We start from the raw sequence: 54222 nt of genomic DNA, 5'->3' as shown, positions 1-54222 counted from the left end.
CACCTCCAAATAGGCCCCGGGGTCGTGCGGTCCACCGGCGGCGGATTGGACCGCACGGCTTCTGCGTGCTCCGCCTAGCGTCGAGGCATGGAGATACTGCGGTACAGCGCGTTCAGTACCGATCCCGCGGGAGGCAATCCGGCCGGGGTCGTGCTCGACGCGACCGGCCTCGACGACGCCGGGATGCAGGCGATCGCGGCCGAGGTCGGCTACTCGGAGACGGCGTTCCTGTTCCCGGACCGCCGGATCCGGTACTTCAGCCCGCTCGCCGAGGTGCCGTTCTGCGGGCACGCCACGATCGCGACCGCGGTGGCGTACGCCGAGCGCTTCGGGCCCGGCCCGCTCGATCTGCGGACCAACGCCGGCGCCGTCCACGTCGACACCACGCCCGGCACGGCGACGCTGCGCAGCGTCCCGCCGGCCACCCGCGAGATCCCGCCCGACGCCCGCGCGGCCCTGCTGACGGCGCTGCGCTGGGACGCGATCGACGAGTCGCTCCCGCTGCGGGCCGCGTACGCCGGCGCCTGGCACCCGATCGTCGGCGCACCCACCCGGGAACGCCTGGCCGGCCTCGACTACGACGTGCCCGCGCTGCGCGAGCTGATGGCCGCCCAGGACTGGACGACGGTCGCGCTGGTCTGGCGCGAGTCGCCCACAGTTTTCCACGCGCGCAACCCGTTCCCGCCCGGCGGCGTCTACGAGGACCCGGCCACCGGCGCCGCGGCCGCCGCCTTCGGCGGTTACCTGCGCGAGCTGGGCCTGGTCACGCTCCCGGCCACGCTGAGCATCCACCAGGGCGCCGACATGGGCCGCCCCAGCCGCCTGACGGTCGGCCTCGACCCCGACCCGGCCACGGGCATCACGGTCACCGGAGCGGCCGTCCGGATTGCGTGAACAACGAAAGAGCGTTGGCCGTTGTACCGCGGGAGAGCTGGTCCCGCCGGCACACCGGCCAACGCTCACCGACGCGTCGGGGCAAGGCGGCGCCCCGGGGTCAGGTTGTCAGCAGCTCTGCGCGATGCCGAGCAGGGCGACCGAGTTGCACGACACGTTGATCGGCACCTGGACCGTGGTCGAGGTCTGGTTCCCGTTGAAGAAGCCGACGTTGTAGCCGGTCGTCCAGTCGCCGTTGTTGCTGTACGCGTGCGCGCCGCCGCCACCGTTGCTGTTGCCCGAGGCGTAGCCGTTGTTGGTGTACTTCTTCTTCTTTTTCTTGTTCGAGTTGGCGTTCGCGCTGCCGTTGCCCTTGCCGTTGCTGCTGTAGTAGCCGGCGCCGCTGGCGTTGCCGCCGTTGCCGGAGTAGGCGTATGCGCCGCCGTTGCAGTTGGCGCTGGCGATGCCGAGGATCGCCAGGGAGTTGCCGCAGATGTTCACCGGCACCTGAACCGTGGTCGACGTCTGGTTCCCGTTGAAGAGACCGACGTTCGGACCGCTCTGCCAGTCGGCGTGGGCTGCTGTGCCGGTGAGCGCGAGGCCACCCAGCGACAGCGCGGCGACCTGCACCGACCGGATGAGCCAGCGTTTCATGATGAGGACCTTTCGACGAGTGATCGACGGGGAACGTCCGTCGCGCCCTCCACCTAACCCGAAATGCGAACCCGAGAAGGATATTTCACGAAATTTCGTGACCGGATGCACCCATGCGGTGACATAACGTAGTCGCGAGCCGGACTGCGGCGCCCGGGCAACGGCCGGAGAATCCCCCGCATGCTTCGCAGAGCCGCCCCGATCGCGCTTCTCGCCCTGGCCGCGTCCACGCTCGCGGCCTGCCCGCAGCCGACGCTGCCGCTGCTCGCGCTCGGCCGCACCGGCGACGGCCAGGTGGTCGTGCACCTGCGGCTGTGCAAGGAGTACCGGCCGGGCCTGCAGCTGCGCACCGACCCGCCCGACCGGTTCGGCGACATCCTGTGGCGCATCCACCGCACGGTGCCGAGCCGGGAAGCGGAGACGATCGTGCTGGGTGTCGTCCCGGCCGGCTGGACGGCCGAGGCGCCCCAACCGCAGCCGTCCCAGTCGCAGGCGTCGCCGTCAGCGCCGCCGAGGCCGGCCGGGAAGCTTGAGCTGCAGGCCGGCGCCGCCTACCGGATCGACGTCTTCGCCAGCCCGCCCGCCACGCCGCTGCACTTCACGCTCGCCGACCTCGAGCAGCTCCAACCGGACCAGGTGCGCACCGGAACCGTCACGAGCCGCGCCGAGTTCGACCGCAAGGCCGCCGACGCCTGCTGAGTGTGACCCCCGCCACCCCGCTTCACGCCCGGGCGCACGACACCCGTCTCGTGTTCGTCACCGAACGACACAAGAAGGGCAACGGACATGCACGAGATCGTGGTTCTGGGCGCCGGGTACGCCGGCCTGACCGCCGCCGTCAGCCTCGCCGGCCGCACGGGGAACAAAGCCGTGCGGGTCACCGTCGTCTCGGCGAGCGAGCGCTTCACCGAGCGCCTGCGGCTGCACCAGGTCGCCTCCGGGCAGGAGCCGGCGGACCTGCGCATCCCCGACCTGCTGCGCGGCACCGGGATCGAGCTGGTGACCGGCTGGGTGACCGGGATCGACCCCGGCGCGAGGACGGTGCGGGTCGACGACGAGCGGATCCTGCGGTACGACACCCTCGTCTACGCGCTGGGCAGCGTGAGCGACACGCAGGCGGTGCCGGGAGCCGGCGACCACGCGTTCACCCTCGACGGCCCGGAGGAGGCCACGGTACTGGCGAAGCGCCTGTCGAGCCTCGACGGCGCGACGATCGCGGTGTGCGGCGGCGGGCTCACCGGCATCGAGGCGGCGGCCGAGATCGCCGAGCAGCGCCCCGGGCTGGACGTCGTCCTGCTCGCCCGCGAGGAGCCCGGCGCCGCGCTCGGCCCGGGCGCCCGGCGGCACCTCGACACCGCCCTGCAACGGCTCGGCGTGCGCGTGCGGGCCGGCGTCGAAGTCGTCAAGGTGCTCCCGCACGGGGTCGAGCTGGCCGGCGGGGAGACCGTCGCCGCCGCCGTCGTGCTCTGGGTCGGCGGGGTCCGGGTCGCGCCGCTCGCCGCCGCCGCGGGGCTGACCGTCGACGACCGCGGCCGCATCGTCACCGACGCCACCCTGCGGTCGGTGTCGCACCCGGACGTCTACGCGATCGGCGACGCGGCGGCGATTCGCCAGCGGTACGGGATGATCCACGGCACCTGCCAGAGCGGCATGCCGACCGGGGTGCACGCCGCCGCCACGATCGTGCGGACGCTCGACGGCCGGGCGCCGCGCCCGTTCCGCTTCGGCTACTTCCACACCCCGGTCAGCCTCGGCCGCGGCGACGCGGTCGTGCAGTTCACCCGGCCCGACGGAAGCCCGGGGCGGATGTACCTCACGGGCCGCCGCGCCGCCTGGTACAAGGAGACGGTGAGCGCGTCGCCGTGGCCCGGGTTCGCCCGCACCTACAAGCTGCCCGCCTCGGGCATGTTCGCCTGGCGGCGCGGCGGGAAATACACCCGATGAGCGTGTTCGACGAGCACCGGAACCTGCTGTTCTCGGTGGCGTACCGCGTCCTCGGCTCGGCGGCCGACGCCGAGGACGCGGTGCAGGACGCCTGGCTGCGCTGGTCCTCGGCGGACCGCGCGCAGGTCGCCGACCCCCGCTCGTACCTGGTGCGGATCGTGTCGAACCTGGCCATGGACCGGCTGCGGTCGGCGCAGGCGCGGCGGGAGACCTACGTCGGCCCGTGGCTGCCCGAGCCGGTGCCCACCACCGAGGACGTCGACGCGGACTCGGTGTCGATGGCGCTGCTCGTGGTGCTGGAGCAGCTCACCCCGCTGGAGCGGGCGGTGTTCGTGCTGAAGGAGGCGTTCGGGTTCGGCTACGGCGAGATCGCGGACGCCGTCGAGCGCTCCGAGGACACCGTCCGCCAGGCGGCCCACCGCGCCCGGGAGCACGTGCGGTCCCGCCGCCCCCGGTACCATGCGACGCGCCTGCGCCACCGCGAGGTGACCGAGCGGTTCTTCGCGGCGTCGACGGGCGGCGACCTCAACGCGCTCATGGAGCTGCTCGCCCCGGACGTGACACTGTGGACGGACGGCGGCGGCAAGGTCCGCCAGGCCCTGCGCCCGGTGGTCGGCGCCGAGCACGTGGCGACGTGGTTCGCGGCGGTGGCCACCCGCCCGTACGAGGGCGTCGACCCGGCCGACATGCGCGCCGCCGTGGCCGACCTCAACGGCGCCCCGGGCATCGTCTTCACGGGCGCGGGCCGCGTGATCGCCACGGTGACCTTCGACGTGGACGAGCAGGGCCGCATCACGGCCATCCACAACGTCGCCAACCCGGACAAGCTCCGGGCCGTGGCCGACGGGACGACCCTGCTCCGGTGAGCGGCCGCGGTCGCGCGCCGCTGCGCCCGGGCCTCACCGCGCCAGCCGCTCCCTGAGCCAGTTCAGCATCACGACCGCCTGGTCCCGCTGGAACTGTCGCAGGGTCGGCAGGCCGGGCGGCGCGGGCAGCCGGGCCCGGTCGGTGAAGAACGCGGCCAGCCCGGCCACGCAGCCCGTCACGTCGTCCGGGTCGGGCGCGAACGGGTCGAGCACGCTGTCGGGGAGGCGGCCGCCGTAGAGGCGGACGTTGAGGATCAGCGACAGCGTGTCGAACCACGGCGGGCCGGCCGAGCCGAACGGCCAGTCGACCACCACCACCGAGCCGTCGTCGCGGATGAGCAGGTTGTCGGCCCGCAGGTCGCCGTGGACCAGGCAGGAGCCCGCCAGTGCGGCCGTGCCGCGGTCGGCCCACGCCGCCAGCTGGTCCAGCCGGCCCGCGGCCCACGGGTCGAGTCCGGGCTGACCGGCCAGGTTGCGCCAGCCGGCGAAGGAGATCACCGACGCGAGCGGCGGCAGCCCGGTCACCGGCACGGGCAGCCGGCGCAGCGCGTCCAGGGCCGCGCCGAGCTCCGCGGGCTCCCAGGGCACCCGGGGCGGGCGGCCGTCCACGTCCTCGAAGACGAGCGCGACCCAGTCGCCGTCGTCGTAGAAGCCGAACAGGCGCGGGGTCGGCGTGGAGGCGGGCAGGGCGGCCGTCACGCGGGCCTCCGCCCGGTGCATCGACGGGCTCACGTCGTTGAGCGCCGCCCCGACGGCCTTCACGAAGGCGCGGGTGCCGTCCCGGGTCGTCACGCGGTCGGCGGTGCCGGGTGAGAACCCTCCCGGCTGGGAGACCGCGGACACCACCCGGGCGCCGAGGATGTCCTCGACGCCTCGCCGGACGACGGGCGGCAGGTCGTCCCAGCCGATGCGGGCCACCGGCCGATTACAGCAGCCCTACCGCGCAGCCACCAGCCCATATCCGGCTGGAGTTACGTTCGGGAACACCTGGGCGAGCGACCCGACGCCGCAGCGGCGCTGGAGGATCTCGCCGATCACCGACCGGTAGTCCGTGGTCGGGGTCAGGTCGCCGGCCGTGAGCCTGGCCGGGGCCAGGCCGGGCCAGGTGCCGTGGACCCGCCCGCCGCGCACGCCGCCGCCCAGCAGGAGCATCGCGTTGCCGCTGCCGTGGTCGACGCCGCGCGAGCCGTTCTCGGCGACCCGGCGGCCGAACTCGCTCAGCGTCACCAGCGTGACCCGGCCGAACGCGGTGCCGAGGTCGGCCGCGAACGCCTCCAGCGCCAGCGCCAGCCCGTTGAGGTGGTCGTACATCCGCTGGCCCTTGACCGGCGTGCCGAGGCCCTCGTGCATGTCCCAGTCGCCGTAGTCGACGGCCGCGGCGATCAGGCCCACGTTCGACTTCACCAGCCGGGCCACGTCCCGCAGCGCCTTGCCGAGGGGTGTGGCCGGGTACGTGGCCGCGGGGGTGTACGCGCCCAGGGCCGTCACCGTGCCGAGGGTCGCCGCCACCGCGCGGGCCGGGGCGGCCATCGTCTCCGGTGCGCCCGCGAAGAGCTTCGACAGCACCGGCATGCGGTCGCCGGAGAGCTGGAAGCCGTCGACGCTGAGCATCGACACGTCCGGGGACGGGCCCGCGAAGGAGCGCGCCGGTGAGCTCGTGCCCATCGCGACGCCCGCCGTCGGCGCGGTCGCGCCCGTCACGCCGATCATGCGGTCCAGCCAGCCGGTGCGCAGCGAGGTGCCGGCCGCGGCCCGCTCCATGTCCTCCATCGCCTGGAAGTGCGACCGGGACGGGTTGGGCTGGCCGACGGCGTGGACCGCGCCGAACGTGCCGGCCTGCCAGCGCGCCTGCAGCGGGGCCAGCGCGGGGTGCAGGCCGAACATGCCGTCGCCGGCGATGATCGACGCCTTCGGTACCGCGATGCCCGGCCGCGCCGCGTAGTAGTCGGCGTCGCCGACGGGCACGATCGCGGACAGGCCGTCGAAGCCGCCGCGCAGCGAGAGCACGACGAGCGTGTCGCCGGCATACGCGGTACCCGCGAAGGCCAGGCGGGTCGAGAGGCCCTCACCGACCAGTCCGGTGAGCGCGGCGCCGGCGCCGATGGTGAGCACACCCCGGCGGGAGAGGCAGCAGTCAGCGAGCGTCATGGTCACCTGGCCAGATAGTGGGGCGAGTCGAGGATCATGGCGACGAGGTGCGGCAGCTTGCCGGTGACGGCCTTGTCGGTCGCCTTCAGCGGGCTCGCCGCGGTCTTGCCGACGAACTCCAGCAGCGCCGCGGTGTGGGCGGCCGGCAGCGGCGCGCCGACGAGCCGGGTGGCGAGCGCGTCGACGAGCGCGCCGTGCGTGGCGGGCAGCGTCGGCACGAGGTACCGCAGCATCGACGCCGGCCGCGTGAGCTGCTTCGGGTACCAGCCGGCGGCCAGGTTGAGGTGCGCGTTCCAGCGGATCAGGAAGCCCGAGGGGGCGGCCCAGGCGGCGGCGACGTCCGGGTACCCGTTCGGCGGCGACCAGCGCATCGGCGCGTGGCCGGCGTCGACCAGGTAGTTGTAGAGCCCGCGCACGCCGTCGGTGCCGGCCGGTTCGGGCTGCAGCCCGAGCACGCGCACGACGCCGACGAGGTCCTCGAACGGCGTGCGGAGCTTGGTGCCGGCCGATGCCGCGAAGTCGGCCGATGCGAACAGCGCCCGCAGCACCGGAGCGATCGCCGTCTTCTCGGCGAGATAGACCTTCGTCAACGTGCTGACCAGGGTGGCCGGCGGCTCGTCCGACACGAACCTCGTGCAGAGCTTCCGTGCGATGCGCTCGGCGGTCGCCGGGTGCATGGCGAGCATGTCGGCGAACGCGAGCGCCGCCGCCTCGCCGCCGCCGGCGGTCGCGTTGTCGTGCCGCCAGCCGAGGACGGTGACGGCGCCGGTCGCGTGCTGGTTGGCGTCGAACCTGTACAGCCCGGTGGACTTGTCGACGGTCAGCCCGGTGAGCAGCCGCGCGGCGTCCTGCACGTCGGCCTCGGAGTACACCAGCCCGACCGTGTGCAGCTCCATGAGCTCCCGGGCGTAGTTCTCGTTGGGTTTGGCCCTGGTCGACGAACGGTTGTCGAGGTACGTCAACATGGCCGGCGCCGTCATGCTCGCCTTGAGCAGGTCGGCGAAGCGCCCCAGCGCGTGCTTGCGGACGAGCAGGTCGTAGGCGACCCGGCTGTCCCACACGCCGCTCGACGGGCAGGTGACGTTGAGGTGGTTCGACCAGAAATCGACCATCAGCTCGAAGAGCTGCCGCTTGCTCCACGCCGCCCGCGCGACGGCCGCGCTGCCGAGCTGCTGCATGGCGTCCCAGGCGCCGGACTTGATCACCCCCGCGCGGAGCTCCCCGATGCCCTTGTTGATCAGGTTGTACCGCTGGAGCACGGCGTCGCAGGCGCTGTCGTCGATCGACGCGGGGCTGAGCTGCCGGTCGAGCCACGCGGTGGCGCCCAGGCTGCGCAGTTCGCGCTCGGCGTCGGGCGTCGGCCCGTACGTGGCCCGGCGGAGCAGGTGCAGGATCGGATCGGCGGTCACGCGCTTCTGTTTCGGCGTGCCGAGCGTCGCCATGACTGCTCGCACCGCCCCGCTCCGGCCCCGCACCCGTCCCGCACCACCCGGACCCGGAGGACCGCCTGGCCGTGACCCGGGCCCGGTCCCGGGCCGCCGGACGGTCTCCCGGCCGAGCTCTGCGAGCAGGTCGGTGATCGCCGGTCGGCGGCCACGGACCGGGCAGGATTCGAGAAGCGTCCGCCCTGCTCGCACGCCTAGCGTGACTCCCGGACGTTCCGCCCGGCAGGTCGCCGGCGGTCCCGAGGGAGGTCGCCATGAGCAAGGGCATCCGGCAGTTTCACCGGTGGACGTCGATCGCGTTCACGCTCAGCGTCGTGATCGTCACCGTGGTCGTCGTGGCGCAGGAGGAGCCGGCCGTCTGGATCACGCTCACGCCCCTGCTGCCGCTCGGGCTGCTGCTCGTCACCGGGCTGTACATGTTCGTGCTGCCGTACGTGCGGCGGCGCCGGCGAGCCGCTCTCGAAGGGTGAGCGCCGGCCGGGCCGAGCGCATACGGTAAGGCTATGGCGCGCATCGACCGGGTGGTGACGTCGGGGACGTTCTCGCTCGACGGGGAGACGTTCGACGTCGACAACAACGTGTGGATCGTCGGCGACGACGACGAGGTGGTCGTCATCGACGCCGCGCACGACGAGGACGCGATCCTGCACGCCGTCGGGCACCGGCGGGTCGTGGCGATCGTCTGCACGCACGGCCACGACGACCACATCGACGCCGCCCCGGCGCTCGCGCTGCGCACCGGGGCGCCGATGCTGCTGCACCCGGGCGACCTGACGCTGTGGCACATGAAGCACCCGGACGTGGAGCCGGACACCCACCTGGCCGACGGGCAGCAGATCTCCGCCGGCGGCGTGGAGCTGACGGTGCTGCACACGCCCGGTCACAGCCCCGGCGCCGTCTGCCTGTACGCACCGGCGCTCGGCGTCGTCTTCTCGGGCGACACGCTGTTCCAGGGCGGGCCGGGCGCGACGGGCCGATCATTCTCGGACAAGCCGACGATCCTCGAGTCGATCCGCACGCGGCTGCTGACGCTGCCCCCGGACACGGTGGTCCACACCGGGCACGGCACCGACACGACGATCGGCGCCGAAGCGCGCTCACTCTGAGCCGGCGAGCCGCTCCAGCACCGCTGCCGCTTCGGCCGTCCGGAGCATCACGGCCGAGGTCGGGAGAAGCCTGCACGAGGGCGGCCGGAACCGGGGCGGACAGGAGCGGGCGCGTCCGGCATGATGTGGCGCGTGGTGCGCCTCTACGGACTGTTGTTCCTCGTCAACCTCGCGCTGCTCGTCGTCGCGCTCATCGACTGCCTGTCGACGGACGAGGACGAGGTCCGCAACCTGCCCAAGATCGCCTGGGTGTTCATCATCCTGCTGTTCTCGCCCGTCGGCGCGATCGTCTGGTTCGTCGCGGGCCGTCCGCAGCGGGCCGGGGCGCGGCCCGGCGCGGCCTGGCGGCCCGGCAGCGGCTTCCCGGAGGCGACCCGCCCGCAGCGAGCGCCCGACGACGACCCCGAGTTCCTGCGGGGCCTCGCCAAGAGCCGGCGCGACGACGAGGAGATGTTCTCCAAGTGGGAGGCCGACCTACGCCGGCGCGAGGACGAGCTGCGCCGCCGCGAGGAGGGCGAAGACGGCGAAGGCCGGCCACCGCTCGGGTGACCGGCCGCACGCCAGGGGTGGAGTGCTGCTGGGAGGGCCTTACTTGGCCGCGATCTCGTAGTCGCCGCCGTGGTACTGGGTGCCCTCGACGAAGGCCGAGTCGAAGCGGGCCTTGAGCGCGTCGAGCTCGTCGTACTCCGCGGTGTGCGAGGACTCGGAGCCCTCGGCCGCGAAGACGTGGTTCGAGTCGTACTCGTCGTGGCTGTAGTTCGTGTACTCGGTCTCCTCGTAGCGGGCCCCCGACGGGTCCTCGAACTCGACGTGGCGACCCTGCTGGAAGTCCGTCGACTCGGCCGACTCGGTGTCCTGCTCGTAGACGTTGTAGTCGCTCTGGTGGTCCGCCTCGGCCGCGTGCTCCTGGTGCAGCTGGTCGACCGCCTGGTGGTCCTCGCCGGCCTCGTAGTGGCCGTAGTCGATGCCGCCGTCGTAGTCGCTCATGTCGTCCCCCTGGACTGTGTTGGTGTATCGCTCCCTGCGATGACACCAACGTTAGAAGCGGGCCGGCCGGTGCAACTCCCGGAAACGTGCCACTGCCGCGAGTGCCTCCGGTGACGCCGGAAGCAGCGGCAGCCGCACCGCCGGCGACGGGATCCGTCCCTCCGCGTGCAGGACGGCCTTGATCACGGCCGGGTTCGGCTCGGCGAAGAGCGCCCGGGCGAGGCCGGCCAGCCGGTGCCCGAGCGGCCGGGCGCGGCCCACGTCGCCGGCCCGCCAGGCGGCATGCAGCTCGACGAATGCCGCGGTGTCGACGTGCGCCGACGCGAGGATGCCGCCGCAAGCGCCGAGCGCCAGCAGCGGGGAGATCACGGCGTCGTCCCCGCCGAGCACCGAGAACCCGGCGGGGACCGCGCCGAGCAGCTCGATCGTGTCGCCGGAGATCGGGCCGCCGGCCAGCTTCAGGCCGGCGACGCCGGGGATCGCGGCCAGTTCGAGCAGCGTCGGCGTATCCAGCGCCTGCCCGGTGCGGTACGGCACGTGATAGACGACGATCGGCACCGGCGACGCCGCCGCCACGGCGCGGAAGTGGGCCAGCACGCCGGCGGGGCCGGGCCTGAGGTACGGCGGCACCATCACCATCGCCGTCACCCCGGACGGCAGCCGGCGGACCGCCTCGATCGTGGCGTCCGTGCCGGAGCCGCCCGCCCCGACGAGCAGCGGCGCCCCCAGCTTCGCGCAGACGGCCACCACCTCGTCGCGCTCGGCCTCGGACAGGGTCGCCGGCTCGCCCGTCGTGCCCAGCGCGACGAACCCGGCCACCCCGTCCGCGAGCAGCGATCCGGCGAGATCGTGCAGGGCGTCGAAGTCGACCGAGCCAGCAGCATCGAAAGGCGTAATCAACGGGACATAGATGCCATCCATGAACCCAGCCTGCCGGGTGCCGAGCTTCAATTCCATTTCACGTTGGTACCGTCGAGCATAAGCTGAACTGATGCTCGACGTCCGGAAGCTCCGCCTGCTGCGCGAACTGGCCCACCGCGGCACGATCGCCGCCGTCGCCACCGCCAACGCCTACACGCCGTCGGCCGTCTCCCAGCAGCTCACCGGGCTGGAACGGGAGGCCGGCGCCGCGCTGCTGACCCGCACGGGCCGGCGCGTCGAGCTGACCCCGGCCGGCCGGGTGCTGGTGGCGCACGCCGAGGAGGTCCTGGCCGCGCTGGAGCGGGCGACCGCGGCCGTGGCCGCCACCCGCACCGGCCTGACCGGCCCGCTGCGCATCGGCGCCTTCCCGACCGCGATGCGCACGTTGCTGCCCCCGGCGCTGGTCGCCGTGGCGTCGGCGCACCCGGGCCTGGAGCTGTCCGTCGAGGAGCTGGATCCTGCAGCGGTACCGCCGAAGCTGCGCGACGGCACCCTCGACGTCGCGCTCGTGCACGACTACGACCTGGTGCCGATCGAGGCGGACCCGTCGCTGGAGACGTCACCGCTGCGCGACGAGACCATCTTCGTCGCCGCCCGGTCGGCGCTGACCCTGCCGGAGTGCCGCGACCACCAGTGGATCCTCGCCACGCCGGGCACCCTGTGCCACGCGATGACGATCCGCGTCTGCGGGGCGGCCGGCTTCACCCCGCGCGCCCGTCATCATGCCGACGATTTCGCGACGGTGCTGGCATTCGTCGCCGCCGGGCAGGGCGTGGCGCTCGTCCCCGAGCTGGCGGCCGACCCGCTCCCGGCCGGCGTGGTGCTGACCCCGCTGCCGACCCGCCGCCGCACCCGCCTCGCGTACCGGGCCGGCACGGCCACCCACCCCGCGGTGGCCGCCTTCGCCGCCGCCCTCGTCAGCGGTTGACGGACCGCCACTCGTCGCGGGTCAGCGCGTACTGGACCTCGCCGTGCTCCGCCCCCGGGATGGGCTCCGGCCAGTCGGGGAAGAACGTCGCCAGGTGCCGCAGGCCGGTCTTCTCCATCACCCGGCGGGACGCGGCGTTGACCGCCATCGTCTCGGCGTAGACCCGCTCGACGCCCAGCTCCTCGAAGCCCCGGCGGACCAGCGCGCGGCAGGCCTCCGTCGCGTACCCCTGGCCCCACGCCGCGCGGCGCAGGCGGTAGCCGACCTCGATCCCGCTGCGGTCGACGTCCGCGGCCGGCTCCAGGCCGGCGTCGGGCCGGAAGCCGACCCAGCCGAGGAAGCCGGGGTCCGCCCCGGCGGCCAGGGCCCAGTATCCGTAGGCGTCGCCCCGGTCGTAGTGCGCCAGCATCTTCGGCAGTGCCTCGTCGCGCAGCCACCCGCGCGGCGTCGGCCGCCCGCCGGTGAGGTACCGCATGACCTCCGGGTCGCTGTCCAGTTCGACCAGATTGTCCAGATCGTCCGTGGTCAGGCGCCGCAGGGTCAGACGGTCCGTTTCGAGGTGCACCACCATGCGGCCATTCTGCCTGGGCAAGTGTGAATCGCACCTCCCCGGCGTGCATGACGATGCACTCCTCTGCATATACTCTCACCATGTCCAAGGTGCTCACCTCCCTGCCTGTCGGTGAACGTGTCGGGATCGCCTTCTCCGGTGGTCTGGACACCTCGGTCGCGGTCGCGTGGATGCGCGAAAAGGGTGCGGTGCCGTGCACCTACACGGCCGACATCGGGCAGTACGACGAGCCCGACATCGCCTCGGTCCCCGGCCGCGCGGGTGCGTACGGTGCGGAGATCGCGCGGCTGGTCGACTGCCGCGCCGCGCTCGTCGAGGAGGGCTTCGCCGCGCTGGCCTGCGGGGCGTTCCACATCCGCTCCGGCGGCCGGGCCTACTTCAACACCACGCCGCTCGGGCGGGCGGTCACCGGCACCCTGCTGGTGCACGCGATGCTCGAGGACGGCGTGCAGGTCTGGGGCGACGGCTCGACCTTCAAGGGCAACGACATCGAGCGGTTCTACCGCTACGGCCTGCTCGCCAACCCGTCGCTGCGCATCTACAAGCCGTGGCTGGACGCCGCGTTCGTCGGCGAGCTCGGCGGGCGCAAGGAGATGTCCGAGTGGCTGCTCGACCGCGGCCTGCCCTACCGGGACAGCACCGAGAAGGCGTACTCCACCGATGCCAACATCTGGGGCGCCACCCACGAGGCCAAGAAGCTGGAGCGCCTCGACACCGGCATCGAGCTGGTCGATCCGATCATGGGCGTGCGGTTCTGGGACCCCGCGGTCGAGATCCTCACCGAGGACGTGACCATCGGCTTCGAGCAGGGCCGGCCCGTCACGATCAACGGCAAGGAGTTCGAGTCCGCGGTCGACCTGGTCATGGAGGCCAACGCGATCGGCGGCCGGCACGGCCTGGGCATGTCCGACCAGATCGAGAACCGGATCATCGAGGCCAAGAGCCGCGGCATCTACGAGGCGCCGGGCATGGCGCTGCTGCACGCGGCGTACGAGCGGCTGGTCAACGCGATCCACAACGAGGACACCGTCGCCGCCTACCACAACGACGGCCGGCGCCTCGGCCGCCTGCTGTACGAGGGCCGCTGGCTGGACCCGCAGTCGCTGATGCTGCGCGAGTCGCTGCAGCGCTGGGTCGGCGCGGCCATCACGGGCGAGGTCACCCTGCGCCTGCGCCGCGGCGAGGACTACTCGGTCCTGGACACCTCCGGCCCGGCGTTGAGCTACCACCCGGACAAGCTGTCGATGGAGCGCACCGAGGACTCGGCCTTCGGCCCGCTCGACCGCATCGGCCAGCTGACCATGCGCAACCTGGACATCGCCGACTCCCGGGCGAAGCTGGAGCAGTACGCTCGGCTGGGCATCGTGGGCGGCAGCCCGCACCAGCAGCTGATCGCCGCCACGCAGCGCCCCACCCGCCTGATCGGCACCATGCCGGAGGGCGGCGCCGAGGCGATCGCCTCCCGCGGCGAGGTCACGAGCGGCGAGGAACTCCTCGACAGCGCCGCGATGGAGGCCGGCACCGACTAGCGGCAGCATCCGCGGCGGCTGGGAGGGTGCTTCATGATCACGGAAGCTTCCGTGCGCATACGACACGGAAACGTCCGTGATCACGAAGCGCATGCAGACGCGTGGCCACCTCACCCGGCGGGGCCTGGTGGCCGGGTGGCTCCGGCTACAGGCCCGGGAGCTTGCCGTTGCGGAAGAGGTCCACGAAGATCTGGTGGTCCGCCCGGGCGCGGGCGCCGTACTCGTGTGCGAACTCCACCAGCGCCGCCGTGAAGCCCGGCTCGTCGCGGTCGATGGCCGCCACGATCGCCTCCTCCGTCGAGAAGTCGACCAAATCGTGGCTCGACTCGTCGTCGGCGACCGAGTGCATGCGCGCCGTCGCGCGGCCCAGGTAGTTCGTCACGCTCGACAGGTCGGCCAGCTCGTTGACGTCGCTCCAGTCCAGGTCCGCGGCGTACGGCGAGACCTCGGCCACCACCTGGCCCACCCCGCGCAGCACCGTGTGGCCGGCCCAGACGTCCGCGTGGGCCTGCAGGGCGCGCTGCGACTCGCTGGTGCGGTGGCCCTGGTGCTTGAAGTAGCCCTTGACCTGCGGGTCGTCGATCCACCGGGAGACCGCCGGGGTCTGGCCCTGCTTCATGTAGATGATGACGTCGTTCTCCAGGGCCTGCGTGTGGCCCTCCAGCAGCACGTTGTAGCTGGGCAGGCCGGCCGAGCCGATGCCGACGCCCTTGCGCATCACGATGTCCTTGATTTTGTACTGCTCGGGCCGCGCGGCGTCCAGCGTGGGCAGCGTCGGGAGGTAGTCGGCGAACGCCGCCTCGACGTCGGCGCGCATCGCCTCGTCGACCTGGTAGACGCCGTCGGACATCATGAACCGGCGGTCGTAGTCCTCGATGACCGTCTGCTCGTCGAGCAGGCCGACGCGCGTGTTCAGGCGGGCCCGCTGCAGCACGTCGCGCAGCACGCCGTCGGTGGTGTCCAGCGTCAGCGAGCCGATCGCCTCCTCGCCGCCGGCGGCGATCGCGCGCAGCTCCTGCACGTATGTGCGCGCATAGCCCGTCACGAGGTCGCCGATGACGGCGTCCGAGAGCGCCTTCGCGTAGCCGATGAGCGCGATGCTCGCCGCGAACCGCTTGAGGTCCCAGGTGAACGGCCCGACGTAGGCCTCGTCGAAGTCGTTCACGTTGAAGACGAGGACGCCGGCCGAGTTCAGGTACGTCCCGAAGTTCTCCGCGTGCAGGTCGCCATGGATCCACACCCGCGACGTCCGCCCGTCGAGGAACGGGTCGTCCTGGGTGTGCAGGTCGGCGTAGTACACGCAGGCGCTGCCGCGGTAGAACGCGAACGGGGAGGCCGCCATCTTGCGGAACTTCCGGCGGAACGCGGCCGGGTCGAGGGCCATGAGGTCGCCGAACTCGGTGACCAGGACGTCGACGAGCTCGTCCGCCCGCTGCTGGGTGTCAACCACTGATCAACCGTAGGCATCGGGCGTCAAGTTCGGGTCGCGGTGCCCAAAACCTGACCGAATCGCGCGCGGCTATGCCGCGAACGTGCGCGGACTTGCTACCCTCGGCGGCCAGATTGGATCTCCCGAGCCTGCGAAGGACCCCCTGTGACCGGCCTGGTAATCCTCCTCGTCGTCGTGCTGCTCGCCGTCATCGCGGTGCTCGTCGTCGTGCTGCTGCGCAACCGCAAACCGGCGGCGCCGACAGCACCCGCCGGACCGCAGGACCCGTTCCGCGACACCGGCGAGGACGCGCTGCGCGGCGACCCGCGCAAACTCAAGGCGGGCGACCTGGTCGAGATCCGCGGCACGACCTACACCGTGCGCGGCAGCCTGCACTTCACGGAGCAGTCGTGGGGCTGGACCGAGCACCTGCTCGACGACTCGACCGGCGGCCGCAAGGTGTGGCTGAGCGTCGAGGAGGACCCCGACCTGGAGCTGTCGCTGTGGCACGAGGTGCCGTCGGCGACCGTGACGCCGGGTCCGGCGACGATCGACTTCGACGGGCGGCGCTACGCGAAGGACGAGTCCGGAAAAGCCAAGTTCACCTCCAGCGGTACCACGGGGCTGGCGGCCTCCGGCACCGCGAAGTACGCCGACTACGAGTCGAGCGACGGCGCGCTGCTGTCGTTCGAGTCCTGGGCCGCGCCGGGCGAGGCCGACAAGTGGGAGGTCGGCCGCGGCGAGACGCTGCTGCGCTCCGAGGTCCGCGTGTGGGCGCAGGGCGGCTGAGGTGCTCGTCACGCTCGACACGCCGTACATCGACACGACCGCGGCCGACCTGCGGTTCGCGCTCGGCCTGCCGCCGCAGCCAGCGCTGCGGACGTTGACCGTGCCGCTGCCCGGCGGCGAGGCGGTCGTGCTGCGGCTGCTCGGCGCCTCGCACCAGGTCCGGTTCCGCGACGTCGACGAGACGGTCGCCTGCCTGCCCGCGCTGCCCGCCGGGCTGCCGGCGTCGTTCGCGCGCCCGGGGTACACCTTCACCGCGAAGGTCCAGGTCCTCGCCGGCGACGCGTTCGCCGCCGCGTGCGACCAGCTGCGCCGCCGCGCCGCGGCCGAGGAGCACGCGCTGGCCGGGGCCTTCCCGGGCGCCCGCGACGCGCTGACCGTGCTCGCCGCGCGGCCGGTGCCGGGCGGCGCCGCCTGGTGGACGGCCCACGCCTACCCGCAGACCGGGGAACTGGTCACGACAGAGACGGTGGTGACCGCGGCATGAGGCGGATCTGGTACATCATGGCGGCCTGCCTCGGCGCCGTGGGCCTGCTCATCGGCGGGATCACGGTGTTCTCCGGCAGCTTCTCGCCGCGCTCGTACGTGTCGAACCACTACCAGCGGGCCGTGACCCGGGACCTCGGCACGGACGCCCGCGCGTACACCAGCACGAAGTCCCCGACGCGCGTCGCCAAGGAGATCACTGGCGCCTGGTCGCCCGCCGGGCAGTACGCCGACGCGACCGGGATCTACCTGCGGTACTCCAAGGACTCCGTCGTCCTCAAGCCGAACGGCTCCGGGACGCTCATCCTGGTCGAGCCGCTGCGGACCGCGTACACCCGCTACGCCGGGACCGTCGGCGGGAGCGGCTGGGTCGGGCGCGGCGACGGCAACAGCGGCCGCGGCGGCGGCCCCGGCACCGGAAAGTAGTCGACATGCTCGAACTCGTCACCGACCTCGCGGTCACCCTCGGCTACGCCGCGATCGGCATCGTGCTGATGGCCATCGGGGCGGCGCTGGTGGACGTCGCGACGCCCGGCTCGCTGCGCCACCTCATCTGGACCGACCGCAACGCCAACGCGGCCATCCTGCTCGCGTCCAACCTGGTCGCGGTGGGCACGATCACGGTGACGGCCATCGTGGCGAGCGACGGCGACTTCGTGAAGGGCATCGCCTCCACGGTCGGCTACGGGCTGGTCGGCCTGCTGGTCATGACCGTCGCGTTCATCGTCGTCGACATGGCCACTCCGGGGAAGCTCGGGGCGCTGCTGGTACACCCGGAGCCCCATCCGGCCGTGTGGATCACCGCCGCCGTCCACCTCGCCGTGGGCGCGATCATCGCCGCGGCCATCCTCTGATGGCTGCACCGCGCGACAACAGCAAGGTCATCAACGCCGTCTGGGTCGTCGGCGTGGTCGTCGTCGGCATCTGCGTGGCCGCGTTCTTCTCCTCGTCCGGCGACGACGACGCGGTGACCCCGCCGTCGACCGCCGACGCCGCGTCGGTCGTCGCGAGCCTCGACCGGGCCGCGAAGGCCCACGGCGTGTGCTACGGCTGGCAGCTCGACGACCTGTCCACCGAGCTCAGCTCGGGCTCCAACCTCGGCGCCGGCAAGCACGCCAACGAGGACCCGGAGAACTGCCCGAAGTACATCGTGGTCCGCGGGACGTACCACTACTACTCGGACAGCAGCGACTCCGAGGACTACGCGTACTACCTATTCATCACCAACGTCGACACCCGCCAGCGGCTCGACACCGCGGCGTTCGACCAGGTCGGCGTCGGGTCCAAGCAGCTGCTCGACGACCCGGGCCAGGCGATCCTCGGCGCGGCCGAGGCGCTGCCGCTCATCGCGCAGCAGGCCGGCGTCGTGAGCGGGGCGGTGCCGGAGCCGACGGCGACCGGCTCGGTGGCGCCGCTGCCGAGCACCGGCAGCGACTTCTGGCGCGACCGGTGGGTGCTGGTGCTCCTGTCGAGCCTGCTGCTGCTCGCCGCGCTGGCCACACTGCTGCTCGGCATCCGGTCGTCGCGGCGGATCAAGCGCGGCGAGGAGACCGACCCGTTCCGGCCGGAGCCGCTCAAGACGATCCCGGCCGCGAAGGGCGCGCCGTCGGGGAAGGCGGCCCGGCCGGGCAAGGGCAGCCCGCCGCGGAAGCGAGGGGCCGGCGCGGCGGCGGCCCAGCGGGCGAAGGCGGCGTCGGCCCAGGCCGCGGCGGCGCAGGCGGCGGCCGCCCGGACCGCATCCGAAGCCGCGGCGGCCGAACAGACGGCATCCGAAGCCGCGGCAGCGTCGGAGGCCTCCGACGCCGCCGCGCCGGCCGCGGTCGCAGCTGACACCGCGCCGACCGAGGCGGGCACCGAGGCGGCGGCCGGCGACCCGCCGAAACCGCCGGCGCCGCAGCCGTGACGCGGTTGCGTCGGACGGCGGTCCTGCTGGCGGTGTTCGTGTGCGCGGCCTGCGGCCTCGTGTACGAGCTCGCCCTCGTCGCCCTCGGCAGCTACCTCATCGGCGACACCGCCGCCCAGGCGTCGATCGTGCTCGGCGTCATGGTGTTCGCCATGGGCATCGGCGCGCTGGCCGCGAAGCCGCTGCAGAAGCACGCCCTCGTCGCCTTCGCCGCGATCGAGCTGCTGCTGGCCCTGTTCGGCGGCCTGTCGGTGCTCGCGCTCTACGCCGCGTTCGCCTGGCTCGACCTGTACGCGCCCGCGCTCGTCGCGATGGCGCTGCTGCTCGGCGCGCTCATCGGCGCCGAGATCCCGCTGCTCATGGTCCTGCTGCAGCGCATCCGGCAGCAGGACGCCGGCAGCGCGGTCGCCGACCTGTTCGCCGCCGACTACATCGGCGCCCTGCTCGGCGGCCTCGCGTTCCCGTTCCTGCTGCTGCCGGTCTTCGGCCAGCTGCGCGGCGCGCTCGTCGTCGGCGTCGTGAACGCGGTCGTCGGCCTGGCCGTCGTCTTCACCGTGTTCCGCCGCGACCTGGTGCGCCGCTCGGCGGTGTCGCTGAGCGCCGCCGCGGTCGCCGTGCTGGCCGTGCTCGGCGCGTCGTACGCGCTGTCGACGCGGTTCGAGGTGACGGCCCGCCAGGAGCTGTACGCCGACCCGGTCGTGTTCGCCACCCACAGCCGCTACCAGGAGATCGTGCTGACCCAGTCGCTCGACGGCGCCGACGTGCGGCTGTTCCTCAACGGCGACCTGCAGTTCGCCTCGCGCGACGAGTACCGCTACCACGAGGCGCTCGTGCACCCGGTGCTCGCCGGTCCGCGACGCTCCGTGCTCATCCTCGGCGGGGGTGACGGTCTCGCGCTGCGGGAGGTGCTCAAGTACCCCGACGTCGCCACGGTCACCGAGGTCGAGCTCGACCCGGCCGTCATCGACCTGGCCCGCCACGACCCCCGCCTGCACCGGCTGAACGCCGACGCGTTCGCGGACCCGCGGGTACACCTGCTGAACACGGACGCGTTCGCGTGGCTGCGGGACGAGACGCCCCAGTTCGACGCGATCATCGTGGACATGCCCGACCCGGACGAGACCGCCACCGCGAAGCTGTACTCGGTCGAGTTCTACGCGATGGTGCGCAAGGCCCTGGCCCCCGGCGGCCGGGTCGTCGTGCAGTCCGGCTCGCCGTACTTCGCCCAGCGCTCCTACTGGTGCGTCGGCGCGTCGCTCGCCGCCGCGGGCTTCGCGACCGTGCCGTACCACGTGGACGTGCCGTCCTTCGGCGACTGGGGCTTCTTCCTGGCGGCGGCGTCGGACACCGCGCCCGCGATGGGCGTGGACCCGCCCGCCCCGTTGCGCTTCCTGGACGCCGACGTGCTGCGCGCCGCCCAGGTCTTCCCGGCCGACCGGCGCCGCGTGGACGTCCCGCCGTCGACGCTCATGGACCCGCGGATCCTGCAGTACGCCCGGGAGGAGTGGAAGGGCTACTGAGCCCGTCCGCGACGTACTACGGCGCCCACCCCGAGGACCAGGCCGAGGCGGCGCGGTCGCCGGCGGCTTCGCGCCGCACGTCGAGCGCGCCGTGGCCACCCGGTCCCGGCCCTGATCAGGTCCAGTCGCTGACCTTGAGCTCGTCCGGCCAGGGCCGCCCGCGGTCCTGCTCGACGAGGTACTTGAGGCTCAGCAGGAACGTCGCCCACTTGGTGCTGCAGTGGTGCATGAACTCGACCTGCTCGCGCCAGCCCTCGTGCTTGAACAGCACGATCGTCCACTCCCCGCGCCGCTCCAGCCGCCAGTCGATCTCCGTGCCGATCCACTCCGCGGGCCCGTCGGCGACCCGCCACCGCACGTGCCCGGCCGGGTCCAGCTCCACGATCTCCATGTCGAACCCGCCGGCCTCCCCGAAGCGGAACGCCAGCCGCCCGCCGACCTCGCTCTTGCCGACCGTGTCGGTCGTCCACCACTCGGCGATGCGTTCGGGGGTGACGATCGCCTGGTAGACGTCGTCGAGCGGCGCGACGCACCCGATCCGGTGCAGGATGTCAGCCATCCTCAGACTCCTTCGCTGTGCTTGTTGTGCAACCTTCGGTTGCACAAAACCTACAGCGGCCGGGGCGGATGTGCAACCAATGGTTGCGCCACTGTCGAACTGGCCGTTCGGGGGCGGGCGGGTGGCCGGAACCTGAGCTACGCTCCCGAGCTTGTGGGGAGCCCATGCGTGCAGTGCGGAGCAACCGGTTACCCGGCCCCACTCGGCACGGACGGTCCGCTCTGCGTGACGCACGGTGGGGTTCCCTCGGTCGCGGCCGTCGCCGCGCTCGTCGAAGGGCCGCCGCCCCGGCAGCGGTCGCCCTGGTGGTGGCAGGCGTTCACCTGGCTGGTCGTCGTCGCCACCGTCGCGCACATGGCCATGCTGGTGGTGCAGATCGTCGCGCTGCGGCGGGAGAGCGAGCTGGTCGCCCGCTACCCCGATGACGCCGACGCGCTCGACGGGGCCGACGCCGACGCCGTGTTCGAGCTGGTCTACGAGCTGGGCGACGGGTTGCGCACCGGGCTCTGGGCGTACCTCATCGTCCTGATCCTCTGGATCGGCACCATCGGCCGCGTGGCCGGCCGGCTCGGCCATGACCGGCGGGTGATCCTGCGCCACTGGACGTACCTGGCCTGGCGGGTCGCGCTCGTCCCGCTGCTGGTCTTCGTGCTCATCGACACCCGCCACGACCTGCCCGACCCGGCCGACCGCGCCGCGTTCGCCGCCGCGGTGCTCGGGGCGAACAACACCTCGGTCGCGTTCGCCGCGTTCCGGATCGCGGCGCTGGGGCTGCTGCTCGCCTACGTGCTGGTCGTCTGGCACCGGCTGCGCGGGCCGGAGCGGGTCGGGCTCAGCCGTGGCGCATCCACCACTCGGTGAACTCGCGGCACTGGCCGACCGTGTCCAGCCGGATGAGCCACAGGTTGCTGTAGGTCGCGGTGGGGTACACCGTGGTGCCCTGCACGATGCTCAGGTCCGGGCCGACGATCACCGGGAACCAGGTGAACGACGCCTCGCCCGGCTGGTCGCGGCGGTCCAGCCAGCCGGCCACGATCGCGTCGCGGCCGCGCCACGGGTCGCGGAACGGTGCCGTGTAGTAGGCGGCGTCCTCGGCGAACAGGCCACCGATCTCGGCCGGGTCGTTGCTGTTCCAGGCGCGGACGTAGCCGTCCACCCACTGCGTCACCGCCTCCAGATCCGTCATGGGCTATTCCTACACGTAGGCTTGTGCGGGTGGCCAGGTACTTCGACGTGCACCCCGACAACCCGCAGCCGCGGCTGCTGCAGCAGATCGTCGCGCTCCTGCGGGACGACGGGCTGATCGCCTACCCGACGGACTCCTGTTACGCGCTCGGGTGCCAGCTCGGCAGCCGTCCCGGGCTCGACCGCATCCGGGAGATCCGCAAGCTGGACGACCGGCACCACTTCACCCTCATGTGCGCCGACTTCGCCCAGCTGGGGCAGTTCGTGCAGATCAGCAACTCGGTGTTCCGCCTGGTGAAGGCGTCGACCCCGGGCAGCTACACGTTCATCCTGCCGGCCAGCCCCGAGGTGCCGCGCCGGCTGCTGCACCCCAAGAAGCGCACGGTCGGGGTCCGGATCCCGCAGCACACGGTGACCCAGGCGCTGCTCGCCGAGCTGGGTGAGCCGCTGCTGTCGAGCACGCTGGTGCTGCCCGGTCAGGACGAGCCGATGACCCAGGGCTGGGAGATCAAGGAGCTGCTCGACCACCAGGTCGACGCGGTCGTCGACGGCGAGAGCGGCGTCGAGCCGACCACCGTCGTCGACCTGTCCGGCGACGAGCCCGAGATCCTGCGGGTCGGCGCCGGGGACCCGGCCCGGTTCGAGTAGCGACGTGCTCCACCACGTCGAGCTCTGGGTCCCCGACCTGGAGCGCGCCGTCGCGTCCTGGGGCTGGCTGCTGACCGAGCTGGGCTACGAGCCGTTCCAGGACTGGCCGGCCGGCCGCAGCTGGCGGCACGGCCCCACCTACGTCGTCGTGGAACGCTCGCCCGCGCTCTCGGCGGACGTGCACGACCGGATGCGCCCCGGCCTGAACCACCTGGCCTTCCACGTTGCCGGCCGCCCCGAGCTCGACGCGCTCGTCGAGGAGGCGCCCGCGCACGGATGGCGCCTGCTCTTCGCCGACAGGCACCCGTTCGCGGGCGGCCCGGACCACTGCGCCGGCTACCTGGAGAACGCCGACGGCTTCGAGGTGGAACTGGTCGTTACCGACCGCGTCACGCGGTGAAGCGGATCAGCACCGGCTCCTCCGTGAGGGCCAGCTCGCCGCCCGGGCGGAGCGGGGCGCTGCCGCCGTCCAGGCGGAGCAGCTCGGTGGCGCCCGTGTCGGCGGGCATCGTGGCGGTGCCGGCATGCGTCCAGCGGATGACCGCCCGGCGCCGGCCCAGGGGAGTGTCGACGGTGAACTCGCACTGCCAGGCGTTGACCGGCAGCCCGGCGGCCGGGCCGTGCCCGCAGGCCCGGATCTCGGCCGTGGCCAGCCACTTCTGCAGCTGCGCGACGGCGAGCCCGGCGGCGGTGGGCGCCCCGCCGTCGGGCTGGAGCACGATGGGGATCTTCGTGCCGCCCCAGTTGTAGAAGTACATCCGGTCGAGGTGCACGTTGCGGGCGAACAGCCCGACGAGGAAGAACCGCACGGCGTAGTTGCGCGCCTTCGGCTCGGCGAGCGGGCCTTGCAGCGGGATCGCGTACGTCGTGCCGGTGTTCCACAGCGGCGGGTTGATGCCGGCCTCGTGGAAGATCTGGTCGACGTTCCCGGTGAGCTCGAGCATCGTCTCCGGCGGGTCCTCGGCCGCGCGCTGGTGCAGCTTGACCGCGGCGACGTCGCAGTGCCGGTAGCCGCCCAGCTTGGCGAAGCGCCGCATGACCTGCTGCGCCTCGGGGCTCCAGAGGTTGCCCATGCCCGGACAGACCACGGTGGCGAGCGGGTCGGCGGCCCGGATGATGTCGCTCGCCCGCTCGGTCATGTCGACGAGCGTCTCGACGCTGCCGGAGTAGAGGCGGGCGTCATTGGCGAAGGCCCAGATCTCATAGGCTTCGATGCGCCCGCGGTACCGCTGGGTGAGCGCCCTGACGAAGCTGTCCCAGTCGTCGAGATCGTCGGGCGGCGTCGACCGGGCGTTCTCGGGGTACACGGACCGCTTCCCGTCCGGCGCCGCCCAGCTCGGGGTCCCGCCGGCCACGAACAGCACGGGCAGTCCCGCGGCCTCCGCGCCGCCGACCAGCCGGTCGAGCGTGGCCCAGTCGAACTCGCCCTTGGCGGGCTGGATCTGCGCCCACCGGGTCTCGCTGTCCCACAGCCGCAGCGCGCCGATCGGGAACCCGGGCATGTGCCCCGTGGGGGTGTTGATGGTGACCCCGAAGAACCGACTCGCCACGCGCGTGGGCGGCAACGTCCAACTGGGCCCGCTGATCCACTGCGGGTCGCCGGTGGCCTCGGCGGCCCGCCGGCCGGGCGAGCGCACGACCACGGCGGCGATCACGGCCGTGACGAGGACGACGACCACGACCCCGGCCGCCACGTACGCCCGCCACGACCACCGCCGCCACCCCCGGGGGAGGTCGCCGTCGCCCGTACCACGGGCCGCGGCGGCGGTGGGTGCCCCGTCGGCACTGCCCAAGTCGTCGGCCGCGCCCTCTCCTGCGCCGGTCGCGCTTCGCCCATCGTCCGCCGGACCGAACATATCCGAAAAATCACCATCTGGGGATAAATCCGTTGCGGAGTGGGAGGCGCTCGACGTGGGCAAGGGCGCGGTGGATTCGCCGGGCGCCCCCGCCTCCGCGAACGAGCCGGACATGTCCGATAAGTCGCCGGAAGCGTCAGCGGTCGGAGACGCGGCCGCCCGCGGCGGAGTCGGCGGCGACGACGTGCGTTCGGTGGGCACGGCCGGGTCCCGCAGGGCGGCGGTCCACAGGGCATACAGGCGGTCCAGCTCGGCCGGGGTCGCGCCGCACGCCTTCGCCAGGCGTTCCACGGTGCCGAAGTCGTGCGGGACGGCCTGGCCGGCGATGTAGCGGTGCACCGCCGACTTGCTCGCGTTGATCTTGCGGCCCAGCCACGCGTAGCTGTAGCCGCTGCGGTCCTTCAGGGCGGTCAGGAGCGCGGCGAGGCCTCCATGCGGGTGGTGCATCGCCGTCTACTCTCCCAGGGTCGCGGCGTAGCCGGACCGCATCGTACCGGCCCCCCGTGAACAGCGTCCCGTCCCACCCGCGTCTGGCCTGGTCGGGGCGGCCGGGACGTCCCAGCGTCCCGGATGCCCGCGCGGCCCTGGCCTGCGTGGCGAACGCGTTGACAGACTTCTGGCACGTGACCGGCGGCAAGTTCAACGGGGGTCTCCGGTCAGTGCGTGGCGACGTACGCGAGGAGGAAGTCGGCGGCGGGCACAGCGAACGCCGCCGACACCACCGCCATCCGGGCGATCGACGGGCGGGCGGCCAGCACGGTGTACAGCACGACCAGGGCCGGGGCCGTCGCGTCCTGCAGCGGCCAGGCGTCCCGGGTCGTCAGGACGCCGAGGTGGCAGCAGGCCAGCCACAGCAGTACCGCCAGCGTCCACGACGTCACGCCGAAGCGGTGGCAGCCGGCCGGGGTCCAGCGCACCGCGAACGTCACCTCGCCGGCCGCCCGGTCGGCCTCGACGTCGATCACCGTCGTGGGGACGTACAGCGCGGCGCCCAGCAGCAGGCCCAGCGCGACCATGACGAGGGGATAGTCGGTGACCGGACGGTACAGCGACCAGCCCGACAGCGGCCCGAGCACCCCGACGGTCAGCGCGTTGGCCGCGACGTCCCAGCCGGCGCGGCCCTTCAGCCGCCAGGGCGGGGCGCTGTACAGCCAGCCGAGCAGCAGCACCGCCGCCGTGCCGAGCAGGAGCGGCCAGCCGCCGAGCGCGGCGGCCCCGAGCGCGGCGATCGTGAACCGGCGGGCCCAGCGGGTCAGCGCTCGCTCGTCGAGGGCGCCGGTGACCAGCGCAGCGGTGGCCTTGCGCGGATTGCGGCGGTCGGTCTCCAGGTCGTACCGGTCGTTGACCGCGAGCACCGCACCCCATACGAGCGGGCCGAGCACGACCGCCAGCGCGACGGCGCCGAGCGTCACGGGCGGGAAGAGGGTGCCGGTGGCGAGCACCGCGCCGAGGTAGGCGCCGCCCCAGCCGAGCGGCCAGAACCACGGCCGCGTGAGGTGGGCGATGGTGATGAGGCTGGTCGATCTCCCTGCCGGGGCGAGAACGTCGGCAACCATGCTGCCGACGCTATGGGCCGGACGCCCTCGGCGACTCCCGCGGGCGGGCCAGCCACCTCCCCCGCGCGGGGGAGGGGCTCACAGGTCGTCGGCGCGCAGCAGCCAGCGCAGGCCGAGCGTGCCCGCCACCGGGGAGCCGGCCGGAAGGTCGCTCACCACGCAGGCGGTGCCCAGCCACGCCGCGCCGATCGAGGCCACCATCTCCCGGGCGGCCAGGGCCTGGGCGCCGGTCTCGATCCAGTCGTCGACGCAGAGCACCCGGTCGTCCGGGCGGACCAGCGCGCGGCGGAAGCTCAGCAGGGCGCCGCCCTCGTGGTACGACCGGGGCAGCCGGTGCGTCAGGAATTCCGGGCCGTGCTCGGCCACGCGGTCGTTCTTGCGCAGCTCGACCAGGCCGGCCCCGAGGTGGGCGGCGACGAGCGCGCCGAGCAGCGTGCCGCGGCTCGCCGGGCCGATGACGACGGTCGGCGCCCCGGGCACCAGCGCGGCCAGGGCGGGCGGGAGGTCGCGCAGGACGACCGGGTCGCGCCACCACTCGGTGACGTCGGCGAAGGAAACCGGGCCGTCGCCGCGCCAGTGGAAGCCGACCTTGAGCCGGTCGAGGAGCGACGCCACCCGGGTCAGAACCCGAGCACCGGGACGGGCTGCCAGCGCCAGCGCGGCGCGCAGTCCGGGTCGTTCGCCGCGAGCACGGCGCGCAGGACGCCGTCGGGGTCGCAGCTGTACAGGCCCGAGCTCCACACGTTGTTGACCTCGAGCACGGCGAACCGGCCGTCGTCGGTGCGCCCGACGTCGATGACCGCGGTCGGCGGCACCTCGTCGTCGGGCAGCTCGGCGAGCATCATCGCCACGAACGCGGCCGCCTCGTCGTGCCACGACGCCCGGTGCGTGCGCAGCGACGGGCTCCACTCCTCGCCCTCGACCAGGTACGGCGACCAGCCGACCGGCTGCCGGCCCAGGGTGAAGACGCGGTACTCCGACGCCAGGTCCAGCCAGTGATCCATGATGATGAGCGTGCTGTCGGCCGGCAGCCGCGCCGTGCGCAGCCGGTTGCGCAGGTCGTCGGCGTTGCGCACCCAGGCCGCGGAGAACGCCGGGTGCTTCTCGTCGGCCAGCTTCGCCACCGCCGGCCGCGACCCGACGAGGTCGGGCGCCTCGCCCACGCTGACCAGGCGGACGTCCCGGCCGGTCACGTCGCGCGGCAGGTTGGCGAACCACTGCGGGCTCGCGCCGTGCAGCCGGATGTCGGCGCCCGCCGCGATGAGCGTCGTCAGGTATCCACCGGCGGCCCGCCACGCGACGCCGTCGGCCGAGCGTAAGCCGGTCACCTCGGCCGGGTCGCCGGGCAGCTGCGCCACCGGCAGGCCGATCCGCTCGGCGGCGTGCGCCAGCGCCGCGCTCGCCTCGGGAGAGCGAACGCGCATGGCCAACGTCCGGAACTGACGCACCCTCACATCCTGCCAGCGACCCCCGTCAGTGTCGTTCCCGGCCGCCCGAGACGGCACATCCCCCACGCATTGGGTTGACGGACAGCTTACGCGGTGACACGTAGGGGGACATTGATGCCGACTTTCCGCGTAAAACCGCATGAATCGGGCACCGTAGCGACATGGCAATCGAGGTCCGCACGCGCCCCGTGGTCCCGCTGGTCGTGCGCCGGGCGCGGGCACGGCGCCGGCGCCGCCTGGTGATCGCCGTCACGCTGCTCGTCGTCGCGCCCGGGCTGGCCGCCGCCAGCACGTACACCTCCGACGTCGACCGCGGCGTCCACGTGCTCGGCGTCGACCTCGGCGGGATGTCCCGCGACGAGGCCGCGGCCCGGCTGCGCGCGCTCGACACCGCCGCGCCGGTCGACGTGCGGGTCGGCACCGCGACGGCCACCGTCGACCCGGCCGCGGTCGGGCTGCGCCTCGACGTCGGCGCCACCGTCGAGCGGGCCGAGCGGGCCACGCCCGGGCCGTTCGCCTGGCTGCTCGGCGGCATCAGCGTCGAACCGGTGATCCACGTCGACGCGCCGAAGCTCTACGACGCGCTCATGGTGCACCTCGGCGCGCAGGGCGACGCCCCGGTCATGCCGGCCGTGCGCTTCGAGCGTCAGCATCCCGTCGCGGTGTACCCGGTCAGCGGCCGCGGCATCGACCGGGACGCCGTCGCCGGCCTGGCCGAGCGGGGCTGGCTGCGCGGCCGGCCGATCGAGTTCCCCGTCGTCGACCTGGTGCCGCGCTCCAGCCGGGCCGACGTCGACCGGCTCGTCGCCGAGCTTGCCGCGCCCGCGGTCGCCGCGCCGCTCGTGCTCGTCACGCCCCGCGGCGACGTGACCGTGCCGGCCACCGCGATCGCCACCGCCCTGCGGATGGAGCCGGACGACGAGGGCCGGATCGAGCCGACCGTCGATGCGGCCGCCCTGCGACAGTCGATCAAGGCAAGCCTGGCGAAGGTCGAGGTCCCCGCCACCGACGCCACGTTCCAGATCGTCGGCGGCAGGCCGGTCATCAAGCGCGAGCAGGACGGCCGGCAGGTCGACCTCAGCCCGGGCCCGATCCTCGCCGGGCTGCGGGGCACGGCGACGCCCAGACGGGTGCAGGCCGGCCTCGTCCCGGCCACCGCGAAGACCACCGCGGCCGAGCTCGGCCGGCTCGGCATCGCCGAGCAGGTCTCGACGTTCACCACGAAGTTCGTCGCCGGGCAGCCGCGCGTGGTGAACATCCGCACGATGGCCGAGGCATTGCGCGGCGCGCTGGTCCGGCCGGGGGAGACGTTCAGCCTCAACGACCACGTCGGCGAGCGTAGCCGGGCCAAGGGCTACGTCGACGCGCCCGGCATCGAGGACGGGAAGATCAAGAGCTCGCCGGGCGGCGGGGTCTCCCAGGTCGCGACGACGCTGTTCAACGCCGCGTACTACGCCGGACTCGAGGACGTCGAGCACCATCCGCACAGCTACTACTTCGACCGGTACCCGGCGGTCATCGAGGCGACCGTCGTCTACAAGCAGCTCGACCTGCGGTTCCGCAACGACGGCCCGACCGGGATCCTGGTCGACACGGCGACGACCGACACCTCGGTCACCGTGACGCTCTACGGCGCCCGCCGCTACGAGGTCACCACCGAGTACGGGCCGCGCACCAAGGTGGTCCAGCCGCAGACGGTGTACCTCCAGGAGCCCGACTGCAACCCGACCGACGGCCTGCCCGGCTTCCACCAGGAGGCGTTCCGGGTCGTCAAGCAGGGCGGCAAGGAGATCCGGCGGGAGCGGTTCGCCTGGCGCTACGACCCGGAGCCGCACTTCGTCTGCGGGCCACCGCCGTCGGCGACCCCGTGACAGCATGGGAGCCATGGCTGTGCACCCGACGATCATCGAACGCGAACCCCAGCCCTACGTCGCCATCGGCGGCGCCGTCCCGATGCACGAGCTGGCCAAGGTGGCCGACCGCATGGGCGACGTCTTCGCCTACCTCGCCGTGCGGGGCGCCGAGCCCGCCGGGGCGCCGTTCTTCAAGTACGACGTCATCGACATGGACAACCTGCTGGAGGTCGAGGTCGGCGTGCCGCTCGCCGTGCCGGTGCCGGGGGAGGGGCCGGTGACCGCGGGCGTGCTGCCCGCCGGTCGCTACGCCACGGTCACGCACGTCGGGCACCCCGACGAGCTGCTCGGCGTGACCGGCGAGCTGCTGGCCTGGGCCGACGCGCAGGGCCTGGTGTTCGACAAGGTCGACACCCCGCGCGGCGAGCGGTGGGCCTGCCGGCTGGAGCTCTACGAGACCGACCCGGCCGTCGAGCCCGACATGCACAAGTGGTCGACGACCCTGGCGTTCAAGCTCCTCGGCTGACCGGCGAAGCGGGCGGGGCGCCTCAGGCGCGCACCCTCGCGCTGGTGGGGTCGTAGAGCGGCCGCAGGGAGGCCCGGGCCGGGTAGACCGAGCCGGCGACCTCCACGGTCAGCTCGCCGCCGTCGAGCCACGCCTGGTCGAGGGGCTCCCCGCCGGTCGCCAGCATCGCCAGGCCGACGGCGCCGCCGAGGGTGTGGCCGTAGGACGCGGCCCGCACGTAGCCCACGTCGCGGCCGTCCCGGCGGATGACCTCCCCGTGGTACAGCAGCGCCTTGGGGTCGGTGACCAGCACCTGGACCAGCCGCTGGGTCAGCGGGCCGGCGGCCTTGCGGGCGAGCACCGCGTCGCGGCCGACGAACGCCGGCTTGTCCAGCGCCACCGCGAACCCCAGGCCGGCCTCCAGCACGCCGTCGGTGTTGTCGATGTCGTGGCCGTAGTCGCGGTACCCCTTCTCCATGCGCAGGCTGGCCAGCGCCTTGAGCCCGGCGTGCCGCAGGCCGGCCGCGGCGCCGGCCTCGACGAGCGTGTCGTAGACGTGGACGGCCTGCTCGGCCGGGACGTACAGCTCGTAGCCCAGCTCGCCCACGTAGGTGATCCGCAGGCACAGCACCCGCGCGTAGCCGATCTCGATCTCCGCCGCGCCGCGGAACGGGAACGACAGGTCGGACGGCGAGACGGCCGCGAGCAGGTCGCGCGACCCGGGGCCCTGCACGTTGAGCTGGGCCCAGCCCGAGGTGACGTCGGTGACGAACGCGTGCCGGTCGCCCGCGTGCCGGCGCAGCCGGGCCTCGACGTGCCGGTGCGCGGTGTCGGACGCGACGACCCAGAACCGGTCCTCGTCGAGGCGGGTCACGGTCAGGTCGGCCTCGATCGTGCCGCCCTCGTTGAGCCACTGGGTGTAGGTGACGGTGCCCATCGTGCCGACCCGGTTGGCCGACAGCTCCTCCAGCACGTCGGCGGCGTCGCGGCCCTGGACCAGGAACTTCGCCATGAAGGACATGTCCATGAGGATCACGCCCTCGCGCGCGGCCCGGTGCTCGGCGGCCCACTGCTCGAAGTACTCCGGCCGCCCCCAGGTCGGGCTGAGCGACCCGGTGAAGCCGTAGACGTCGGGCATCTCCCAGCCGGAGACGTCGCGCAGGTAGGGCCGGTGGACGGCGAGCCGGTCGTGCAGCGGCGAGCGCTTGGCGTCGCGGGCCGAGCGCATCGCCCGGGTCGGGTAGTGGGCCTGGTACACCATGCCGAGGGCCTCGACCGTGCGCTCGGCCCGGTAGCGGCGGTTGGCCTGGTAGGGCCGGAGCCGGTCGATGTGCATGCCGGTGACGTCGACGTCGGGCCGGCCCTCGGCGATCCAGTGCGCCAGCGCACGGCCGATCCCGCCGCCGGTCAGGATGCCGATCGAGTTCAGGCCGGCGGCGACGAAGTAGTTGCGCAGCTCGGGGGACTCGCCGAAGATCGGCGCGAGGTCCGGGGTGAAGCTCTCCGGGCCGCAGAAGAACGTGCGGACGCCGGCCGTGGCGGTCACCGGGATGCGGGACATCGCCGCCTCCAGGTAGGGCGCCATCCGGTCCCAGTCCGGCGGGAGCGTGCCGAAGGAGAAGTCGTCGGGCACCCGGTCGACGCGCCACGGCGCGGCGGCGCCCTCGAACAGGCCGACCATGAGGCCGCCGGTCTCCTCCCGGAAGTACCCGTAGGCGCCCGGGTCCTCGAGCACCGGCAGGTCGGCGCTCACCCCGTCGATCGGCTCGGTGATGAGGTAGTAGTGCTCGGCGGCCTGCAGCGGGATGCTGACCCCGGCCTGCTCGCCGAGCTGCCGGGCCCACATGCCGGCACAGTTGACGACCGTCTCGGCCTCGATGTCGCCGAACGGGGTGCGCACCCCGGTCACCGTGTCGCCCCTGCGGAGTACGCCGGTGACCGGCACGCCCTCCAGGACCCGCACGCCGCGCATCCGGGCGCCCTTGGCGAGTGACATCGTCACGTCGACCGGGTTGGCCCGGCCGTCCTCGGCGACGTAGAAGCCGGCCAGCACGTCGTCGGTGCGCGCGAGCGGGAACAGGGCGCGGACCTCGGCGGGGGAGATCTCGTGCACGTCGACGCCGCAGTGGCGGTTGAACGCGGCCACCCGGCGGTACTCCTCCAGCCGGCCCTCGTCGGTCGCCAGCTCGATGAAGCCGCACTGGCGTAGCCCGGTGGAGAGACCGGTCTCGGATTCCAGGCCGGCATACAGGTCGCGCGTGTACTGTCGCATCCGCGTCGACGTCTCCGACAGCGAGCCGAACGTGACCATCAGGCCGGCCGCGTGCCATGTGGTGCCGGCCGTCAGCCGGTCTCGCTCAAGGAGCACCACGTCGGAGACACCCTGCCGCGCCAGGTGGTAGGCGACCGAGGTGCCGATCACCCCGCCGCCGACGACCACGACGCGAGCCCGTTCGGGGAGGTTCATGACGAGCAGCGTAGTGGTGGTCGGAGCCGGAATCGCGGGGCTCGCCTGCGCGCGTGTCCTGAACGACCGCGGGGTGGACGTCCGCGTCCTGGAGCGCGGCGCCGGCCCGGGCGGCCGCCTGGCCAGCCCGGCGGTCGACGGCCGGCCGGTCGACCTGGGCGCCGCCTACTTCACCGTCAGCGACCCGGCGTTCGGCTCGGTGGTGGACGGCTGGCAGGAGCGGGGGCTCGCCCGCCCGTGGACGGGGCATTTCGAGGTGTACGGCCAGAGCCCGCACGCGCCGGAGGCGCCCGGCCCGGTGCGCTGGTGCGCCGACGGCGGCCTCGGCGCGCTGGCCGCGGACCTGGCGGCGGGCCTCCCGGTCGAGTACGGGGTCGCCGTCCGCGACCTCGCCGGCCTCGGCGCCGACCGGGTCGTCCTGGCCATGCCGGCCCCGCAGGCCGCCGCGATCCATCCGCCGGCCCGGGCGGTCGCCGACGCGCAGGACTGGCGGCCGTGCCTGGCGGTCGCGCTGCGCTACCCGTCGCGGTGCTGGCCCGACTTCGCCGGCGCGTTCGTCAACGACCACCCGGTGCTGGTGACCGTCTGCGACGACGGGGACCGGCGCGGGGACCGGTCGCCGGTGCTGGTCGCCCACAGCACGCCCGGCTACGCGCGCGAGGAGGCGGTCGCCGACGTCGAGGCGGCCGTCCGGGACGTGCTGCACCTGCCGGAGGCCGGGTCGCCGATCGCCGCCCGGTGCTGGTCCGAGTCGCGTCCCGCCCGCGCCGGGGATGAGCCGTTCGCCCTGGCCGAGGGGGTGTTCCTGGCCGGCGACGGGTTCGGCCGGCCCCGCGTGGAGGCCGCCTTCCTGTCCGGCCGGGCGGTCGCGGACAGACTGTGCGGCACCGGGTTGTCGAAAAGTCCGCGAAGCGGGGACGGCGCGAGGTAGCCTCGTTGGCGCCAACGCTGTTGATATGTCCATAGTGGACAAAATCAGCGCTGCGTGACGTGAGCCGGGCCACATGCGATTCATTCATGTCGGTCGGGAACACATCCGAAGCCGACGGCGTTCGTTACACAACCAAGTCACCGAGAGAGGGTGAACGCCATGGCCATCAGCACCGACTACGACGCGCCCCGCCACCCGGCAGGCGATCTCGCCGAGGACAGCCTCGAAGAGCTCACCGCCCGCCGGGCGACGGCGCAGTCGCCGCTGGTCGACGTCGACGAGAGCGACTCAGGCTTCGAGCTACCGGGCGCGGAGCTGCCCGACGAAGAGCTGACCGTGCCCGTCGTGCCGATGCGCGGCGACGAGTTCCGCTGCTCCAGCTGCTTCCTGGTGCACCACCGCAGCCAGCTGGCCCGGGAGAAGAACGGCGCGCCGATCTGCCGGGAATGCGACTGATTCGGGCGGCGAGGTTCCTGGTCCGCTGATCAGGGACGGCGGGCCGGCACGCGCACGCGGGTCAGGTCCTCCGCCACCACGACCTCGCCGTCGAACCGCGCCTCGGCCGCCCGGCGGAACGCCTCCGGGTCGTCGTAGCGCTGCGAGAAGTGGGTGAGCACCAGCGTGCCCACCCCGCACTCCGCGGCCACGGCCGCCGCCTGCCCGGCGGTGAGGTGGCCGTGGGCCTCGGCCAGGTCCCGGTCCTCGTCGAGGTACGTGGACTCGATCACCAGCAGGTCGGCCCCGTCGGCCAGCTCGTGGACGGCGGCGCACAGCCGGGTGTCCATCACGAACGCGAACCGCTGCCCGGGGCGCGGTTCGCTCACCTCCTCCAGCGTCACCACCGTGCCGTCCCGCTCCAGGCGGCCGGTCCGCTGCAGCGCCCCGACCGCCGGGCCCTCGATGCCGTGCTCCCGCAGCCGGTCCGGCAGCATGCGCCGGCCGTCGGGTTCCACCAGCCGGTAGCCGTAGGTGGGGATGCCGTGGTCCAGGCGGCGCGCCTCGATGTGCACTTTGTCGGCTTTTATGGCGTTATATTCGTCGGTGAGCGGATCGGGCCGGAGGTCCACCGCGTCGTAGAAGCTCGACGCGTGGCGGAGGCGCTCGAAGTACTGCAGACCCTCGAACGGGAAGTGGACCGGCACCGGCCGGGGCGCCCGGTCCAGGGACAGCCGCTGGATCACCCCCGGCAGGCCCAGGCAGTGGTCGCCGTGGAAGTGCGTGATGCAGATCCGCGTGACGTCGGAGGCCGCCACCCCGGCGTGCACCATCTGCCGCTGGGTGCCGTCGCCCGGGTCGAACAGGATCCCCTCGCCGTCCCACGCCAGGAAGTACCCGTTGTGGTTGCGGGTCCGGGTCGGCACCTGGCTGGCGGTGCCCAGCACCACGAGTTCACGCACCCGAGTATCTTCGCGCGCATGTCCACCGCATAGGTCCTCGGCGGCCTCGGCCCGGGCCGGTCGCCGCCAGGCTTCGGCCTTGGTCGAGGCGGTGACTCGTACTTTGGACCGATCTGAGCCGGCCGCCTAGGTCATACCATCGACCCATGTTGCTCCGGGCGGTGTGGAGGGAGCCGCGGGCCGGCGGGGCGCCGCCGCGCGGCCGGCTGGACTGGGCGCTCGTCGCCGGGTTCGCCGCGTTCGCCGTGCTGGAGGCGCTGCTGCGGCCCGGCGTGCCGTGGCGGTGGGTGAGCCTCGGGCTCGCGCTCGGGCTGGTGCCGCTGTTGTTGTGGCGGCGCTCGCACCCCCTCCTGCCGGTCGCCGTGGCGTTCCCCGCGTGCGGGGTGGCGGCGCTGCTGACCAGCGGCGCCCCGCCCGACATGTTCGCGCTGTCGTTCCTGGTGCTGTTGCCGTTCGCGCTGTTCCGCTGGGGCTCCGGCGCGGAGGCGGTGACCGGCGCGGCGATCATCACGGCCAAGATCGTCGCGACGGTGCTGGTCGGCGACGTCGGCGGCGGCGAGGTGCTGGAGGGCTTCGCCGTTCTGGGCGCCATGAGCGCGACCGGCCTGGCGCTGCGGTTCCGCGCCCGGGCCCGGCACCGGGAGCTGGAGCAGGCCCGGCTGCTGGAGCGGGAACGCCTCGCCCGCGACCTGCACGACACCGTGGCCCACCACGTCTCCGCCATGCGGATCCGCGCCCAGGCGGGCATCGTCACCGAGGAGTTCACTCCGGGTGCGGCGGTCGACGCCCTGAAGGTGATCGAGGCCGAGGCCGCCCGGGCCCTGGACGAGATGCGGGCCATCGTGCGGCTGCTGCGCGGCGCCGAGCCCGCCCCCGCGGCGCAGGACGGGGGGATCGCCGACATCGAGCAGTTCGCCGATGTGGGGCCCGCACCGTCCGTCGACGTGCGGATCGACGGCGCGGTCGGGGACGTGCCCGCGGCGATCGGCAGCGCCGTGTACCGGCTGGCCCAGGAGTCGGTCACGAACGCCCGGCGACACGCGCGGCACGCCACCCGGATCGAGGTGCGGGTCGTCGCCGACGACCGGGCCGTCCGGCTGCGGGTCAGCGACGACGGGGAGGCCCGGCCGGACGGCGCGCCGGGGTACGGGCTGATCGGGATGCGGGAGCGGGCCGTGCTGCTCGGCGGGGTGTGCGAGGCCGGGCCGGCGCCCGGGCGGGGCTGGACGGTGGCCGCGGTGCTGCCGCTCGCCGGGGCGCTCGACGGGGCGGCCGCGTGACGGTGCGGGTGCTCGTCGCCGACGACCAGGAGATCGTCCGCACCGGGCTGACGATGATCCTCAACGCGCAGCCCGGCATCGAGGTCGTGGCCGAGGCGGGCGACGGGCGGCGGGCCGTCGAGCTGGCCCGGCGGGAGCGGCCCGACGTGTGCCTGCTCGACATCCGCATGCCCGGCCTCGACGGCATCGAGGCGACCCGGGCACTGGCCGGGCCGCAGGTCGACGACCCGCTCGCGGTCGTCGTCATCACGACGTTCGACCTGGACGAGTACGTCTACGCGGCGCTGCGCGCCGGAGCGCGCGGGTTCCTGCTCAAGGACGCCGGGCCGGCGCTGCTCGTGCAGGCCGTGCACGCGGCGGCCGAGGGCGACGCGCTCATCGCGCCGAGCATCACGACCCGGCTGCTGCGGGCGTTCGCCGACGCCGGGCCGCCGCAGGCGCCGCGCCAGCCGATCGAGCCGCTGACCGACCGGGAGGAGCAGGTCGTCGGGCTGCTCGCCCAGGGGCGGACCAACGCCGAGATCGCCCAGGAGCTCCGGATCACGCTGAGCACGGTCAAGACCCACGTCGCCAGCCTGATGAACAAGATCGGGGCGCGGAACCGGGTCGAGATCGCGATGTGGGCCTACGAGACCGATCGGGTGCGCATCCGAAAGTACCGCGGCGGCTCCTTCTGAGGACCTAGATCCCCGCGGCTCGCGGGCCGATGTGGTACCGCCGGATCCCCCGAATCATCGTGGGCATGACGACAGCAGTGCGCAGACGCCCGGACTGGCTCGTGCCCGCGGGACTCCTCGCGCTCGCGGCGATCCCGGTCATCGCCGGCGCGTTCCGGGTGGGCACGATCGCCGGCGGGGCCGCGGTGACGCCGGACAACGCGCGGTTCCACGACATGCCGGTGCCGGTGGTGGTGCACATCGTGGGCGCCACCCTCTACAGCATCCTCGGCGCGTTCCAGTTCCACCCGGGCCTGCGCCGCCGCCGGCCCCGCTGGCACCGGCTCAGCGGCCGCGTGCTCGTGCCGGCCGGCCTCGCGGTGGCGCTGTCCGGGCTCTGGATGACGCTGTTCTATCCGCTGCCGGCGTCGGACAACACCTTCACCAACGTGCAGCGGCTTGTCGTCGGCGCCGTGATGGCCGGGGGGATCGTCGCCGGGTTCCTCGCGATCCGCCGGCGTGACGTGCGCACGCACCGGGCGTGGATGACCCGCGCCTACGCGCTCGCCATGGGCGCGGGCACGCAGGCGTTCACGCACGGCTTCTACACGGCCTTCGCCGGCCCGCCGGACGCCGACGCGCGGGCCTGGTGCATGTTCGCGGGCTGGTTCATCAACATCCTCGTCGCGGAACTTTCAATTAAGCGTCGACTTATATAAGCTGCGCCTGTGCACGCATTCGACGTCCTCGGAGACCCGGTGCGGCGGCGCATCCTGGAGCTGCTCGCCGACGGCGAGCTGGCCTCCGGGGCGATCAGCGCCGTCGTGCAGGAGGAGTTCCGGATCTCCCAGCCCGCCGTGTCCCAGCACCTCAAGGTGCTGCGGGAGAGCGGCTTCGCCACGGTGCGGGTGGACGGGGCCCGGCGGCTCTACGCCGTCGACGCCGCGCCGCTGCGCGAGGTGGACGCGTGGCTGGACCGGTTCCGCCGGACCTGGGACCAGCACCTCGACGCCCTGGCCACCGAGCTGGCCCGGGGGAAGCGTGCGCGCCGCAGCCAGACGAGAGGGGACGACGCATGATGGACATCGCCGGGCACCTGAAGGCCATTCACCGGGAGGTCAGCCGGCTGCCGTCGACGAGCGGCGAGACGGTCGCGGTGCGGCTGCGCCGCTCGTACGACGCCGAGGTCGCGGACGTGTGGGACGCGATCACCGACCCGGCCCGCATCGCGCGCTGGCTGATGCCGATCAGCGGCGACCTGCGGCTCGGCGGCACCTTCCAGCTGGAGGGCAACGCGGGTGGCGACATCCTGGAGTGCTCGCCGCCGTCGGCGTTCAAGGTCACCTTCGGCGGCCCGACCAGCATCGTCTCCGTCCGGCTGCTGGAGGACGGCCCCGACACCACGGTGCTGGAGCTGGAGCACACCGTGCCGATCGAGATCGCCGGCAGCGGCGCCGGGTCGCTCTACGTCGGGCCCGGGTGGGACGGGGTGGTCATGGCCCTCGCCCGGCACCTCCACAACGAGTTCGACGGCGACCCGCTGGCCTTCGGCGCCACGGCGGAGGGGCAGGAGTTCTCCCGCCAGTCGGTACACGCCTGGGCGGCCGTGGCCCGCGAGTCGGGCACGGCCACCGAGGCCGAGGTCGACGCCGCCGTCGAGGCGGCAATGGGCCAGTTCGCCCCGGACACCCCCACCACCCCCCGGGGCTAACGCCCCCACCGCCCTTCATGCGTCGATCTTGCACTTGTGGTGCCTGACAAACCCGGGCATTTCAGGAGTGTCGCGGCACCACAAGTGCAAGATCGACGCGAGGTGGTCGGGGGGCGGGGGCAGTGTGGCGGCTAGGACAGCACGCGGAGTTGGACCGTCGTGGCCATGCCGCTGAGCTGGGCCAGGATCTCGTCCGGGTAGTCGATGGCGATGTCGGCGAGCAGGTAGCCATACTCGCCGCGGGTCGCCAGGATCTGCCCCTCGACGTTGACCTTGTGCCCGGCCAGGATGCTGTTGACGTCGGCGAGCACGCCCGGCACGTTGTGGTGCAGCAGGGCGATGCGGTGCGTGCCGGGGGCCTGCTGCAGGTTGAGCGACGGCAGGTTGACGCTGAGCGTCGTGGAGCCCTCCGCCACGTACTTGTGCAGCTTCTCGGCGACGAACGAGCCGATGTCGGACTGCGCTTCCTCGGTCGAGCCGCCGATGTGCGGGGTCAGGATGACGTTGGGCAGGCCGCGCAGGGTCGACTGGAACTCGTCGCCCTTGCCCTTCGGCTCCTTCGGGAACACGTCGACGGCCGCGCCGGCGAGGTGCCCGTTGTCGAGGTGGCGGCGCAGGGCGTCGTGGTCGATCACGAAGCCGCGGCTCAGGTTGAGGAAGATGCTGCGCGGGCGCATCCTGGCGAACTGCTCCTCGCCGAAGAACCCGCTGTTGCCCGGGCGGCCGTCGACGTGCAGGGTGACGATGTCGGACCTCTCCAGCAGCTCGTCGAGGCTCTCGCAGCGCTGGGCGTTGCCGAGGGCGAGCTTGTCCGCGGTGTCGTAGAAGTACACCCGCAGACCCAGGTTCTCGGCGAGCACGGACAGCTGCGTGCCGATGTTGCCGTAGCCGACGATGCCGATGGACCGGCCGCGCACCTCGTGACTGCCCTCGGCGTCCTTGTCCCAGACGCCGTTGTGCATGCCGGCGTTCTTCTCGGTGAGCCGGCGGGTGAGCGCGATGATCTCGGCGACGGCGAGCTCGACCACGCTGCGCGTGTTGGAGAACGGCGCGTTGAACACGGCGATGCCGGACTCGGCGGCGGTCCGCAGGTCGATCTGGTCGGTGCCGATGCAGAACGCGCCGATCGCGCGCAGCTGCGGCGCGCCGGCCAGCACGGTCGCCGTCACCTGCGTCTTGGAGCGAATGCCCAGCAGGTGGACCCCGTCGAGCCTGGCGATCAGCTCGTCCTCGTCGAGCGCGCGCCCGACGGTCTCGACCTGGTATCCCTCGGACCGCATCCGCTCGACCGCGACGGGGTGGATGTTTTCGAGGAACAGGACCCGCACCGGGTCGGCCTGGGATGTCAGTGGCTGCACAACACCTACCCTAAGTGACCGTCCGGGTGACTGGTACGTGAGCCGCGACTCGTCCCGCTCTGTGCGATGGTGTGCCGCTCCTGCAGCTTGGCGCGGATCTCCTCCGGCGTGTACGCCCGGCGGCGCCGCTCCGCCCGCACCACCAGCGCTCCCGTCGCCGCCACGCCGACGACACCCGCCAGGCCGAGCACCTTCCACCACTTCGCCTTCATGAGCACCTAGGCTAACGGCGGTGAGCGTCGATCTCGACGAAGCCGTGCGGATGACCCGCACGGGTGACCTGTGGGTGTTCCGTGGCCGCTCGACCGCGGACCGCGCGATCCAGACCCTGACGAACAGCCCGGTGAACCACGTCGGCATGGCCGTCGTCCTCGACGACCTGCCGCCCCTGATGTGGCACGCCGAGCTGGGCAAGTCGCTGCCCGACCGGTGGACGGGCACCCACCATCGCGGCGTCCAGCTGCACGACCTGCGCGACGCCGTGCTGGTCTGGGGCCGCCGCTACGGCCAGCGCGCCTGGCTGCGCCAGCTGCACTTCGAGGTGAATCCCGCGATGGAGGATGCGGTACTGCGGACGGTCGCGCGCCTGGACGGCACGCCGTTCCCGTCGACCGCGCGGCTGGCGGGCCGGTGGTTCCAGGGCCGTCTGCCGTCACGCTCGAGATCGGATGCCTCCCTGGAGACCGCGTACTGCGCTGAGGTGGTGGCCGTCACCTACGAGGCGATGGGCCTGCTGCCCGGCGGGAAACGGGCGAACTGGTACGACCCGGGTAAGTTCTGGAGCGGCGACGACCTGCCGCTGCAGCTCGGCGCCACGCTCGGCGAGGAGATCGCGGTGATCCTGCCGCCGCCATAACCTCAGACTTCCCTCGGCGGGCCCGATGGGTGTGGGCGAGAACCGTCGCACGGGGGGCCTTGCCACGATGAGCACTGCAACGATGCCCAGCCGCCGTTCCTTCACCTCCGCCTTCCGGGACCTGTCCGTCGCATGGAAGCTGCGGGTGGTCGCCATCGTCGTGTGCGTGCTGCTCGCGGCGGTCGGGGCGATCGGCCTGTTGTACCTCGGCAACAGTCAGGACCGGCAGTCCCAGCTGTACCACCAGAACCTGCGCTCGGTGCAGCTGCTCGACGGCGTCGCGCTGGACTACAAGGAGATCCGCTTCCAGATGCGCGGCCTCGCGCTGGCGCAGAGCGACGCGGACACGGCCCGGGCGACCCAGCTGGTCCAGGAGGCGATCGCCGGCCTGGAGCAGAGCTGGAAGAGCTTCACCGAGGCCGCCACCGACACCGACGGCCGGGCGGACCGGGACGCGTTCGCCTCGGCGTTCGGGTCCTACCAGCGCATCCTCACCGGCAAGTCGATCCCGGCGGCGACCGCGAACAACTACCAGGAGTACAACCGGATCAGCCGCGAGGAGGTGGACCCGGTCTCCGACCAGATCTCCAGCGCCCTGGGCAAGCTCGTCGAACGGGAGAACGTCGAGGCGAGGAAGGCGCTGGACGCGTCGGCGTCGGAGTACCAGACGGCGCAGGTGCTGCTGCTCGGCCTGACCCTGCTGGCCGTCCTCATCACCTTCTCCATGGTCACCGTGGTCGTCCGCGCGGTGTCCCGCCCGCTCAAGGAGACGGTCACGGTGCTGTCGGGCCTCGCCGAGGGCCGCCTCGACCAGCGCCTGCCGGTCTCGAGCCGCGACGAGGTCGGCCGGATGGGCATCGCGCTCAACAGCGCGCTCGACCGGCTGACGGAGACCGTGCGCACGGTGATCGAGGCGGCGCACCAGCTCGCCAACGCCTCGAACCAGATCAGCGGCGCGTCCCAGAGCCTCTCCCAGGCCGCGACCGAGCAGGCGGCGAGCGTCGAGGAGACGACCGCGTCGATGGAGCAGATGACGGCGAGCATCAGCCAGAACAGCGACAACGCGACGACGACGGAGGGCATCGCCGGCCAGGCGGCGACGGAGGCCCACGAGGGCGGCGACGCCGTGCAGCGCACCGTCGACGCGATGAAGCAGATCACGAGCAAGATCGGGATCATCGACGACATCGCCTTCCAGACCAACATGCTGGCGCTCAACGCGACCATCGAGGCGGCCCGGGCGGGCGAGCACGGCAAGGGCTTCGCGGTGGTCGCCACGGAGGTCGGCAAGCTGGCGGAGCGCAGCCAGATCGCCGCCCAGGAGATCAGCGAGCTGGCCGCGGGCAGCGTCCAGACCGCGGAGCGCGCGGGCGACCTGCTGGGCAAGATCATCCCGAGCATCACGCGTACCTCGGACCTGGTGCAGGAGATCGCCGCCTCCAGCAACGAACAGGCGACGGGCGTGCGCCAGATCAACATCGCGATGACCCAGATCGGCAAGGTGACCGAACAGACGGCGTCGTCGAGCGAGGAACTGGCGGCGACGGCCGAGGAGATGGCCGCGCAGACGCATCAGCTGCAGGACCTGATGACGTTCTTCAACACGGGCGACGGCGGTCCCCGCCGCCCGGCCAACCGGAGCGGCGCGTTCGCGGACGCGCCGCGGGCCGGCGGGCCGCGCAACGCCGGCGCGCGGCGCACGTCCCCGACGCCGGCCTACGCGGGCTCCCGCTCGGCCGACGTAACGGTCCCGGACATCGACGAGTCGAAGTTCGACCGCTTCTGAGGCCGGGGCCCGTCCTTGATCCATGGCGAGTTCCGGCTGCCATGCCGACCAGCAGTCGCCATCGATCAAGGACGGCGAGCCCCGAGCCCATGATCGTGGGAACCATGTGGCTGCCTGGGTGACCAGATGGTTCCCACAATCAAGGACGGCGTTACGCCGGGACCAGGTTGCGCTGGCGGTCGCGGGCGATGTACTGCCCCAGCAACGCGTCGATATCCAGGATCAGCGCCACGTCCCCGCCGCCGAGGATGGTCGACCCGCTGACCCACCGTACGTCCTTGAACAGCCGCCCGAGCGGCTTGATCACCGTCTGCGACTGCCCCAGCAGGTGGTCCACGACGATGCCCGCTCGCTGGCCCGAGTGTTCGATCACCACCACGCTCTGGCGGCGGCTCGGCTGGCCCGGGATGCCGAACGCCTGGCGGAGGCGGACGAACGGCAGCGCCTCGTCGCGCAGGTGCATGAACGAGCGGCCCGACGCCTCCGCCGGGAGTTCCACGCACTCCGTCACCCGGTCCAGCGGGATGATGAAGCACGAGTCGCCGGCGCCCACCAGGAAGCCGTCGATGATCGCCAGCGTCAGCGGCAGGCGGATCTGGATCGTCGTGCCCGCGCCCGGCGCCGTCTGGACGTCGATGCTGCCGCGCAGCGCCGTGATCGCGCCGCGGACCACGTCCATGCCGACGCCGCGGCCGGAGAGGTTGGACACCGCGTCGGCCGTGGAGAAGCCGGGCTCGAAGATCAGCGCGTACACCTCCGGGTCGGTCAGCGTCGCCGACGGCGAAGCCAGGCCGCGGTCGACCGCCTTGGCCAGGATCTTGTCCCGGTTCAGGCCACGGCCGTCGTCCGAGACCTCGATGACGATGCTGCCCGCGTCGTGGAACGCGTTCAGGCGCAGGCTGCCGCGGGCCGGCTTACCGTGGCGCTCGCGCTCGGCGCGCGGCTCGATGCCGTGGTCGAGGGCGTTGCGGACCAGGTGCAGCAGCGGATCGCCGATCCGCTCGACGAGCGCCTTGTCCATCTCGGCCTCGCCGCCCGCGATGACCAGGTCGACCTCCTTGTCGAGGTCGACGCACACGTCGCGGACCACGCGCTCGAAGCGGCGCAGGGTGGTGCCGATCGGGACCATGCGCAGCGACAGGGCCGTGTGCCGGACCTCCTCGACCAGGCGCAGCACGTGCTGCTGGGCCTCGGACAGGCCGTCGGCCGAGCCGACGCCGGCCTGGGCGATCACCAGCTCGCCGACGAGGTCGATGAGCTTGTCGAGCCGCGACGCGAACACCCGGATGGTCTGGTTGTCCTGCTGGCGGCCGTCGGCCACCTTGCGCTGCCGGCCGAGCGCCGCCTCCACCACCGGCTGCTGGACCATCTGCTCGGCGACCAGGATCTCCCCGAGCGGCTTGCCCATCGGGCCCGAGTCGTGCTGGATCCGCAGCGCCCGGGCCAGCTCCAGGTCGGTGACCACGCCGCTGCGGCGCAGCAGGTCGCCGATGCGGTCGTTCTCGGGCAGCGACTCGATGAGCTGGATGGCGTCGTCCGCCGGCAGGATCCGGATCGTACTGTCGTCGCGGACGAACTCGAACACGCTCTCGATGTCGGCCTTGGACGCCTCGGTGACGAACTCCACCTCGAAGCCGAGATAGCAGCTCTCCGGGTCCACCTCGTCGGCCGGCGGCAGCGCGTCCGCGACCGTGATCACCTGGGCGACCGTGCCGAGCGTCGTGAGGTACCGCAGGAACGACAGCGGATCCATCCCGTTGCGCAGGCAGTCCGGCCCGAACCAGAGACTGAGCAGCCAGGTGCGCGCATTGCCGGAGACGGCAACCTCGGAAGGGCCCCCAGCATCGACAGCACCGGAGGAGAAGGGGTCCAGGGCGGCCAGGAGGCGCTCGCTCGCCGCCGACTCGGCCTCCGTCGGCGACGTGCGGCCGGCCGCGACCCCGTCGACCAGGGCCGTGATGTGGTCCGCGCACGGCAGCAGCGCGCTCACCAACGCGGGCGTCACGTGCAGCGCCCCCGCCCGCAGCTGGTCGAGCACCGACTCCAGCACGTGCGTGAACGACACCAGGTGGCGCAGCCCGAACAGGCCGGCCGAGCCCTTCAGCGTGTGCATCGCCCGGAACAGCGAGTTGATCGCCTCCGGGCCGTCGGGCGCCGACTCCAGCTCGAGCAGCCCCTCCTCGAAGTCCTGGGTCAGCTCGCGCGCCTCGGTGATGAACGTGTCGAGCGCATCGCGGATGTCGTCCTCGTTCACGAGTCCACCTCGAGCGACGGCGACAGTCCGACCAGCTCCAGCACGTCCAGCACCGCCGGGCTGTGGCCCGCGAAGGACACCGCAACGCCCCGCCGCGCGGCCTCCCGGGACAACAGCAGCAGCACCTGCAACCCCGCCGTGTCGAGCTCGGTGACGCCGGCCAGTCCGACCTCCAGCGGGGAGTCGCCGAGCGCCCGCAACAGGCGCTCGTGCTGCTCGGCGGCGTTCATGACGGTGAGCTCGCCGTCCACCGAGATCACGGCGCGATCAGCTTCGACACGGCGGCGAGCATCTGCGCCGGCTGGAACGGCTTGGTCACCCACGCCTTCGCGCCGGCCGCCTGCGCCTGGCGCTTCTTCTCCTCCTGCGACTCCGTCGTCAGCATGATGATCGGCGTGAACCGGTACGCGGCCTGCTTGCGGATCTCGCCGACCAGCGTGATGCCGTCCATGTTCGGCATGTTGACGTCGGAGATGACCAGATGGACCCGCTGGCCGTCGAGCTTGCGCAGCGCGTCCTGGCCGTCGACGGCGTCGATGACGTCGTAGCCGGCACCCCTCAGCGCGATCGTGACGACCTGCCGGACGGAGGCCGAGTCGTCGACGACAAGAACGGTCTTGGACATGCTGCCCTCCAACTAGAAAAACGTGATCTCCGACGCCGGCGGCGCGGCCACCGCACCGCCGCGGTGCGCGTCGCGCTCGCCGTGCATCGTGTAGGTCTGCTCGAGCTCGTCGAGCAACGGCCGCGCCTGCGGCCCGGTCGCCGGCGCGGACGCCACGTGGGCCGGCATCCGCTGGATGTTGTCCTCCAGGTGCTGCAGGACCTGGCCGATGCGGTCCTGGAACTGCAGGTTCACGATGGCGTCGGAGATGCCGGACCGGATGCCCACCGCCGCCGTCTCCAGCCGCTGCGACGACTCCCGCGAGCGGTCGACGATCGCCACCAGCTCGTCGATGACCTCCTGCACGTCGGTGTTGGCCTTCGCCACCGCGACGCTCTCCCGCTCGGCGTCGCCCTCGGCGCCGGCGAGCACCGACTCGATCGCCGAGCCGATCCCGGCCACCTTGTCGGCCATCTGCACGCTCGTCTCCAGCGAGCGGTCGGCGAGCTGGCGCACCTCGAGCGCGACGACGCCGAAGCCGGCGCCCGCCTTGCCGACCCGCGCGGCCTCGATCGACGCGTTGAGCGCGAGCAGGTTCGTCTGCGCGGCGATCTGGGCCACCTCGCCGGTCATCTGCTTGAGGTCGTCGTTGAGCCCGGCGAGCCGGGTGAGGTCCCGCACCGCCTGGTGCTTGGTCCGCAGCGCGTCGTCGAGCGTGGCCACCACGTTGCCGAGGCGTTCCCGGCCCGCGGAGAACGATCCGGTACCGCCGGTGACCGACGCCGACGACCGCAGCACGTCGTCGAGGTTCGTGACGATGTCGCTGAACTGCCGGGTGACGGCGCCGATCGCCGACTCCAGCTGCGCCCGCGACGACCCGATCTGGGCCGACCACACCGGCGCCACCGCCCCGGCGAACTCCCCGACGCCCCGCCGGAACGCGTCCGGCCGCGCCTCCTCGGCGACCGCAACGTCCCGCCGCCGGCCCAGCAGGTAGCCGCCGGCCAGGCCGGCCAGCAGCGCGACGACGATGTACAACACCTCAGCCATGACTGCGGATCACCTCTGCTATCGCTGGGAGCGGCACCTCGCGCTCGACGGCGCCGAGCCTGACCGCCTCCTTCGGCATGCCGTGCACGACGCAGGTCGCCTCGTCCTGCGCCACCGTCGCGGCGCCCGCCCGCCGCATCTCCAGCAGGCCCCGGGCGCCGTCGTCGCCCATGCCGGTCATGATGATGCCGAGCGCGCGCTTCCCGGCCACCCTGGCGACCGACCGGAAGAGCACGTCGACCGACGGCCGGTGCCGGTTGACCGGCGGGCCGTCGAAGACCCGCACGCGGTAGCCGGGCCCGTCCGTCGCCACCTCCAGGTGCCGCCCGCCCGGGGCGACCAGCACCAGCCCGTCGGCGACCCGGTCCCCGTCGGCGGCCTCCCGCACGCTCACCGCGCACAGCCGGTCCATCCGCTCGGCGAAGGCGGCGGTGAACCGCTCCGGCATGTGCTGCACGACGACCACCGCGGGCGCGCCGTCGGGCAGGGCGGTCAGCACCCGTTCCAGGGCCTGCGTCCCGCCCGTCGACGTGCCGATCACCACGATCTGCCGCTCACCGGGGGCCTTCAGCAACGGCATCCGCTGCGGCGGCGGCTCGCTGCGGCGGGCCCGCCCGGACGCCGCCGCCCGCACCGCGGCCACGATGTTGCCGGTGTCGTCCTCCAGGTACTGCTTGAGGCCCGTCGCCGGCTTCGGCACCGCGCTCACCGCACCGGCGGCCAGCGCGTCCATCGTCGCCCGCGCACCCGGACCGACGAGCGTCGAGCAGACCACGATCGGCGTCGGCCGGATCGCCATCACCTGCTTCACGAACGTGATGCCGTCCATGCGGGGCATCTCGATGTCGACCACGAGCACGTCCGGCCACTCGCGCTGCATGAGCCGCATCGCGAAGATCGGGTCGGACGCCGAGCCGGTGACCGCGATGCCCGGCTCGGCGGACAGGCGCGCGGTCAGCACCTGCCGCACCACGGCGGAGTCGTCGACGACGATGGTGTGAATCGTCATGAGACGGCGTCCATGTCTGCGCGTTCTGTGTGCTGCAGCCACACGTCGCCGGTCGCCAGGTCGAACCGCAGCCGGCGAACCCCGGTGCCGCCCAGGTGCCGCGCCACCACCGCGAAGCCGTGCCCGTCGAGCAGCCGCAAGCCGGCCTCGACGTTGGCGGGGCCCACCGCGGCCGCCCGATCGGTGAACAGCTGCGCGCCACCGCCGAACAGTTTCGCGTGGTACTGCGCGGGTTCGGTCCCGGTCCGCGCGAGCTCGCCCATGAACAAGGCGAAGGCGTCGCCGGCGTAGCGGCCGTCGAACCCGCCGCCCCGGCCGGGCAGCATGTAGTGGCACATCCCGCCGACGCGCCGCCCCGGGTGCCACAGCGTGACGGCGACGCACGAGCCGAGCAGCGTCGCGATGCGGGTGCCGGCGCCGGCGAAGTGGAACCCGCCCGGGTACAGGAAGACGTCAGCCATCGAGGCCCTCCACGGCGGGCAGCCGGTAGATTGACGGGCGCACCATGCGCAGGCGCGACGGGACGGCGTTGAGCGACTCCGACAGGCTGACGATGAGGTGGCCCCGGGGGTACAACATGTCCTGCAACCGGCGGATGAGCGACGCCTTCGTCGGATGGTCGAAGTAGATCATGACGTTGCGCAGCAGGATGACGTCGAACCGGCCCAGGTCGCCGAGGTCGTCGAGCAGGTTCGCGTGCCGGAACGTCACCTTCTCGCGCAGCGTGCTGCCGGCCGCCATCAGCCCGGCGTACTCGTCGCGGCCCTTCAGCCAGTACTTGCGCAGCATCGGCATCGGGATGCGCGCCGCCGCCTCGATCGGGTAGAGCCCGCGCCGCGCGCCGGCGATGATCCGGGTCGAGACGTCGGTGCCGACGATCTCGAACGAGCCGGCCGGCGGGTTCTCGGCCAGCACCATCGCCGCCGTGTACGCCTCCTCGCCGCTGGAGCTGGCGGCGCTCCACAGCCGGAAGATCCGGTGCGCCGACGCGTGCGCCGGCACGACGACCTCGCGCAGGTAGTCGAAGTGCGGCGACTCCCGGAAGAACGACGTCTCGTTCGTCGTGAGCAGGTCGATCGCCTGGCGCACCTCCTCGCCGCCGGGATGGTGCAGCAGCCGCACGTAGTCGGCGTAGGTGGGCAGGCCCAGCTGGCGCAGCCGGCGGCCGAGCCGGCCCATCACCAGCGTCTCCTTGCCGGCGGCCAGCCGGATGCCGGTGCGCTCGTGCAGCAGGGTCGAGATCGCCGCGAACTCCGGTCCGCTGATCTCCGGCGGGGCCTCGATCGAGCCCGTCACTGGCTCTCGTCGGCGCGCTCGGCCGACCCGGCGTCGGGTCGGGACAGCTCGGCGGTGTCGACGGGCGACAGCACCCGGTCGAGGTCGAGCACGATGATGAAGTCGTTCTCGCGCCGCGCCATGCCGCTGATGAACTCGGGCTGGATGCCGGTGCCGAAGCTCGGCGTCGGCTCCACGTCGGCGGCGCCGAAGCCGACGACCTTGTTGACGATGTCGACCAGGATGCCGATGTCCGCGTCACCGTTGTGCACGATGATGATGCTGGTGCGCCGCCCGACCGTGGTGGGTCCCTGACCGAACCGGATGCCCAGGTCGATCACGGGCACCGCCCGCCCCCGCAGGTTGATCACCCCGCGCACGAAGCCGGGCGCCATCGGCACGGCGGTCAGCGCGCGGTACTCGATGATCTCCGTGACGTGGAAGATGTCGAGCGCGTACGCCTCGCCGTTGAGCGAGAAGGTCAGGAAGCGGCCCGCCTCAATGCTGATGCTCACCGGTCATGCCCGCCTCTGGGAGAAAGCCTCGGACAACAGGCTGATCGGCTCGCGCATCCCGCACTGAAGGTTTCTACGGCAGCGTCACCAGCGCGGCCGCCGAGTGCGGCGGGTTCGCCACCAGCCAGTCGTCGAACGGGACCGGGACGCCGGTGCCGTACCCCTGGGCGTAGTCGACGCCGATCACCCGCAGCTCGTCGAGCACCGCGGCGTCCTCGACGAACTCGGCCACCGTGCGCAGGCCCATCTCGTGGGCGATCCGGTGCACCGACTCGACCATCGCGCGGTCGACCGCGTCGGTCATGATGCCCCGCACGAACACGCCGTCGATCTTCACCAGGTCGACGGGGAGCTGCTTGAGGTACGTGAAGCCGGACAGGCCGCTGCCGAAGTCGTCCAGCGCGAACCGGCAGCCCAGCCCGCGCAGCTCCGTGATGAACGCGACCGCCTGGCCGAGGTCGCCGATCGCGACCGTCTCGGTGACCTCGAAGCACAGCGCCCGCGGCGGGATGCGGTACCGCCCGAGCTGCTCCCGGATGAAGGCCAGCAGCGCCTCGTCGCCGAGCGACCCGCCGGAGATGTTGATCGAGAACGTCTCGTCGCCGGGCGCGCCGGCCCGGTACCGTTCGGCCAGGCGCCGGATCGCGGCACCGACGACCCACCGGTCGATCGAGGTCACCAGGTTGTACCGCTCCGCCGCCGGCAGGAACGCGCCGGGCCCGATGAGCTGGCCGTCGTCGCCGCGCATGCGCACGAGCAGCTCGCCGAACGCGCCCTCGCCGTGCGCGGCGGTCGGGACGATCGGCTGGTAGTACAGCACGAGCGCGTCGTCGTGGACCGCGCTCATCACCCGCTCGGCCCACTGCGCCTGGTCGCGCTGCCGGTCGAGCCGCTCGTCGCCCGCCGAGACCACGTGCACCCGGTTGCGGCCCTGGTTCTTGGCCGCGTAGCAGGCCAGGTCCGCGGCGCGCACGGCGTCGGGGCCGCCCGTGCCGTCCGTCGTGATCGGCACGACGCCGATGCTGAGGCCGACCGAGAACACCCGCCCGTTGCGGGGGAAGCGGTGCGCGGCGACCCGCTGCCGGATCCGCTCGGCGACGGCGGTGGCCTCCTCGACGGCGCGGTTGCGCTGCAGTACCACGAACTCGTCCCCACCCACGCGGGCGAAGACGTCGTCGTCGGTCAGCTCGGCGGCGATCAGCTCGGTCACCTGGCACAGCAGGGCGTCCCCGGCGGCGTGGCCGCAACTGTCGTTCACGATCTTGAACCGGTCCAGGTCCAGGAAGCACAGCGCGTGCCCCTCCGGCGGGACCGGCTCGGCGAGCGTCGCGGCCAGGCGGCGGTCGAACTCGCGCCGGTTCAGCACGCCGGTGAGCGCGTCGTGCCCGGCCTCGTACGCGAGCCGCTCCGCGATCTCGCGCTCCGCGTTCTGCGCGCGGTCCGCGAACCGCCAGTTGACGATCGCGGCCACCGCCGCGCCGCTCACGAACACCGCGTGGATGATCGCGAAGCGCACCGGGTGGTCCCACGCGTCGGCGTGGTTGTAGACGACCTGCGGCGCGATCACCCCGACCACCGCGTGCTCGACGAGCACGAACCCGGTGGCGAGCAGGAACGTGTGCCAGTCCATGTAGAACGTGATGACCACGAGCATCACGAAGAAGTGGAAGTGCAACTCGATCATCCCGTGCCCCAGGTGCACCAGGATGGCCGAGGACGCCATCAGCCCGAGCGTCGCGGCGGCGGCCCGGACCTTGCGCGAGAACGCCGGCGGGCCGGCCACGGCCAGGGCGCCGACGAGCGGCAGCACGTCGGCGAGCGCGTGACCGACCGGGTACCCGCGCACCAGCCCGTACAGGAACAGGCCCAGCGCGTGGGCGGCCACGATCCACAGGATGGCCCGATGCCGCTCACGCCAGTCGCGCTCGGGCAGCGGGCGGCCGCTGGGCAGCATCCGCAGGAGTCGTCGCACACCGCATGTCATCGTGGCCGGGCCGGCCGACCTGAGCGGTATGACCGGAGCAGAATGTATCGAAGTGCAACGATGTCTCGTACGGTACGGACATGGTCAGACGTCACCTCGCCGCGGCCCTGCTGGCCGTCGCCGCCCTGCTGGGCGTCCAGCTCATCGCCGCCACGCCGGCGTTCGCCGCCACCCGCACCCTGTACTACGACGCGAGCCAGGCCCAGGAGTTCGGGTCCGTGGTCGACCAGGCCGCCACGCTGTGGAACGGCCGGGTGACCAACGTCCGGCTGGTCCCGGTGACGGCCGGCCGCACGCCGAACATCCGGGTCTACGCCGACAACGGCTGGCCGAGAACCTACTCGACGTCGCTCGGCAACGGCCGCTGGTACATGGGCCGGGACGCGGTCGACGACGGCTACTTCGTCCTGCGCATCGCCACCCACGAGTTCGGCCACATCCTGGGCCTGCCGGACAACCGCACCGGCCGCTGCAGCGACCTGATGTCGGGCAGCAGCGCGCCGGTCTCCTGCGCCAACGCCACGCCCAGCGCGGCGGAGGCGGCCGCGGTCCAGCGCAACTTCGCCACGGCGGCGACCGCCCCCGTTCCCGCAACGGTCTACTAGCCGCCTCTTCCGTGTCACTTTCCGCGCTGATCGAGCGGTCGCGGCGCCGGGATGCTCCGGGTATGTCCGGTTTAGCCCCGCCGCGACCGCCGTGCGTTTCGAAACGGCACGGCTAGGATCGACGGGTGCTGGAGTCGTTTCTGCGGACGTGGCTCGGGAGCTGGCCCTCACCCGGCGGCCTCGTCGTCGTCGGGCACGCCGCCCGGGAGAAGGCGCGCTGGGACGGCGGCGAGCAGCTCGCCATCGGGGTGACCGACGCCGCCGGCAACGGCGTGCTGTCCGTGCCGCCCGGCCGGGTCGACGCCGTGACCGACCTGGTCGCCACCGCCGGGTTCGGGGCGCTGGCCGGGCGGCTGCCCGCCCTGCTGGGCCGGCCCGAGCACCGCTTCTACACCGGCGTCTTCCGCTGGTCCGACGCGCCCGCCGACCTGCCCGACGCGGGGGAGTGGGAGCCGTCCGACGGTCCCGGCCTGCCCGACTGGCTGCGGCCCTTCCCGGGCGAGGTGCTGGTGGCGCGCGAGGACGGGCGCTACGTGGCCGGCGTCGGGCTCAAGCCGCACGACCCGACCGGCCTGGAGATCTCGGTCGGCACCGAGGAGCACGCCCGCGGCAGGGGCCTGGCCCGCCGGCTGGTCGCCCGGGCCGCCCGGCGGATCGTGGCCGGCGGCGCCGTCGCGCTCTACCTGCACGACCCGGCCAACGTCGCCAGCGCGCACGTCGCCGACGCCGCCGGCTTCCCCGACCTCGGCTGGAAGATCCACGCGCTCGCCGGTTCCGCATAGATTTGCTCATTGTCGCGGCCCCCGAGTCGATGAGTGCGGTATGTTGCCCCCTTCCGGCGCCGTCCACGTCGGCCGCCAGCCGATCTTCGACCGGTTCGGCGTCGTCCACGGCTACGAGCTGCTGTTCCGCGGTGACGCCGGCGCGGTGGAGGCCGGCGAGCGCGGTGCGTATGCCACCAGCCGGGTGCTGATCACCGCCTTCACCGAGATCGGCATCGAGCCGCTGTGCGGCCGCCACCTGTGCTTCGTCAACCTCACCCGCGAGTTCCTCGTCGGCGACCTCCCCCTGCCGTTCGACCACGAGCAGGTCGTCCTGGAGATCCTGGAGACGGTCGACCTCGACGACGAGGTGGTGGCCGCGGTCGCCCGCCTGGTCGCGCAGGGCTACCGCGTCGCCCTCGACGACTACGTCTTCGGCCTCGGCCACGAGCCGCTGCTGGAGCTGGCCGCCTACGTCAAGATCGACGTGCTGGAGACCCCGCCGGCGCGGCTCGCGGAGACCGTCGCGCGGTGCCGGAAGTACGGCCACCTCCAGCTCGTCGCCGAGCGCCTGGAGACCCCCGGCCAGCTCGACCGGGCGCGGGACCTCGGGTTCGACTACTTCCAGGGGTACGTGCTGGGCCGCCCGCAGGTCGTCAGCGCCGCCGCCCTGTCACCGTCCCGCCTCGCCCGGGTCGAGCTGCTGAGCCTGCTCGTCGGCCCGAGCATCCCGCTGGCCCGCGTGGTCGGCCTGGTCACCAGCGACCCGGCGCTGAGCCTGCGCCTCATGGCCGCCGCCAACGCCGACGCCCTCGGCCTGCCGGTGAAGGTGTCGTCCGTCCACGAGGCGGTCCTGCTGCTCGGCGTCGGCCGGCTCCGCGACTGGGCGACCCTCATGCTCGTCAGCGACCTCGACGACCCCGGCACCCACCAGCTCTCGGCCGCGATCACCCGCGCCCGCATGTGCCAGAACATCGCCGCGCGCATGGAGCTCCCGCCGGAGGCGGCCTTCACGGTCGGCCTGGTGTCCGCGGTCGCCGAGCTGCTCGACCAGCCGGCCGCCGAACTGACCGTCCGGCTGTCCCTGAGCCAGGACGTGACCGAGGCCCTGGTCGACGGCGCCGGCCCGCTGGGCGAGCTGCTGTCCCTGGTCGCCGCCTACGAGGCGTCCGACCTCCCGATGCTGCTGGCCGCCCCGCTCCCGGTCGAGGCCACGGCCCGCGCCTACCTGGACGCGGTCGCGTACACCGGCCAGATCATCGCCCCCCGCCGCGCCGAGCGCTGACCTAGGGTTGGGGCGATGGACATCATCCTGGTCCCCGGCCTCTGGCTCGACGGCACGACCTGGGAGCGGGTGGTCCCGGCCCTGGAGCGGGCCGGCCACCGCCCCGTGCCGCTGACGCTGCCGGGCATGACACCGGACGCCGACCGCGCCGGCATAACCTTGAGCGACCACGTGGCGGCGGTGGTCGCGGCCGTCGACGCGGCCCCGGACCGGGTGCTCCTGGTCGGCCACTCGGCCGGCGCCGGCATCACCCACGCCGCCGTCGACGCCCGCCCGGCCCGGGTCGCCCACGCGGTGTACGTCGGCGGCTTCCCGACCCCCGACGGCGAGCCCGTCGCGGGCGACTTCCCGGCCGTGGACGGCGAGGTCCCGATGCCGGACTGGTCCGCCTTCGACGACGAGGAGCTGGCCGGCCTCGACGACCGGGCCCGCACCACCCTCCGCGCCCGCTCGATCCCGTCCCCGGCGGGCGTCCTGCGCGACCGCCAGCACCTGCACGACGAGCGCCGCTACGAGGTCCCGGTCACGGCGGTCTCGACCGACTTCACCAGCGCCACGCTGCGCGCGTGGATCGAGCAGGACCTCCCGCCGGTCCGCGAGTACCGCCGCATCCGCGCCGTCGAGCACGTCGACCTCCCGGCCGGCCACTGGCCCCAGCTCACCCGCCCCGACGACCTGGCCGCGGTCATCCTGCACGCTGCCGCTTCCTAGGGACTCGGGTCCGCGCAAGGC

Annotated in this window: 61 protein-coding genes (1 of these 61 cut by a window edge); 34 read left to right on the top strand and 27 right to left on the bottom strand. The window is 72.9% G+C overall.

Annotation, left to right across the window (positions count from 1 at the left end; translation table 11 throughout):
- A protein-coding gene (locus IEZ31_RS17710; RefSeq protein ID WP_190250970.1) for a hypothetical protein crosses the window boundary here: on the top strand, positions 1-13 show its 3' end. Its footprint begins 389 nt before the window's first position; only the last 13 of its 402 coding nucleotides appear in the window; its start codon lies off the left edge, out of view; its stop codon occupies positions 11-13.
- Positions 14-87: 74 nt separating this feature from the next.
- Positions 88-894 carry a PhzF family phenazine biosynthesis protein gene (locus IEZ31_RS17705; protein ID WP_190250969.1) on the top strand — a complete coding sequence of 269 codons (807 nt, stop codon included), beginning with the start codon at positions 88-90 and terminating at the stop codon, positions 892-894.
- A 108-nt stretch (positions 895-1002) separates the two neighbouring features.
- On the opposite strand, the gene IEZ31_RS17700 is transcribed toward IEZ31_RS17705, so the two are convergent.
- Positions 1003-1527: a chaplin family protein gene (locus IEZ31_RS17700; protein WP_190250968.1), complete on the bottom strand. Its 525-nt coding sequence runs from the start codon at positions 1525-1527 to the stop codon at positions 1003-1005.
- A gap of 180 nt (positions 1528-1707) precedes the next feature.
- On the opposite strand from IEZ31_RS17700, the gene IEZ31_RS17695 reads away from it, so the two are divergent.
- The 3 genes from IEZ31_RS17695 to IEZ31_RS17685 all read left to right on the top strand — a co-directional run bounded on the left by IEZ31_RS17695 (position 1708) and on the right by IEZ31_RS17685 (position 4337).
- Positions 1708-2226 carry a hypothetical protein gene (locus IEZ31_RS17695; protein ID WP_190250967.1) on the top strand — a complete coding sequence of 173 codons (519 nt, stop codon included), beginning with the start codon at positions 1708-1710 and terminating at the stop codon, positions 2224-2226.
- Positions 2227-2313: 87 nt separating this feature from the next.
- Entirely contained in the window at positions 2314-3471 is a 1158-nt protein-coding gene (locus IEZ31_RS17690; RefSeq protein ID WP_190250966.1) for an NAD(P)/FAD-dependent oxidoreductase, read from the top strand.
- Positions 3468-4337, top strand: coding sequence for an RNA polymerase sigma-70 factor (locus tag IEZ31_RS17685; protein WP_190250965.1), 870 nt, complete (start codon positions 3468-3470; stop codon positions 4335-4337). The genes IEZ31_RS17690 and IEZ31_RS17685 overlap by 4 nt, the downstream gene beginning before the upstream one ends.
- A 33-nt stretch (positions 4338-4370) precedes the next feature.
- Here the strand turns inward: IEZ31_RS17685 and IEZ31_RS17680 are convergent, their stop codons facing one another.
- From IEZ31_RS17680 to IEZ31_RS17670, 3 genes are read right to left on the bottom strand one after another with little or no spacing between them, the layout of a single operon-like run.
- Positions 4371-5255 carry a phosphotransferase family protein gene (locus IEZ31_RS17680; protein WP_190250964.1) on the bottom strand — a complete coding sequence of 295 codons (885 nt, stop codon included), beginning with the start codon at positions 5253-5255 and terminating at the stop codon, positions 4371-4373.
- An 18-nt stretch (positions 5256-5273) separates the two neighbouring features.
- Positions 5274-6485 (bottom strand): DUF1501 domain-containing protein, encoded by a 1212-nt coding sequence (locus IEZ31_RS17675; protein WP_190251042.1) that lies wholly within the window; start codon positions 6483-6485, stop codon positions 5274-5276.
- A 2-nt stretch (positions 6486-6487) separates the two neighbouring features.
- Complete coding sequence (locus IEZ31_RS17670; RefSeq protein ID WP_229835326.1) at positions 6488-7894, bottom strand: DUF1800 domain-containing protein; 1407 nt, start codon at positions 7892-7894, stop codon at positions 6488-6490.
- Positions 7895-8184: 290 nt separating this feature from the next.
- Here IEZ31_RS17670 and IEZ31_RS17665 point away from each other — a divergent pair, with 290 nt between their 5' ends.
- The 3 genes from IEZ31_RS17665 (at position 8185) to IEZ31_RS17655 (ending at position 9585) form a co-directional block, all read left to right on the top strand.
- The gene (locus tag IEZ31_RS17665) at positions 8185-8400 is read left to right on the top strand and encodes a hypothetical protein (protein WP_190250963.1); all 216 of its coding nucleotides are present in this window, start codon (positions 8185-8187) and stop codon (positions 8398-8400) included.
- 33 nt (positions 8401-8433) lie between these two features.
- On the top strand, positions 8434-9036 hold the full coding sequence (locus IEZ31_RS17660; RefSeq protein WP_190250962.1) for an MBL fold metallo-hydrolase: 603 nt from the start codon (positions 8434-8436) through the stop codon (positions 9034-9036).
- A gap of 132 nt (positions 9037-9168) precedes the next feature.
- Positions 9169-9585, top strand: coding sequence for a PLD nuclease N-terminal domain-containing protein (locus IEZ31_RS17655; protein WP_190250961.1), 417 nt, complete (start codon positions 9169-9171; stop codon positions 9583-9585).
- A gap of 39 nt (positions 9586-9624) precedes the next feature.
- Here the strand turns inward: IEZ31_RS17655 and IEZ31_RS17650 are convergent, their stop codons facing one another.
- Both IEZ31_RS17650 and IEZ31_RS17645 read right to left on the bottom strand, forming a co-directional pair.
- Positions 9625-10023 (bottom strand): hypothetical protein, encoded by a 399-nt coding sequence (locus tag IEZ31_RS17650; RefSeq protein ID WP_190250960.1) that lies wholly within the window; start codon positions 10021-10023, stop codon positions 9625-9627.
- Between the two features lie 51 nt (positions 10024-10074).
- Entirely contained in the window at positions 10075-10944 is an 870-nt protein-coding gene (locus tag IEZ31_RS17645; protein WP_190250959.1) for a 4-hydroxy-tetrahydrodipicolinate synthase family protein, read from the bottom strand.
- A gap of 70 nt (positions 10945-11014) precedes the next feature.
- On the opposite strand from IEZ31_RS17645, the gene IEZ31_RS17640 reads away from it, so the two are divergent.
- Positions 11015-11872 (top strand): LysR family transcriptional regulator, encoded by an 858-nt coding sequence (locus IEZ31_RS17640; protein ID WP_190250958.1) that lies wholly within the window; start codon positions 11015-11017, stop codon positions 11870-11872.
- On the opposite strand, the gene IEZ31_RS17635 is transcribed toward IEZ31_RS17640, so the two are convergent.
- Positions 11862-12443, bottom strand: a complete 582-nt coding sequence (locus tag IEZ31_RS17635) for a GNAT family N-acetyltransferase (RefSeq protein ID WP_190250957.1) — start codon at positions 12441-12443, stop codon at positions 11862-11864. The two genes, IEZ31_RS17640 and IEZ31_RS17635, sit on opposite strands and share 11 nt — an antisense overlap.
- Positions 12444-12523: 80 nt before the next feature.
- Here IEZ31_RS17635 and argG point away from each other — a divergent pair, with 80 nt between their 5' ends.
- Positions 12524-13972 (top strand): argininosuccinate synthase, encoded by a 1449-nt coding sequence (argG, locus tag IEZ31_RS17630; RefSeq protein ID WP_190250956.1) that lies wholly within the window; start codon positions 12524-12526, stop codon positions 13970-13972.
- 145 nt (positions 13973-14117) lie between these two features.
- Here the strand turns inward: argG and IEZ31_RS17625 are convergent, their stop codons facing one another.
- Positions 14118-15356: a DUF2252 domain-containing protein gene (locus IEZ31_RS17625; RefSeq protein WP_190251040.1), complete on the bottom strand. Its 1239-nt coding sequence runs from the start codon at positions 15354-15356 to the stop codon at positions 14118-14120.
- 210 nt (positions 15357-15566) lie between these two features.
- Between IEZ31_RS17625 and IEZ31_RS17620 the strand changes: the two genes are divergently transcribed.
- Genes IEZ31_RS17620 through IEZ31_RS17595 form a run of 6 tightly spaced genes read left to right on the top strand, consistent with a single transcriptional unit; the run spans position 15567 to position 20096 of the window.
- Complete coding sequence (locus tag IEZ31_RS17620) at positions 15567-16190, top strand: DUF4178 domain-containing protein (protein WP_190250955.1); 624 nt, start codon at positions 15567-15569, stop codon at positions 16188-16190.
- Position 16191: 1 nt separating this feature from the next.
- Positions 16192-16674, top strand: coding sequence for a DUF2617 family protein (locus IEZ31_RS17615; protein ID WP_190250954.1), 483 nt, complete (start codon positions 16192-16194; stop codon positions 16672-16674).
- Positions 16671-17099, top strand: coding sequence for a DUF4247 domain-containing protein (locus IEZ31_RS17610; RefSeq protein ID WP_190250953.1), 429 nt, complete (start codon positions 16671-16673; stop codon positions 17097-17099). Before IEZ31_RS17615 ends, IEZ31_RS17610 begins: the two co-directional genes overlap by 4 nt.
- Positions 17100-17104: 5 nt before the next feature.
- A complete protein-coding gene (locus IEZ31_RS17605; protein ID WP_190250952.1) occupies positions 17105-17527 on the top strand; it encodes a DUF350 domain-containing protein in 423 nt (140 codons plus the stop codon).
- Positions 17527-18576, top strand: coding sequence for a glycoside hydrolase family 25 domain-containing protein (locus IEZ31_RS17600; protein ID WP_190250951.1), 1050 nt, complete (start codon positions 17527-17529; stop codon positions 18574-18576). The genes IEZ31_RS17605 and IEZ31_RS17600 overlap by 1 nt, the downstream gene beginning before the upstream one ends.
- Complete coding sequence (locus IEZ31_RS17595; RefSeq protein WP_190250950.1) at positions 18573-20096, top strand: polyamine aminopropyltransferase; 1524 nt, start codon at positions 18573-18575, stop codon at positions 20094-20096. Before IEZ31_RS17600 ends, IEZ31_RS17595 begins: the two co-directional genes overlap by 4 nt.
- Before the next feature lie 115 nt (positions 20097-20211).
- Here the strand turns inward: IEZ31_RS17595 and IEZ31_RS17590 are convergent, their stop codons facing one another.
- Complete coding sequence (locus IEZ31_RS17590; RefSeq protein ID WP_190250949.1) at positions 20212-20655, bottom strand: SRPBCC family protein; 444 nt, start codon at positions 20653-20655, stop codon at positions 20212-20214.
- Between the two features lie 225 nt (positions 20656-20880).
- On the opposite strand from IEZ31_RS17590, the gene IEZ31_RS17585 reads away from it, so the two are divergent.
- On the top strand, positions 20881-21516 hold the full coding sequence (locus tag IEZ31_RS17585) for a hypothetical protein (RefSeq protein WP_190250948.1): 636 nt from the start codon (positions 20881-20883) through the stop codon (positions 21514-21516).
- Here the strand turns inward: IEZ31_RS17585 and IEZ31_RS17580 are convergent.
- Positions 21488-21841, bottom strand: coding sequence for a YybH family protein (locus IEZ31_RS17580; protein WP_190250947.1), 354 nt, complete (start codon positions 21839-21841; stop codon positions 21488-21490). The genes IEZ31_RS17585 and IEZ31_RS17580 overlap by 29 nt on opposite strands.
- Positions 21842-21870: 29 nt before the next feature.
- Between IEZ31_RS17580 and IEZ31_RS17575 the strand changes: the two genes are divergently transcribed.
- The gene (locus IEZ31_RS17575) at positions 21871-22488 is read left to right on the top strand and encodes an L-threonylcarbamoyladenylate synthase (RefSeq protein ID WP_190250946.1); all 618 of its coding nucleotides are present in this window, start codon (positions 21871-21873) and stop codon (positions 22486-22488) included.
- Between the two features lie 4 nt (positions 22489-22492).
- On the top strand, positions 22493-22888 hold the full coding sequence (locus tag IEZ31_RS17570; RefSeq protein ID WP_190250945.1) for a VOC family protein: 396 nt from the start codon (positions 22493-22495) through the stop codon (positions 22886-22888).
- On the opposite strand, the gene IEZ31_RS17565 is transcribed toward IEZ31_RS17570, so the two are convergent.
- The 4 genes from IEZ31_RS17565 to IEZ31_RS17550 all read right to left on the bottom strand — a co-directional run bounded on the left by IEZ31_RS17565 (position 22878) and on the right by IEZ31_RS17550 (position 27324).
- Positions 22878-24791 (bottom strand): helix-turn-helix domain-containing protein, encoded by a 1914-nt coding sequence (locus IEZ31_RS17565; RefSeq protein ID WP_190250944.1) that lies wholly within the window; start codon positions 24789-24791, stop codon positions 22878-22880. The genes IEZ31_RS17570 and IEZ31_RS17565 overlap by 11 nt on opposite strands.
- A 209-nt stretch (positions 24792-25000) precedes the next feature.
- Entirely contained in the window at positions 25001-25900 is a 900-nt protein-coding gene (locus IEZ31_RS17560) for a UbiA family prenyltransferase (RefSeq protein ID WP_190250943.1), read from the bottom strand.
- Positions 25901-25978: 78 nt separating this feature from the next.
- A complete protein-coding gene (locus IEZ31_RS17555; RefSeq protein ID WP_190250942.1) occupies positions 25979-26515 on the bottom strand; it encodes a phosphoribosyltransferase family protein in 537 nt (178 codons plus the stop codon).
- A gap of 5 nt (positions 26516-26520) precedes the next feature.
- On the bottom strand, positions 26521-27324 hold the full coding sequence (locus tag IEZ31_RS17550; RefSeq protein WP_190250941.1) for an ATP-grasp domain-containing protein: 804 nt from the start codon (positions 27322-27324) through the stop codon (positions 26521-26523).
- Between the two features lie 185 nt (positions 27325-27509).
- Here IEZ31_RS17550 and IEZ31_RS17545 point away from each other — a divergent pair, with 185 nt between their 5' ends.
- Together IEZ31_RS17545 and IEZ31_RS17540 are read left to right on the top strand one after the other, a co-directional pair.
- Positions 27510-29219 carry a VanW family protein gene (locus IEZ31_RS17545; protein WP_190250940.1) on the top strand — a complete coding sequence of 570 codons (1710 nt, stop codon included), beginning with the start codon at positions 27510-27512 and terminating at the stop codon, positions 29217-29219.
- Positions 29220-29232: 13 nt separating this feature from the next.
- Positions 29233-29727: a GyrI-like domain-containing protein gene (locus IEZ31_RS17540; RefSeq protein WP_190250939.1), complete on the top strand. Its 495-nt coding sequence runs from the start codon at positions 29233-29235 to the stop codon at positions 29725-29727.
- A gap of 22 nt (positions 29728-29749) precedes the next feature.
- Here the strand turns inward: IEZ31_RS17540 and IEZ31_RS17535 are convergent, their stop codons facing one another.
- Entirely contained in the window at positions 29750-32173 is a 2424-nt protein-coding gene (locus tag IEZ31_RS17535) for a GcvT family protein (RefSeq protein WP_190250938.1), read from the bottom strand.
- Between IEZ31_RS17535 and IEZ31_RS17530 the strand changes: the two genes are divergently transcribed.
- Both IEZ31_RS17530 and IEZ31_RS17525 read left to right on the top strand, forming a co-directional pair.
- On the top strand, positions 32172-33104 hold the full coding sequence (locus tag IEZ31_RS17530) for an NAD(P)/FAD-dependent oxidoreductase (RefSeq protein ID WP_190250937.1): 933 nt from the start codon (positions 32172-32174) through the stop codon (positions 33102-33104). The genes IEZ31_RS17535 and IEZ31_RS17530 overlap by 2 nt on opposite strands.
- A gap of 165 nt (positions 33105-33269) precedes the next feature.
- Positions 33270-33560, top strand: coding sequence for a DUF4193 domain-containing protein (locus IEZ31_RS17525; RefSeq protein ID WP_190251039.1), 291 nt, complete (start codon positions 33270-33272; stop codon positions 33558-33560).
- 29 nt (positions 33561-33589) lie between these two features.
- On the opposite strand, the gene IEZ31_RS17520 is transcribed toward IEZ31_RS17525, so the two are convergent.
- The gene (locus IEZ31_RS17520) at positions 33590-34501 is read right to left on the bottom strand and encodes a ribonuclease Z (RefSeq protein ID WP_190250936.1); all 912 of its coding nucleotides are present in this window, start codon (positions 34499-34501) and stop codon (positions 33590-33592) included.
- Between the two features lie 146 nt (positions 34502-34647).
- Between IEZ31_RS17520 and IEZ31_RS17515 the strand changes: the two genes are divergently transcribed.
- The 5 genes from IEZ31_RS17515 to IEZ31_RS17495 all read left to right on the top strand — a co-directional run bounded on the left by IEZ31_RS17515 (position 34648) and on the right by IEZ31_RS17495 (position 38148).
- The gene (locus tag IEZ31_RS17515; RefSeq protein WP_190250935.1) at positions 34648-35781 is read left to right on the top strand and encodes a sensor histidine kinase; all 1134 of its coding nucleotides are present in this window, start codon (positions 34648-34650) and stop codon (positions 35779-35781) included.
- Positions 35778-36458, top strand: coding sequence for a response regulator (locus IEZ31_RS17510; protein WP_190250934.1), 681 nt, complete (start codon positions 35778-35780; stop codon positions 36456-36458). The genes IEZ31_RS17515 and IEZ31_RS17510 overlap by 4 nt, the downstream gene beginning before the upstream one ends.
- A gap of 65 nt (positions 36459-36523) precedes the next feature.
- Entirely contained in the window at positions 36524-37156 is a 633-nt protein-coding gene (locus tag IEZ31_RS17505; protein WP_190250933.1) for a DUF2306 domain-containing protein, read from the top strand.
- Between the two features lie 9 nt (positions 37157-37165).
- Positions 37166-37516: an ArsR/SmtB family transcription factor gene (locus tag IEZ31_RS17500; protein ID WP_190250932.1), complete on the top strand. Its 351-nt coding sequence runs from the start codon at positions 37166-37168 to the stop codon at positions 37514-37516.
- Positions 37513-38148 carry an SRPBCC family protein gene (locus IEZ31_RS17495; protein WP_190250931.1) on the top strand — a complete coding sequence of 212 codons (636 nt, stop codon included), beginning with the start codon at positions 37513-37515 and terminating at the stop codon, positions 38146-38148. The genes IEZ31_RS17500 and IEZ31_RS17495 overlap by 4 nt, the downstream gene beginning before the upstream one ends.
- 131 nt (positions 38149-38279) lie before the next feature.
- Here the strand turns inward: IEZ31_RS17495 and serA are convergent, their stop codons facing one another.
- On the bottom strand, positions 38280-39506 hold the full coding sequence (serA, locus tag IEZ31_RS17490; RefSeq protein WP_373294621.1) for a phosphoglycerate dehydrogenase: 1227 nt from the start codon (positions 39504-39506) through the stop codon (positions 38280-38282).
- 5 nt (positions 39507-39511) lie between these two features.
- Positions 39512-39718, bottom strand: coding sequence for a hypothetical protein (locus tag IEZ31_RS17485; protein ID WP_190250930.1), 207 nt, complete (start codon positions 39716-39718; stop codon positions 39512-39514).
- Between the two features lie 20 nt (positions 39719-39738).
- Here IEZ31_RS17485 and IEZ31_RS17480 point away from each other — a divergent pair, with 20 nt between their 5' ends.
- Together IEZ31_RS17480 and IEZ31_RS17475 are read left to right on the top strand one after the other, a co-directional pair.
- Positions 39739-40362: a hypothetical protein gene (locus IEZ31_RS17480; RefSeq protein WP_229835324.1), complete on the top strand. Its 624-nt coding sequence runs from the start codon at positions 39739-39741 to the stop codon at positions 40360-40362.
- Positions 40363-40429: 67 nt separating this feature from the next.
- The gene (locus tag IEZ31_RS17475) at positions 40430-42148 is read left to right on the top strand and encodes a methyl-accepting chemotaxis protein (protein ID WP_190250929.1); all 1719 of its coding nucleotides are present in this window, start codon (positions 40430-40432) and stop codon (positions 42146-42148) included.
- Positions 42149-42299: 151 nt separating this feature from the next.
- Here the strand turns inward: IEZ31_RS17475 and IEZ31_RS17470 are convergent, their stop codons facing one another.
- The 9 genes from IEZ31_RS17470 to IEZ31_RS17430 form a co-directional block, all read right to left on the bottom strand.
- Complete coding sequence (locus tag IEZ31_RS17470) at positions 42300-44402, bottom strand: chemotaxis protein CheA (RefSeq protein ID WP_190250928.1); 2103 nt, start codon at positions 44400-44402, stop codon at positions 42300-42302.
- Positions 44399-44662 carry an STAS domain-containing protein gene (locus tag IEZ31_RS17465; RefSeq protein ID WP_229835322.1) on the bottom strand — a complete coding sequence of 88 codons (264 nt, stop codon included), beginning with the start codon at positions 44660-44662 and terminating at the stop codon, positions 44399-44401. Before IEZ31_RS17465 ends, IEZ31_RS17470 begins: the two co-directional genes overlap by 4 nt.
- The gene (locus IEZ31_RS17460; protein WP_190250927.1) at positions 44659-45027 is read right to left on the bottom strand and encodes a response regulator; all 369 of its coding nucleotides are present in this window, start codon (positions 45025-45027) and stop codon (positions 44659-44661) included. The genes IEZ31_RS17465 and IEZ31_RS17460 overlap by 4 nt, the downstream gene beginning before the upstream one ends.
- A 12-nt stretch (positions 45028-45039) precedes the next feature.
- Complete coding sequence (locus tag IEZ31_RS17455; protein WP_190250926.1) at positions 45040-46056, bottom strand: methyl-accepting chemotaxis protein; 1017 nt, start codon at positions 46054-46056, stop codon at positions 45040-45042.
- Positions 46049-47065, bottom strand: coding sequence for a protein-glutamate methylesterase/protein-glutamine glutaminase (locus IEZ31_RS17450; RefSeq protein WP_190250925.1), 1017 nt, complete (start codon positions 47063-47065; stop codon positions 46049-46051). Before IEZ31_RS17450 ends, IEZ31_RS17455 begins: the two co-directional genes overlap by 8 nt.
- A complete protein-coding gene (locus IEZ31_RS17445) occupies positions 47062-47526 on the bottom strand; it encodes a chemotaxis protein CheD (protein WP_190250924.1) in 465 nt (154 codons plus the stop codon). The genes IEZ31_RS17450 and IEZ31_RS17445 overlap by 4 nt, the downstream gene beginning before the upstream one ends.
- The gene (locus IEZ31_RS17440; RefSeq protein WP_229835320.1) at positions 47519-48361 is read right to left on the bottom strand and encodes a CheR family methyltransferase; all 843 of its coding nucleotides are present in this window, start codon (positions 48359-48361) and stop codon (positions 47519-47521) included. The genes IEZ31_RS17445 and IEZ31_RS17440 overlap by 8 nt, the downstream gene beginning before the upstream one ends.
- Entirely contained in the window at positions 48358-48855 is a 498-nt protein-coding gene (locus IEZ31_RS17435) for a chemotaxis protein CheW (RefSeq protein WP_190250923.1), read from the bottom strand. The genes IEZ31_RS17440 and IEZ31_RS17435 overlap by 4 nt, the downstream gene beginning before the upstream one ends.
- Positions 48856-48928: 73 nt before the next feature.
- Positions 48929-50827 (bottom strand): putative bifunctional diguanylate cyclase/phosphodiesterase, encoded by a 1899-nt coding sequence (locus IEZ31_RS17430; protein WP_190250922.1) that lies wholly within the window; start codon positions 50825-50827, stop codon positions 48929-48931.
- A 92-nt stretch (positions 50828-50919) separates the two neighbouring features.
- Between IEZ31_RS17430 and IEZ31_RS17425 the strand changes: the two genes are divergently transcribed.
- From IEZ31_RS17425 to IEZ31_RS17410, 4 genes are all read left to right on the top strand, one after another.
- Complete coding sequence (locus IEZ31_RS17425) at positions 50920-51444, top strand: snapalysin family zinc-dependent metalloprotease (RefSeq protein ID WP_190250921.1); 525 nt, start codon at positions 50920-50922, stop codon at positions 51442-51444.
- Between the two features lie 125 nt (positions 51445-51569).
- Complete coding sequence (locus IEZ31_RS17420; RefSeq protein WP_190250920.1) at positions 51570-52226, top strand: GNAT family N-acetyltransferase; 657 nt, start codon at positions 51570-51572, stop codon at positions 52224-52226.
- A 40-nt stretch (positions 52227-52266) separates the two neighbouring features.
- Positions 52267-53490 carry an EAL and HDOD domain-containing protein gene (locus IEZ31_RS17415; RefSeq protein ID WP_190250919.1) on the top strand — a complete coding sequence of 408 codons (1224 nt, stop codon included), beginning with the start codon at positions 52267-52269 and terminating at the stop codon, positions 53488-53490.
- A gap of 15 nt (positions 53491-53505) precedes the next feature.
- Complete coding sequence (locus IEZ31_RS17410; RefSeq protein WP_190250918.1) at positions 53506-54201, top strand: alpha/beta fold hydrolase; 696 nt, start codon at positions 53506-53508, stop codon at positions 54199-54201.
- Positions 54202-54222 lie beyond the last annotated feature (21 nt).

The organism is Dactylosporangium sucinum, assembly GCF_014647515.1.
Lineage (GTDB): Bacteria > Actinomycetota > Actinomycetes > Mycobacteriales > Micromonosporaceae > Dactylosporangium > Dactylosporangium sucinum.
This window is presented reverse-complemented; position numbering and strand designations above follow the sequence as displayed.

Bases quoted from the DNA above. Each gene is read 5' to 3' on its own strand.
- IEZ31_RS17700 (WP_190250968.1), bottom strand. From the start codon at position 1,527: ATGAAACGCTGGCTCATCCGGTCGGTGCAGGTCGCCGCGCTGTCGCTG.
- IEZ31_RS17505 (WP_190250933.1), top strand. From the start codon at position 36,524: ATGACGACAGCAGTGCGCAGACGCCCGGACTGGCTCGTGCCCGCGGGA.
- IEZ31_RS17425 (WP_190250921.1), top strand. From the start codon at position 50,920: ATGGTCAGACGTCACCTCGCCGCGGCCCTGCTGGCCGTCGCCGCCCTG.
- IEZ31_RS17650 (WP_190250960.1), bottom strand. From the start codon at position 10,023: ATGAGCGACTACGACGGCGGCATCGACTACGGCCACTACGAGGCCGGC.
- IEZ31_RS17625 (WP_190251040.1), bottom strand. From the start codon at position 15,356: ATGGCCCTCGACCCGGCCGCGTTCCGCCGGAAGTTCCGCAAGATGGCG.
- IEZ31_RS17455 (WP_190250926.1), bottom strand. From the start codon at position 46,056: ATGGCTGAGGTGTTGTACATCGTCGTCGCGCTGCTGGCCGGCCTGGCC.
- IEZ31_RS17665 (WP_190250963.1), top strand. From the start codon at position 8,185: ATGAGCAAGGGCATCCGGCAGTTTCACCGGTGGACGTCGATCGCGTTC.
- IEZ31_RS17495 (WP_190250931.1), top strand. From the start codon at position 37,513: ATGATGGACATCGCCGGGCACCTGAAGGCCATTCACCGGGAGGTCAGC.
- IEZ31_RS17645 (WP_190250959.1), bottom strand. From the start codon at position 10,944: ATGGATGGCATCTATGTCCCGTTGATTACGCCTTTCGATGCTGCTGGC.
- IEZ31_RS17565 (WP_190250944.1), bottom strand. From the start codon at position 24,791: ATGCACCACCCGCATGGAGGCCTCGCCGCGCTCCTGACCGCCCTGAAG.
- IEZ31_RS17610 (WP_190250953.1), top strand. From the start codon at position 16,671: ATGAGGCGGATCTGGTACATCATGGCGGCCTGCCTCGGCGCCGTGGGC.
- IEZ31_RS17540 (WP_190250939.1), top strand. From the start codon at position 29,233: ATGGCTGTGCACCCGACGATCATCGAACGCGAACCCCAGCCCTACGTC.
- IEZ31_RS17560 (WP_190250943.1), bottom strand. From the start codon at position 25,900: ATGGTTGCCGACGTTCTCGCCCCGGCAGGGAGATCGACCAGCCTCATC.
- argG (WP_190250956.1), top strand. From the start codon at position 12,524: ATGTCCAAGGTGCTCACCTCCCTGCCTGTCGGTGAACGTGTCGGGATC.
- IEZ31_RS17635 (WP_190250957.1), bottom strand. From the start codon at position 12,443: ATGGTGGTGCACCTCGAAACGGACCGTCTGACCCTGCGGCGCCTGACC.
- IEZ31_RS17600 (WP_190250951.1), top strand. From the start codon at position 17,527: ATGGCTGCACCGCGCGACAACAGCAAGGTCATCAACGCCGTCTGGGTC.
- IEZ31_RS17460 (WP_190250927.1), bottom strand. From the start codon at position 45,027: ATGTCCAAGACCGTTCTTGTCGTCGACGACTCGGCCTCCGTCCGGCAG.
- IEZ31_RS17530 (WP_190250937.1), top strand. From the start codon at position 32,172: ATGACGAGCAGCGTAGTGGTGGTCGGAGCCGGAATCGCGGGGCTCGCC.
- IEZ31_RS17550 (WP_190250941.1), bottom strand. From the start codon at position 27,324: ATGCGCGTTCGCTCTCCCGAGGCGAGCGCGGCGCTGGCGCACGCCGCC.
- IEZ31_RS17545 (WP_190250940.1), top strand. From the start codon at position 27,510: ATGGCAATCGAGGTCCGCACGCGCCCCGTGGTCCCGCTGGTCGTGCGC.
- IEZ31_RS17690 (WP_190250966.1), top strand. From the start codon at position 2,314: ATGCACGAGATCGTGGTTCTGGGCGCCGGGTACGCCGGCCTGACCGCC.
- IEZ31_RS17410 (WP_190250918.1), top strand. From the start codon at position 53,506: ATGGACATCATCCTGGTCCCCGGCCTCTGGCTCGACGGCACGACCTGG.
- IEZ31_RS17640 (WP_190250958.1), top strand. From the start codon at position 11,015: ATGCTCGACGTCCGGAAGCTCCGCCTGCTGCGCGAACTGGCCCACCGC.
- IEZ31_RS17685 (WP_190250965.1), top strand. From the start codon at position 3,468: ATGAGCGTGTTCGACGAGCACCGGAACCTGCTGTTCTCGGTGGCGTAC.
- IEZ31_RS17705 (WP_190250969.1), top strand. From the start codon at position 88: ATGGAGATACTGCGGTACAGCGCGTTCAGTACCGATCCCGCGGGAGGC.
- IEZ31_RS17450 (WP_190250925.1), bottom strand. From the start codon at position 47,065: ATGACGATTCACACCATCGTCGTCGACGACTCCGCCGTGGTGCGGCAG.
- IEZ31_RS17535 (WP_190250938.1), bottom strand. From the start codon at position 32,173: ATGAACCTCCCCGAACGGGCTCGCGTCGTGGTCGTCGGCGGCGGGGTG.
- IEZ31_RS17605 (WP_190250952.1), top strand. From the start codon at position 17,105: ATGCTCGAACTCGTCACCGACCTCGCGGTCACCCTCGGCTACGCCGCG.
- IEZ31_RS17485 (WP_190250930.1), bottom strand. From the start codon at position 39,718: ATGAAGGCGAAGTGGTGGAAGGTGCTCGGCCTGGCGGGTGTCGTCGGC.
- IEZ31_RS17515 (WP_190250935.1), top strand. From the start codon at position 34,648: ATGTTGCTCCGGGCGGTGTGGAGGGAGCCGCGGGCCGGCGGGGCGCCG.
- IEZ31_RS17695 (WP_190250967.1), top strand. From the start codon at position 1,708: ATGCTTCGCAGAGCCGCCCCGATCGCGCTTCTCGCCCTGGCCGCGTCC.
- IEZ31_RS17675 (WP_190251042.1), bottom strand. From the start codon at position 6,485: ATGACGCTCGCTGACTGCTGCCTCTCCCGCCGGGGTGTGCTCACCATC.
- IEZ31_RS17415 (WP_190250919.1), top strand. From the start codon at position 52,267: ATGTTGCCCCCTTCCGGCGCCGTCCACGTCGGCCGCCAGCCGATCTTC.
- IEZ31_RS17475 (WP_190250929.1), top strand. From the start codon at position 40,430: ATGAGCACTGCAACGATGCCCAGCCGCCGTTCCTTCACCTCCGCCTTC.
- IEZ31_RS17580 (WP_190250947.1), bottom strand. From the start codon at position 21,841: ATGACGGATCTGGAGGCGGTGACGCAGTGGGTGGACGGCTACGTCCGC.
- IEZ31_RS17590 (WP_190250949.1), bottom strand. From the start codon at position 20,655: ATGGCTGACATCCTGCACCGGATCGGGTGCGTCGCGCCGCTCGACGAC.
- IEZ31_RS17445 (WP_190250924.1), bottom strand. From the start codon at position 47,526: ATGGCTGACGTCTTCCTGTACCCGGGCGGGTTCCACTTCGCCGGCGCC.
- IEZ31_RS17660 (WP_190250962.1), top strand. From the start codon at position 8,434: ATGGCGCGCATCGACCGGGTGGTGACGTCGGGGACGTTCTCGCTCGAC.